Source organism: Candidatus Nitrosopumilus sp. SW (genome assembly GCF_006740685.1).
Classification (GTDB): Archaea; Thermoproteota; Nitrososphaeria; order Nitrososphaerales; family Nitrosopumilaceae; genus Nitrosopumilus.
Window position 1 is genome coordinate 1181932 of the sequence record NZ_CP035425.1, and the last position, 56402, is coordinate 1238333.

The window sequence follows — 56402 nt, forward strand, 5'->3', positions numbered from 1 at the left end:
ATCCTCAATTCCACAATTACTACATGATACATGCATTTTTTTATTGAAAGTCTTTTGAATCTCAATTCTGGACTTGCATTTTGGACATGATAACTTCAAGATCTATTTGCTAAGAAACGATTAGTGATTTATTGTTACTTCATAGTATTTACCCATGACATTATTATGCTAGGAACTAGTCTTGAATTTAAAAATGAAAAAAATCGAGATTAACAAAATTTACAATCAAAACTGTGTTGATGGGATGAACTCTATTCCTAAAAACAAAATTGATTTGGTTATCACCGATCCTCCTTTTGCCATAAATTTCAAGGCAAAAAAGGCAAATTATAACAGAACCTCATCACATGTCCTCTCTGGATATAATGAAATCAAACCTGAGGACTATTATGATTTTACATTTTCGTGGATGAGTGAAGTTTTTCGAATCTTAAAGGACTCTGGAAGCATGTATGTCTTTTCTGGATGGAATAACCTCAAAGATATTTTGAGAGCATTAGATGATGTTGGGTTTACTACCATTAATCACATCATTTGGAAGTATCAGTTTGGTGTAGTTACAAAAAAGAAATTTGTCACATCTCACTATCATTGTCTTTATGTCTGCAAAGATGACAAAAAACGAAAGTTCTTTCCCTTTTCTAGGTTCAAAAAAGAGGACAAAACTAAGGATGGCCGCAGTCTTCACTACAAAGACAAAGAAGACGTTTGGGACATCAAAAGAGAATACTGGACTGGTGATGAAAAAACCCCAACCAAACTTCCTTCTGAATTAATCCAAAAACTCTTGGAATACTCTAGTGAAAAAAAAGACATTGTGCTTGATCCTTTTCTTGGTTCCGGACAGGTTGCAGTTGTAAGCAAATCTCTTGGTAGGAGATATCTTGGATTTGAAATTGTTCCTGATTACTACAAGTTTGCAAAAAAGCGACTTGACAAAGATCTGTATCGAATTAAAAAATCAAAATAATCATTGATTGTTTTCTGGCTCGTCTATTTTCCTTTGGCCAATTTTATCTGAAATAATTTTTCTTAATTCATCATCTGTTTTTCCATCAACTTTGACTCCTATTGATTTTGCAATGGTCTCTAGTTTTTGTCTCTCTGATTCCACTGGTCCTGAAATCTTTGGTGCTTCTTCTGTGACTTCTTTCATGCTTTGTTGAATGTCATTTTTTGCCTTGTTGTATTCATTTACTGCTTTTCCAAGTTTCCGTGCTGCCCCTGGAAGTTTACCTGTTCCTAAAATCAAAACTAGCGCAACAAAAATTATGATTATCCATTCACTACCTCCTACATTTAGTGAATAATCTATCATGATCTCATGTGTCGTGTTTTGAAATTAAACGTAATGTTTGAAATTATGCCTAGTGAGTCCATTCATGAATATCACGAATGAGAAGTAGTTATTGATTTAAATAAATTCAAGATAGTTTACCAATATGAAGAAAATTGAAACAATAGTTCCATCTGGAAAGAAAGATGAAGTTATTGCTGCTATCAAAAAAGTTGGTGTAGGTGGTGTAACTGTTCATCAAGTTCAAGGCCAAGGTGCACAAGATCCTCCTCTAGTTGGAGAGTTCTTTAGCAGAGACATGATAATCTGTGTAGCTGACGATCCTAAAGTAGATGAAATCATCAACGCAATCGCAAATGTTGCATGTACTGGAACCAAAGGTGACGGTAAAGTCTTTGTAACTGAAGTTGTTGATGCATTAGATATCTGCACAAAAAAACGTGGAACAATGGATATCTAATACAATACTCTTTGCGGCTCTAGTTTCTTTCTAGTAATAATTGCAAGTAGTGCCACTCCAATTCCTATTACACAAAATATCAGATATGGTGTATTGTCTCCTAAAGATTGTGTTATTGGACCTCCAAGAGTAGGTCCTATTGCCCAACCCATTCCAAAAACTGTTTCATATGCGCCAATAATTTTACCTGAAATTCCTTTTTTCGTCTTGCTTAGAATTATCTCTAATGTTAATGGGAAAAATATACTAAAACCAAATCCCATCAAAACCAATGCGATTCCAAAAGTAATGATTGAATCAGCTACTACTGAAATTGCTAGTCCTGCTGAAACTGCAAAAACTGCTGCAATTAAGGTCTGACTTGTTTTTCTTGCAAATTTTCCTGCAAGTGCCAATGATACCACCCGTGAAATTCCAAAAACAAAAAACAATAACAAAATGTCTGTATCTGTCATCCCGTTGTCATTTAGAAATGCTGGATAAATTGTCAGAATTATTCCAAAAGAGGATGTACAAAAAAGCAATAAAATTATGACTTCAGGAAACCTCTTCATTTCTTTGATTGATGAAAATGAGAAATGTTCATGATGATTTCTTACACTCTTTCTTGAAACAAGAATTGATGAAATTAGTGCTGTGGCCAGAATGAATGATGTGATTTGAAATAGTATTCTATAACTGGTATCGAGGTTTTCCAAAAACACTGTGCCTAGTAACGGCCCTACCATGAACCCAATTACAAAAAACATTGTAAACCATGAGATGTTTTTTACTCTGCTTTTCTCTGTACTTTCATTTGATATGATGGATTCACATGGTGGCCAGAAAAATGCATGTGCCACACCTGTCATAATCCTGAATCCCATTATTTCTGGAACTGATTGTGCAATTGATAGAAGGTAAATTGATGCAGAATTAATTGCAGTTCCCAAAGCCAAAAGATATCCGTTGTTAAATCTGTCAAGAAGAATACCTACAAACAACGGAATGAACATGTAAGGAATGAAATTAGCTAATCCGATTAATCCTAGTTCTGAATATGTTGCACCTATGACATTTTTTGCAAATACTGGAAGAATTGGTCCATGCAATCCATAAGAAATTCCAATGATTAGACCTGTGATGTTAACTAGAATCAGAACTTTGTTCATTTGTATGCTGCAACCATTATTGCTCCACCCATAAGATCTTTCTCAAATTCTACTCTTGAGAATTTCTCTAACAACAAACCTTCTAGCTTTTTGTTTTGTGGCCATCTCTTGAAAGTTCCATAGAGTGTTCCAAACTTTAATCCCAGTTTACCTCCTGCAGTAAATGCAAGAATTGGTAGGATGCATCTGAGATAAAATGCAACTCCTGCTCTGATGAATGAACTATCCGGTTTTCCCAAATCTACTATCACAAATCTCCCCTCTTTTTTCAAGACTCTGTGAATTTCCGAGATTGCAATTCTGAGATTTATTGCATCTCTTAGGGAATAACCACACAACACTGCATCAAACTCTTCATCTCTAAATGGAATGTGTTCAAAAACACCATTTGCCATGTCTGGAGTTTTTTCAAAATGTGAACCTGTATTCTTTAGCATTGGAACTAGGGGATCATAAAGTGTCACTGAAATTTTTCCATCAGTTAGTTTCAATGCCGTCTTTGACATGTTACCAAATCCTGAACCTGCATCAAGTATTTTATTTCCTGGAAGAACTCTGTTTGAAATTCCGCGATTACGGTGCTCAACATCTTTTCCTAATGATATGATTGAATTTACTTTGTCATAAACTGGAATAATTTCACGAAGTACTTCAATTACTTCTCCCCAATAATTACTTCCTAAACCCATTATCTATCGTCTCATACACTGAAATGAATATCTTTCAAATCTAAAATTCTAAGGAACAAACTTTGATGCGTTTTGAGAATATTTTTCCAAGTCTGCTTCAGATACTTTTTCAAAGATTTTGGATTCAGTTGAAATTTTTGCCATCTTGATGTCACTGATTCCTTCTTTTTTCTCTGCCTTTAGATTAATTGCTGCAATTGCCAATGCTGCTGCATCTTCTAAACTCAAATCATCTCTATAATTTTTCTCCAAGAATGCATTTACATCATCTGAACCTGCTCCAATAGCAATTGCTGCAAATTGAACATAAGTTCCGCTAGGATCAGTTACATAGATTGATTCACCTTTTTGGTCAACACCTGCAATAATCATCGAAACACCATTTGGACGAACTCCTCCATACTGAGTAAATTGATGAGCTTGGTCTGCTAGATGTTTTGCAACAGTGGCAACCTCTACTGATTCATCATAGGTCATTCTATTTCCTTGTGAGAAGAATCTTGCATTGTCAACTTGAACACGTGCATCTGGAATGTATCCTGCTGCAGCAACACCAATGTGATAATCTACTTGGAAAATTTTCTGTGTAACATCTGTACTTTGTAATGTACGAGGTTTTTCCTCAACTGCCATGATGACTCCTTCTTTACTAAGCACACCAATTGCTAAAGTTCCTCTTTTTACAGTCTCAATAGCATATTCGACTTGGTAAATTCTACCGTCTGGAGAATACATGGTAGGGGTCATATCGTAACCACGTGATGCCATCATGTTATCACGAGTTCATCCTCAGTCAATTTAAGGGTAATTGTCAAGCCTGAATGTGGAAAAGATCTGGAAATAGGGTTTTAAGCAAAATGTGCATATTTTACTTTAAGAAATATGGCAAATCAATTATTAGAATTCAAAGAAATTCTTAGATCTAGAAAAGTCTCAGAACAAAGAAAACCCGATAAACAAACTAGAAAATTACTCTTTTACTTGTTTACAAGTACTAGAGGGGGATTTACCAGACTACGAATCATCATGAGTCTTCTAGACAAACCTTACAACACTCATCAACTCTCACAAGAACTTGAACTTGATTACAAAGCCATACAACATCATATGAAAGTCCTTGAGAAAAACAATATGGTGTCAAAAATTGGTGAGAAATATGGCGCAATATTTCACTTGTCAAACTTTCTTGAAATCAATATCTCTGCTCTCGATGAGGCAATCGATAAACTAGATAGAAAGATGAATTACAAGAAAGTCTATCTTTGATTCACATGTTATGAAATGCGATCAGAAATTTTTAACCAAACTTATATAATTGGAATATTCCTAGATCGATCGTCTTGGTAAAATCTGACCCATTTGCAAATGCAACAAAACAGGTCAACGATGCATGTGATATTCTTGGAATTAAAGACAAAGGTATACGGGATTATCTTGCAATACCAAACAGGATTCTTAGAGTAAAAATTCCTGTTACTATGGATGACGGAAAAGTTAGAGTGTTCATCGGTTTTAGAAGTCAACACAATAACGATAGAGGTCCATACAAAGGTGGTATCAGATACTTTAATCCAGAAGGTGGAGTTGAATACATGGAACGTGAAGTGATGGCACTTTCATCTTGGATGACTTGGAAATGTGCAATTGTTGATGTTCCATTAGGCGGTGGTAAAGGTGGAATTTACGTTAATCCAAAAACTGAAAAATTAAGTGAAAATGAATTAGAAAGACTTACTCGTGGATTTGCATATAAAATTTCAGAAGTAATAGGTCCTGAAAAAGACATTCCAGCTCCTGATGTTTACACAACAGGAAAAGAGATGACGCAAATCATGGATACATTTAGCAAACTAAACGGCAACAAATACTCTCCAGGTGTTATTACTGGAAAACCAATCTCGATGGGTGGTTCTCTAGCAAGAAATGTAGCAACTGGTTTGGGAGCTGCATACACAGTTAGAGAAGCTGCAAAGACATTGAAACTTAATCTTAAAGGTGCTAAAGTTGTCTTACAAGGATTTGGTAATGCATCAACGTTTGCAGGTGAATATCTTGAGAAGATGGGTGCAAAAGTAATTGCAGTAAGTGATTCTAAAGGTTCTATTTCAATTCCAAAAAGTGCCAAAGTTAGTAAAATCTTGGAACACAAACAAAAGAAAGGAAGTGTTCTCGGATTCCCTGGCAGCAAAGAAATCACTACTGAAGAACTACTTACAATGAAATGTGATGTTCTAGTTCCTGGTGCACTTGAAAATCAAATTACAGCTAAAATCGCTAAAAACCTAAAATGTAAAATTATTGCAGAAGCTGCAAACGGTCCAACATTGCCTGAAGCAGACCCAATAATTGAACAAAAGAAGATTCTAGTTATTCCTGATATCTTGGCAAACTCTGGTGGTGTGTGTATTTCATACCTTGAATGGGTTCAAAATAACATGGGTTACTATTGGACTTTTGATGAGGTTGCAAACAAGATGGAGAAAAACATCACTCAGGGATTCAAAGATGCCTATGCATTATCCAAAAAACACAAAATCGATATGAGAAAGGCAACCATGGTTTTGGCTGTGGAAAGAGTACTTGAAGCCTTTAACCAAAAAGGTATCTGGCCTTAGGCAAAATAAGACTCGTAACAAACTAGTTGTTCAATAAACATTATCTTTCCTTTTGTAATTTGTCGTAATTTCTTTTTGTAAACAAGATCTACTTTGGTTCTTCTTTGCAACAACTGAATTGTTTTTCCAGTAAGGTATCTTCCTTTTTTGTCTCTGTCAAACAAAAGAATAATTTTTTTGTATTTAGCAGCTGAATCTGCAAAGTTGTTAATTCCTCCAAACTTGTGAAATTCTAAAATTTTTCCTTGGAATCCTAATTTTCTTAATGCATTAAAATCCCTTTTTCCCTCAACTACTACCACTGCTTCTCTTAGAGAATTTAGTTGAAAAATAAAATTTTGTAATTCTGAAATCTCTTGATGTGTTACAAACATGCATCTTAATTCATTTTAACATATTAAGCACTTTTGTATATCTAAAACATGTCTGATGTATTACTTGTACAAAATACTCGAATTGAAGGCTCTGGTTACCTTGGAGAACTTCTAAAAGAAGATGGATATAATATTACATCAATTAACGCAAAACATGAAAAAATTCCTGACAAGGATTTTTCCCTTGTTGTAATTTTGGGTGCTCCTGAAAGTGCAAATGATGATTTACCCTATCTTAGAGAAGAACAACAACTAATCAGAAATTCTGTTAAAAAAAATATTCCTGTATTGGGAATATGTTTGGGTTCTCAACTTATTGCAAAAACTTTTGGTGGTAAAGTTTACTCTGGTCCAAAAAAAGAGATTGGATTTTATAATGATCTCAAAACCTCAAATGACTCTGGATTATTCTCTGGTTTTCAAAACCCATTTACTGTATTTCATTGGCATGGTGATACCTTTGATTTGCCTGATGGTGCCATCCCTCTAGCCTCATCTGAGCACTATCAGAACCAAGCATTTCAATACAAAAGTGCAGTAGGACTACAATTTCATTTGGAAGTAAATGAAGCAATGGTAAATCTGTGGCTTGATAATACTGAGGAAAAACTCCAAAAAATCCCTTACATCGATCCAAAAAAAATCCGTTCTGATATTGATCAAAATATTTCAATTGTAAAATCGAATATGAAGAATTTTTACAATAATTTCAAATCAGAATTTCAACTTTGACCAAAGTTTAATATATTGAGTTTTGACTTCATCGATCGAACGATGGCTGCAGTTAAGAAAATTTTTGATGAAATTATTGAAACTGATCACAAAGTCATCACTGAAGAATCATCAAAATCTATTCTCAAAACTTATGGTGTTAAAGTACCACCTTATGCATTAGTAACTTCTGCTGAAGAAGCAGCAAAACAAGCAAAGAAGATTGGATTTCCACTTGTAATGAAAGTGGTGTCTCCTCAAATCTTACACAAAACTGATGTTGGTGGAGTTAAAGTTGGTTTAGAAAATATCAATGATGTAAAAAAGACATTCACTGACATGTATGGCAGACTTTCTAAAAAGAAAGGTGTTGATGTTAAAGGAATTCTTTTGGAAAAAATGGTTCCAAAAGGTGTTGAACTTATTGTAGGTATACAAAATGATTCCCAATTTGGTCCAATCATAATGGTTGGAATGGGTGGTATCATGACAGAAGTTATGAAAGATGTTGCATTTAGAATGCTACCAATTACCACCTCTGATGCAAAATCCATGTTAAATGAACTAAAGGGCTCAAAACTTCTCAAGGGATTCAGAGGAAGTGAACCAATTGACACTAACATGGTTGCAAAAATGTTAGTAGACATTGGAAAATTAGGCGTAGAAAATGCTGATTATATTAACAGTATTGACTTTAACCCCGTAATCGTATATCCAAAATCACACTATGTTGTTGATGCAAAAATTATCTTAAACAAAGAGAAGAAAACAAACTCTATCTCAAAAGCCAAACCAAACATTACCGATATGGAGACATTCTTTACTCCGAAATCTGTCGCACTAGTTGGAGCTTCTGCTAGTCCTGGAAAAATTGGTAACTCTATCTTGGATAGTTTGGTAAATTATGATTTCAAAGGAAAGGTCTACCCAATTAATCCCAAAGCAGATGAAATCTTTGGACAAAAATGCTATCCATCTGTTGCAGATATTCCAGGTGATGTTGATCTAGTTGTTGTCTCAGTTGATTTGTCTATGACTCCTCCTGTCTTAGAGGACTGTGCAAAGAAAGGAGTTCACAGTGTTGTAATTGTATCTGGTGGTGGAAAAGAACTTGGTGGTGAACGAGCAGCATATGAAGCTGAAGTAGCAAGATTATCTAAAAAACACAAAATTAGAATTATTGGTCCTAACTGTATTGGAATGTTTAATGCAGCAAATCGTCTTGATTGTGCATTCCAAGGACAAGAAAGAATGCTTCGCTCAAAACTCGGTCCTGTTGCATTCTTCTCACAAAGTGGAACAATGGGAATTAGTATGTTGGAAAGTGCCGATGTCTTTGGTCTCTCAAAGATGATTAGCTTTGGTAACCGTTCTGATGTTGATGAAGCAGATATGATTTGGTATGCTGCAAATGACCCTCAAACTAAAGTAATTGGATTATACGTTGAAGGATTTGGTGATGGTAGAAAATTCATCAATGTTGCAAAACGTGTAATGAAAGAGAAAAACAAACCAATTGTTATCTGGAAGAGTGGAAGAACTGCTGCTGGTGCAAAACAAGCAGCATCTCACACAGGCTCACTTGGTGGTTCAAATGCAATCATTATGGGAGCATTTAAGCAGGCAGGAATTATCTCAGTTGAAAGTTATCAAGAATTAGCTGGAGTTCTAAAGGCACTAGCATGGCAACCATCTGCAAAGGGCAACAAAGTTGCAATGACAAGTAATGGTGCAGGTCCAATGATTGGTGGAATTGATCAATTAGAAAAATATGGTCTAACTATCGGAAAACTATCTCCACAAAATGTCAAAAAAATGAAAGCACACTTTCCTCCTGCAGTTCCAATTCACAACGGTAATCCTGCTGATGTTGGTGGCGGTGCAACTGCAGAAGATTATAGATTTGTTATTCAACAATTTATGGATGAGAAAAATATCGATATTGCAATGCCTTGGTTTGTATTCCAAGATGACCCATTAGAAGAAACAATAGTTGATCATTTAGCTGATTTCCAAAAGAAAAGAAAGAAACCTCTTTTGTGTGGTGGTAACGGTGGTCCATACACTGAAAAAATGATTAAATTAATTGAGAAACATAATGTCCCAGTTTACCAAGACCTCAGAACTTGGGTTGCAGCAGCATCTGCACTCCATCAATGGGGAAAAATTTCTAAAAAATAGATAACATTTAAGTCTCACATGACTTGACAAATTTTCATGTCACTAGTTACCACATCTACTTCTGATGGCATTTGTACTGTCAAAATCAACAGACCTGACAAACTCAATGCTATGAATACTGATGTTGCAAAAGAACTAATCAAAACTTTTGAAGAACTAAACCAGAATGATGATGTCAAAGTTATCATTTTGACTGGTGAAGGCGAAAAAGCATTTTCTGCTGGTGCAGACATTGAATACATGTCAAAAATCTCTGCAGACGAATCAGTAGAATATGCAAAGACTGGTCAGCTTGTTACTTCAACAGTTGAATTAGTTAAACAGCCAACTATTGCAGCCGTTAATGGTTTTGCATTAGGTGGAGGTTGTGAACTTGCAATGTCTTGTGATATTAGAATAGCAGCAGATACTGCTAGACTGGGTCAACCAGAAGTAACAATTGGTGTCCCTCCTGGATGGGGTGGAACACAAAGATTAATGAGAATCGTGGGAATAGCAAAGGCAAAAGAACTTGTTTACACAGGTAAAATGATCAAAGCAGATGAAGCAAAAGAAATTGGTCTTGTAAACCATGTCGTTCCTCTTGCATCATTACAAGAAGAAGCTTTGAAAATGGCACAACAAATTGCTGGAAACTCTACAATGGGTGTACAGATGTCTAAAGTTGCAATCAACAAGGGAAGAAATGCAGACCTTGATACTGGTCTTGGATTGGAAATCCTTGCTTGGAGAAACTGCTTTACACATCCAGACCGCCAAGAGAGAATGACTGCATTTGTTAACAAGTCAAAGAAATAGCTATTTCCTATCTCTTTCTTATTTTATTAGTTATTTTTTCAATTCTAGGATACTGTAACTAATCCAACTCTCCATGGATGGAATGAACAATAGTATTTGTAAACTCCTTCTTCTTCAAATGTAAACTCAAATCTGTCCCCTGTATTTAGTGGTGGACTGTTAAACATTTGTATCACCTTTCCACTTACATCTATACTTTGGATGTTATGTGGTACTGAATCATCATTTATCCATGTAACTGTGGTTCCTACTGGAATTTCTAAATTCAATGGTGAATAGAAACCTGCACCTGTGACGTCAAAGTTTCCATTTGGAATGACCACTTGTGAATTAACTGCTTTTGGAACAGGTTCTTCTATGTTGTCTATTACAATGACTTTGTTTTCAATCAAGAATTTTATCATGTTGAGAAATTCGCCTTCAGAAACAATTCCTTCACCATACCACAATGCTGTATTTTTCACCCATTCTGGTACTGCTTGTGCATTTGCTACATTAATTGAAAGTGAAACTATTGAAACTGCAAAAACTAAAACCAATACGGCCATTGTTTTTGAACTGCGTTTCATACAAAACCATTGAAATCCTGTAATTTATAATATTTGAGTGCAATGCAATGCAATGCATACTTGATTATTAAATCTGATAATCACACATGATAATTATGCAAGAATTAGTCCAAACAAGAAAAATAATGGATGATGAAAGAAAGCAAATAATTTTAGAAGTCCTAGCTGACAAATATTGCAAACAAATCCTCCATGATACACTAGAAAAACCAAAATCTGCAATGGAATTATCTAGTGATAAAAAAATCCCTATCAGTACAGTATACCGAAGATTACAAACTCTATATGATGCAAAATTACTTGCAATCTCCGGTTCGATAAATGAAGATGGAAAGAAATACTTCCTTTACAAGAGTAAGGTAAAATCCATATCTCTAAAATGCAATTTGGAGGAAACATCCATCGAAATCGTTCCTAACTCGTCTAGTACGAGTTAACTATCATTTTATAATTGGGGATCTGAGACATGTTGAAAGAGAAATTGGGTTCAAACAGACAGGTCCACAACCAAAAGAAAGAATCAACACGTAGTATTACCTATAGGCTTCCAGAAAAACTAGTCAATGAACTAGAAACTGAAGCTACAATGAAAAGCATATCTCAGAATGTTCTTGTAAAACAGATTCTGGAAAAATATGTTCAGTGGGATAGATTCTCAAACAAAATTGGAATGATTCCTGTTCCAAAAGGAATCTTGGAATCTTTGGGCAGTGAACTTGATGGAAAAGACATTGATGAAATTATTACATTGATTTTTCCAATGATCAAAGACACTGTTTTGTTTATCAAAGGAGGTTATGATTTGAAACGATGTATTGAAACCCTGGAGGATTACATGAGGGCATCTGGAATGAACTCTGATCATAGAATTGAAGGTGACATGCATAGCTTTTTGATTCAACATGAACTTGGAATGAAATGGTCTGTTTTTACAGAACAATTACTAACACAAGTCTTTCGTAGTTTCTTACCTGATAAAGAATTAAAATTCCAAACCACTGATTCTACTGTAATTCTTACTGTTCAACTGGGCTCTGATTTTAATGAACATGATTATCATGATTGAAATTCAGTAAATCCTTTGAAATATCATATGACATTATCTCTTGCATGAGTTCTGACACTGTTCAACAAAAAACCCTTGTCAAAGAAATCATGAGCAACTCCGTTATCTCTGTAGATTCCTCTGTTACTGCAACTGATGCTGCAAAAATGATGGAGAATTCTAATGTTGGCGCAATTGCTGTTTTAGAGAATGGATCTCCTGTTGGGATCGTAACTGATAGGGATTTTGCAATTAAAATCACTGCTCATTCATATCCTATTGATACTCCTATCCGAAGAATAATGTCGACCCCTCTAATTTCAATTGATCCTGATTCTGATCTTTTTACTGCTTCAGATTTGATGTCTACAAGAAATATTCGAAAATTACCTGTAATTGATGATGACCGAATTATTGGCATAATTACCTCTACTGATCTGGTCAAACATTTTGCAAGTCTCTAAAATTTGATAAAAAACGACTGATTTCTTGGATTACTAGTGTGTTGGGTTGGAAAAGCTTATTATATTTTGAGCCGACTTTTTTGTTCATTATGGCAACTGAACAAACACAAAAGATGATCACAGTTACTACAAAAGCAGCTGAGAAAATCAAAGAATTCATGAAAGAAGAAGCAGAATCCCCTGAATACCTTAGAGTATATGTTCAAGGTGGAGGCTGTTCTGGTTTGTCTTATGGAATGGGCTTTGAAAAAGCACCAGAAGAAGATGATCTAGTCATGGAAGAAAATGGTGTAAAACTTTTAGTTGACAGTTACAGCGTTGACCATCTACAAGGTGCAAACGTTGACTATATTGAAAGCCTAATGGGTTCTGGATTTAAGATTAACAATCCAAATGTTACAAAATCCTGTTCATGTGGTCATTCATTTAGTACTGAATAAACACACCATCATTTTTCATTTTTACATCCTCTAGCGTTTGCATTGCAGGCATTTTTTCAAAAATTCTGGTTTTTTAGTGCAGATTTTTGCGATACCCTCATATATCGAATACAGAGAGTCAAAACATGATAATTAAGGAGATGAATAATTTATGCCTCAATCAGGAATTGTCAAATATCATGTTAAACTTTCCTATGAAGTTGATGGGCTCGTTGAAAGAGCAGATATAATCGGAGCCATCTTTGGCCAAACAGAAGGACTGTTGGGCCCTGAGATGAATCTGAATGAACTGCAACGAGTTTCAAAAGTAGGTCGCATTGAAGTAAGTGCTAGAACTACTGCAAACACCACTGCTGGTGATGCATTAATCCCTATGAGTACTGATATTGATACTTGTGCATTAATTGCAGCTGGAATTGAAAGCATTGACAAAGTCGGTCCTTTTGATTGTAAATTTACTTTAGAAGCAATTGATGATGTACGTGCTGCAAAGAAAGATGACATTGTGAGACGTGCAAAAGAAATCAAGCAAAAATGGGCAACTAAAACTGTTAGTGAAGGAGAAAGTATGCTAAATGACGTCCATCAAGGTGATTCTAAAAAATTATCCACATATGGACCATCAAAACTAACATGCAGTTCTGGTCTGGCTGATTCAAACTGGGTAATTCTAGTTGAAGGAAGAGCTGATGTAATCAATCTTCTCAGAGCTGGATATGATAATGCTCTTGCAATTGAAGGTGCAAAAATTGATGAGTCTATCAAAGAATTATGTAGTTCTAAAGATACTGTTGTAGCTTTCTTAGATGGTGATAGAGCAGGCGGATTTATTCTCAAAGAACTAAAATCTGTTGTTCCAATTGACTACGAACTAAGAGCTGACAATGATGTTGAAGTTGAAGAATTAACTCCACAAAGAATCGATGAGATTCTTAGTCCTGTTGCTGAAGAAATCAAAAGTGGAAAACCTGCACCTTCACTGAAAAGTGCAGATGATAAACCCCTTGCAGAAATGGCAGCAAAAGTTTTTCCAACTCTAAATGAAACTCTTGAAGCAGTTGCATTAGACGGTGACAATAATGAAATCTTTAAGGTTCCAATTAGTGAGGTTGTCAGTAAACTCTCAACACAATCTGGAATCAAGTATCTTCTATTAGATGGAATCATCACTCAGAGACTCTTAGAGGGTGCCAAAAACGCAGGAATTGAATGTGTAGTTGGACACAGAGTAGCAAAACTATCAAACTCTGATGGTATGACTCTCAAAACATTCGGTGACCTCGGCGTAGCATAGGATCTTAGATGCCTGAACTAAAAATTCAGCATATCCTAACTTTATCTTATCTTCTTTCTAAAGGTGCTAAACACAACTATGTTTCAATAACCACTTCTTCTTTGGGAAAGAACATCGAAAAATCACAGCAAGCTGCATCAAAACATCTACTTGAACTAGAACAAAATCAATTCATTGACCGAATAATGAGTGGAAGAAACGTCTCTGTAAAAATTACTCCAAAGGGATTTTCTGAAATGGTAAAACTATCTACAACACTACAAAAAAGCTTGAACTCTTTTCCATCTCATGTTGAACTAAAAGGGACTTTGGTATCTGGAATGGGCGAAGGAGCATATTACATGGGGCTAAAGGGATACACAAAACAATTCAAATCAAAAATTGGTTATGTTCCCTTCCCAGGAACTCTTAATGTAAGATTAGATCAAAAAATTCATCAAGAAGCAGTCAAACAATTTGAAACTCTGGATGGAATCAAAATTAAGAGCTTTTCTGATGGAAAGAGAACTTATGGTTGGGTCAAGTGTTTCCCTGCAAAACTAAACAATTCAATTAATTGCGATATGATTTTACTTGAACGTACTCACCATGATAACTCTGTTGTTGAGTTAATTTCAAAAACTTGCATGAGAAAAACTGCAAAACTAAAAGACGGTTCTAAAATAACCATCAAGATACCTATTTCCTCATAACCAAAAATTGATTAACAGTAAGATTGTTAGAATTATTACTTGATTAAACAAATTACAGTTGCTATAATCACCCCAACTCATGACAAAAAGTCTTTTGACTTGGGGTTGGAATTGGCACAAAAATTAGGATGTCCTCTTTCTGTGATTGAATGCTTTTACCAAAAACCTCCGACATTTCATTTCTTTGAGACAAAAACTGATAAAATTGACTTACAGAAAAGAAAGGATCAAATAAAAAATGAACTATCAAAATGGGAAAAAATTGCTGCAAAGAAAAATGTCCCAATTAAAACTAAATTTGCATTGACTGACTCTATTGCTCATTGGGTAATTGACTATGTTTCTGAAAATAAAGTTGATATGCTTATTGTAGACTATCCGAAACTATCCATGACTGAATCTACTCTGTATGATGATATTATCAACACAATTCATCACAAAGCAAAATGTCACGTTTTAACAACTAAACAATGAATCAAATTCCGTGAATTGATTCACCATACTCTTTTTCGATTTTTGAGCTAGAACTATCTGGAATTGGAGATTGCAATCTTGCAACTTTTGCATCTAGATTGATTTTCTTACATCCTTCTGTAATGAATTTCTCTTGATGAGCTTGGTCATATCCTAGTGCAATTATTTGTGGCCTTACATTATTTACTGTCTTGAAAATATCATCTTCTTGCCCAATTAGACAAAGGTCTACCATGGATAGTGAATTTACCAATTCTTGTCTTTGTTCTTGGGAGTGAAGCGGTTGTCTTTTTTTCATCTTTACTGCGGTATTATCTGTAGCAACAACTACCACAAGAACATCACCTAATTCTTTTGCAGCATTGAGAGTGTAGATGTGTCCTGGATGAATAATGTCAAAAACCCCTCCAGCTAAAACAACCTTCAAAGAATTTCGCCCTGATTCTGTGAGTGATTTTTTATCTTCTTTCACAAATTGATTTTTTACCAACTCATTAATTTCTGAATTAATTTGCTCAATAGAAAGTACAGTTTTTTCTTTGATCTTTTCAATTGGGTTAGTACCATTAATTTGAGATACGTAAATTGTAGAAAGAATTACTCTTTGAACTGATTCCAACATTTTTCCTATTTTTCTCCCTCTCTTTAATTCATCGCTAAAATTACATTTTGGGATCTAGACCTTTGGCTAACCTTAATGCATCTACTAACCCATCTGCATATCCAATACTTAGGATGGCAACCTCGTCTTGACCGTCTTCTAAAAATTTCTCTGCATCTTTGACATACAATTCTGCATTTTCTAAAATCACTTGGTATTCTTTTTGATCCTTGTAATATGGTTCAACCTCTTCAAGTGCTTCTCTTACCATTGGAACGTATTTTTCAATCATCTGAGAAGAAATCTTTCTTGTTTTCTCTGCATTATCAAATGGCTCATCAATACATTCTCCTAAAACCTTCAATGCGTCTGATTCTGTAAAATGCAGCCTTCCTGGAATTATCACTGTATGTGGAGGTTTTCCAAAATCTATCTTTTTTAGGCTAGAAATTTTACCTGATACTATCTTTTGGTCTTTGAATCCTACTCTTGATGCAACAATGGCAAACGTTGATGAACTGATAACTTTTCTTCTCTGGCCTTTTTCAGTTTCTAATAATCCATTCAATGCATCCTTGGGGTCTAAAAAGAAATCTTTGTCTTGATTAAACTCTAAAAGAAGTACGGTATGATTCCCTTCTATTACATTTTTGTAAATTACATAGTATGGTGTTGTAAGTGATTTCATCTCGCTCATTATGGTTGCAATTCTTCCAACTTTGTAAAAATGCAGACCGCACTCTCCAATCATTGAGGTTAATGATGAAGATGCATGAATAGAATATGTCTTTATTTTTTCTTTAATTGCTCTTTCACGTAACTCGATATGTGTTGTAGCAATGTATGGGTCTCCATACGATAACAAGACAACTTTCTTTTTCTTTGCATTTTCTAAAATCTCATTTCCATCTTCAACTAACCATCTTTTTGCTGGTCTGAACTCTCCTTTTGTTGCGTTTTTAATTTTAGTTAGATCTGATTTGCCAATGGGACTTGTGAACTGTTCTAGATATACAATATCTGCTTTTGCTAAAACATCAATTGCCTCATTAGGAATTGATTTGAATCCTGAAATTCCTAAACCTACAAACCAGAGCATTACTGCATATTTCTATCATGAAGTCTTTTTAAATGCTGTAGCATCTTCTTGAGAATTTCTATTCCTCTAAGGTACTCGTCAATTGAAACTTTTTCATCAATAGTGTGAGCTTCGTGAGGGTCCCCTGGGCCATACGTTACAACTGGGATATTCCATTGTGTACCCAACACATTCATGTCTCCTGTACCTGTTTTTCTGATTAGCTTAGGTCTAGAATGTTCTACATCCATAACTCCCAAAGTAAATGCACGCACTAATGGAGAGTTATGTGCTGCCTCAAATGGTTCTGTTTCATCAAGAATTGAGTAGAATGCCTCCACATCTCTTTTTTCTGCAATTTCTTTAACTAAATTTGCAATCTTTTGTTCAATAGATTTGCAGTTCATATCAACTGGAATTCTGATATCAAAAGTTGTTTCACATTCTTTTGGAGTAACATTGTGACTTGTCCCTCCTTTTACTTCTGTCATAGTTGCAGTCAATAACATTCCCTTTGTTCTATTCTCTTGATTTTCTTCTAGTTTTTCTTTTAATTCTCTTGCAAAAATCATTGATTCTAAAATTGCATTTTTTGAGAGCCATGGTGCACTTGCATGTGAACTATCCTCTACGCTTATCTTGAGATTTATCGCTAATCGTCCTTTGTATGCAATTGTTACTTGTTTAATTCCACTTGGTTCTCCAAAAACTGCATAATCTACATCCATCTCTTTTTTAACTAGATTTTTGATTCCTGTTGCATTTCCTTCCTCATCAACTGCACCAACAAAAATTATTGTTCCGTTGTTGTTTTGTATTGATGCTGCAGCAAATAACATAGCCATTAAAGGTGCTTTTGCATCTGATGCACCTCTACCGTAAAGTGAATCTCCTTCTTTTCTTACCTTTACTTTACCTGGAACTACATCCATGTGACCACATAACATTATTTTTGGTGAACCTGAACCTTTTCGTGCAATCATATTTCCGACTTCATCAATTTGAATATCTTCAAATCCTAAATCGTCACATTTGTCTGCAAGAAATTCTGCCATTGGTTTTTCACTAAGAGATGGTGTGTACAATCTAAGTGCTTTCTCAAGCATTTTTGTTGCAAATCTTGGTGTAACCGTAAAGTGAGTGTCCAATTCTTACTTGTCTATCTTAAGTGCATAATCTAACATTAGCGAAGGAATATCTACTTCACACACTCTAACTGTGTTTTTGTATTCCGTTGTATTGTTTACTTCGTGAACAACCAATCCTTTCTCTTCGCTTTCCATCAAATCTACACCTACGATATCTCCTTGAACTGCATTTTTTGCCTTAATACACATTTCTTCCATTTCTTGTGTTACCTTGCATGGTTCTGCCACTCCTCCAAGTGCCATGTTTGTCTTCCAGTGCTCAGAGTTGCGGTAAATTGCTGCAACAATTTTGTCTCCAACCATAATTGCTCTGATGTCTCTAGGTGGTCTTTTTACAAACTCTTCTAGATAATGAACTTGATAAATTGGATACATGTTCTCTCTACTTTCAATAATTCCTTCAGCAGAATCTTTGTCATTTAATTTTGAGATTAGTCTGCCCCAACTCCCAACTGTTGGTTTGATCACTTTTGGATATCCTTGTAACTCTAATGCTTCTAGGGCTGCATCTTTTGAAAATGCAACTGTTGCATCTGGTGTTGGAACTCCTGCCTTCTTTAACAACATATGTGTGAATAATTTGTTTCCTGCAAAGATTCCTGTATTAAGACAATTGATTACTTTGACTCCTAATCCTTCAAGAGCTGCTGTTGAATGCAAATTTCTGTAATAGCTTACACATCTTTGTATGACTACTCCATAATCTTCAGGTTTTTTTTCTAAATCTATTGCTAATTTCTTACAATCAACCATCTGGATGTTGATGTCCTTTTTCTTACCTGCTTCTAGTAGGCCTTTTTCTTCCCAACGGATGGTATCATAAAGAATCGTAACGTCGGGACTCACTGTCCCCAATCCTCGCCAACCGTTTGGGCAGGCTTTAGATCGAAACCGTCTGAACCTTTTGCTAATTCAAAACTTGCGCCACATTCCGGACATGTTACAATTTCTCCTTCAAGTGCATCACTTGGTATGGAAATTTCTGCATCACATTCTTCACATTTTGACATATTCTCTTCTCCACCTCCTCTCTATTTATCGTTAATTATTTTTTCAAGTCTGTCTTCAAGAGGAATTTCGATCAGATCTCCCATTCTTAGACCTTTTAATCCAGCTGCGACTGCTTTTGCACTCTCATCATCTTTTTCTAATCCTAATAGTGACATCAAATAGGCAGCTCCTGTCTTTCCTGCCAGTTCTCCAAATACAATTCTTCTTCTATTTCCTACTGCTCTAGGTGGTATGGGCTCATATGCTGCAGGATTTCTTAGTATTGCTGCAAGATGTGTTCCTGCTTTGTGTTTGTATGCTGAGGACCCAACTATTGGCTTTGAATCATATGGTTTGATTGAAGTATATTCTTCAATCAATCTAGATAAATCCAACAACATGTCTAATCTGAAATCATTTGGTGATTTGTACAAATATGTTAAAGCAACTGCAACTTCTGCAAGTGGAGGAATTCCTGTTCTTTCACCAATTCCATCAATTGTAGTATGAATCTGATCAACTCCTGCATCACATGCAGAAAATGCGTTAGCTACTGCAAATCCAATATCATTGTGGACATGTGCATCTAATGGAACGTCTATGGAATCTCTTACTTTTTTAACGAAATTATACATTCCAATTGGACGCAATATTCCTACAGTATCTGGTAAACTTATTCTATCGACACCTGCTTCTTCTATTGCTTTACAAACTTTGAGTAAAAATTCTGGCTCTGCTCTACTTCCATCTTCTACTGTAAATCTAATTTTTAATCCGTGTGACTTTGCATACTCTACAGTTTCAACGGCTCGCTCAAGTGCATCTTCTCTTGAAATACGAAGTTTATCTTTAAGATGAATATCTGAAATTCCTAGATATGCTGCACACCATTTTGCATCGCAATCTAATGAAACATCAATGTCTTCTTTGAGAGCACGTCCATGAGAAACAATGTCTGCTTTTAGTCCTTGCTTGATGATTGTCTTTGTTGCCTCTTTGTGATCACCTGATACAACTGGTGAAATTTCAATTTGGTCTACCCCAAAATAATCTAACATCCATGCAATTTGGATTCTTTGTTTATTTGTAAATGAAACACCTGGATGTTGTTCTCCTTCTCTTAGAGTGCTGTCTAGTACTCTGATCTTCTTTGGATTCTTTTCATATGCATTGTACAGGTTTGCATAGTGATTCGGATCTTTCATTACAGAATTCGTTGACATAAATTGATGATATAAACATATTCGTACTAGATTCGTTGAAAATGACTAAAAATGATCCTAAACTAGTTTTGAATTAAAATTTTTAACCGAAAGTCGGTTTAGATAACTTTTCTTAAAATAATCACAGTGTTAGTATCTACTACACCTGGAATCTTTCTTAATGCATCAATACTGTTGTTAATTTCTGCAATACTTGATGCACTCATAATTGTTGTAATGTCGTATTGACCTGTTATTTCATAAACTGTTTTTACCCCATCAAGTTTTGCAAGTTTTAATGAAACTTTTGATGTATCTGTTGCAGAATCTACTGATACTAGAACAATTGCACTAGTTGCATTTTCTTCTCCTAATTCCAAAGTAAATTTTTTGATAGTCCCATTTCCTATGAGATTCTTAACACGTCTTCGTACTGCTGATTCTGATAGTTTTAGTTTTTTCCCAATATCTACAAATGATTCCCTTGAATCTTCTTTCAGATACCCTATAATTTTTTCATCTATGTTATCCTTGTACATCCCGTTTTTGCTCCTCTTCTGTTAGTATTATATCTAGAGCATGTAAAACTTTTGTTACATCTTCTTCAGTAATCACTAATGGGGGCAAAATTCTAAGAATATTTCTTCCAGAATACAACATAAGAACACCTTCTCTGATTAATCCCATCAAAATATCTCTGACTTCAAACTTCATTTCTACACCTATCATGAGTCCCTTGCCACGAATTTCTCTAATCATGTTGTGTTTTTCTTTTAATTTCTCCAAGCCTTCTCTGAAAAGTTTTCCCATCTTTTCTGAATTCTCAATTAATCCGTCTTCTGTAATTGATTTTAGTGCTGCAATCCCTGCTGCACATGATATTGGATTTCCTCCAAAAGTTGAAGAATGTTCTCCCTTGCTCATAGAAGCTAAAATGTCTGGTCTTACGAGAGTTGCACCCATTGGAACTCCTCCTGCAATTCCTTTTGCTAAACACAAAATATCTGGTGCTGTGTTCCAATGATCACAAGCCCATAATCGTCCTGTTCTACCTAAACCTGCTTGTATTTCGTCAAAGATTAACAGAATTCCTTTTTCATCACAAAGCTTTCTTACATCTTGCAAGAAACCGTCTGGTGCAACATTAATTCCGCTTTCTCCTTGAATTGGTTCTAAAATCACAAATGCTGTGTCCTCATCAATTACTTCGCGTAGTGATTCAATATCGCCATATGATGCAAATGAAACTTTTTCCACTAGTGGAGCAAATGCCTTTTTGTATTTTGGATTAAATGTTAATGATAATGCGCCAAATGATTTTCCGTGATAGGATCCTTTCATTGCGACCATTCCTTTCTTGCCTGTGAATTTTCTTGCAAACTTTATTGCAGCTTCAATTGCTTCTGCACCACTATTGTTGAGATGAACTTGTGTTAATCCTTCAGGAGCTAAACCAATTAATGTTTTCAAAAATTCTTCTCTTGTTTTGTTGTAAAGTGAACTATGTACTGTTATGATTTTGTCAATTTGTTCTTTTATTGCATTGTTAACTCTTTGATTTTGGTGCCCTACTAATGCTACACCGTATCCTCCCATACAATCAATGTACTCTTTACCATCGATATCCCAAACATGAGATCCTTTTCCTTTTTCTATTGTAACTGGAAATCTCTGATAGAGATTGCCCATGTACTGGTCTTCACTCATGTTCAATCACCGTACAATTATCATGTGCAATGGCTGATGAAATAGGATTTTCTTTTTGACCATTTGCAATTAATGCTGTTTTCACTCCCATATCTAATGCCTCAGTTGATGCTAAAATCTTCTTTTCCATTCCTGGTCCAATCTTTGGTCTAATTTCTTTTGCTTCTGCTAATGTAAGTTTTGGAACCACTTTGTCATCCATTAAGAGTCCGTCTACATTTGTTATGAATAATACTTTGTCACTTCCAACTTTTCCTGCAACATACGCTGCTGCCCTATCCCCGTCTACATTGAGAAATTCTGATTCTTCGCTAATTGCAATGGGCGAAATTACAGGTGTAAGACCTTGTTCTAGGAGTGATTTGATGAATGTAGAGTTGACTTCTCTGATTTTTCCAGTATATCCTCCATCAATTGCTTGTTTTCTGCCCTTTTCATTTACGATGAGAAGCTTCTTTTTTCTATCAGCTTCAATAACTCTGGCATCCACACCTGATAATCCAATTGCATTAATGCCATTTTTTTGGAGCATCTGAACAATTGTTTTGTTGATTCTGCCTGACATTACCATTGTAAAAATTTCTGCAGTTTCTTTGTCAGTGTATCTACTTTTGATTCCGCTAGGAGATGTTACAAACTTTGGTTCTTTTCCAAGTTGTTCACAAACTTTGGTAACTTCTTTACCTCCACCATGAACCAGAATTACTCCTTCTGATTCTGCAACTTTTTTGATATCTGTAATTGTTGATGGATGTAAATCGTCTACTACACTTCCACCGATTTTGATAGTGATCATTTCTAAACAGGTGTTAGTGGTGTGTATCTTAATCCATCCATTTCATCAAAACCGCACATTACGTTCATGTTTTGGATGGCAGAACCTGCTGCACCTTTCATCAAGTTATCTGATGCAGATAATGCAATTAATCTATTGTTGTCTTCGTCTAAATCAAATCCTATATCACAAAAGTTTGAACCGACCAAGAATTTTGGATCAGGGAATTTGTATAATCCTTTTTTGTCTCGAATCAATCTAACAAATTTCTCTTCACCATAAGTTTGACGATATAATTTCCACAACTCTTTTTCTTCGATGTCTTTTTTCATGAATGTGTGGTTTGTACAAAGAATTCCACGAACAACATCTACTGCATGTGGACTCATCGAAACATGAATTTTCTTTCCTGCAATCTCACTTAGCTCTTGTTCAATCTCACCAGTGTGTCTGTGTTTTGCTGGTTTGTATGGTCTGATAACTCCTGCTCTCATTGCATGTGCAGTTCCTGAACCCGAACCTGCACCTGAAGAACCAATTTTTGAATCTACAACAATGTGGTCAGTATCAATAATGTCATTTCTAATTAATGGTGCAAGTGCTAGCATTGATGTTACTGCCATACATCCTGGACATGAAACAAGTTGTGCTTTTTTGATATCTTCTCTGTGTAATTCTGGCACACCAAAAACTGATTTAGCTAAATAATCTGGATGTGGATGTTCCCAACCATACCACTTGTCATATGCTTCTTGATCGTGCAATCTGTAATCTGCACTCAAATCGATGATTTTCACACCTCTGTCATACAATGCTTTTACAATTTCAGTGGCAGTTCCATGTGGCACTGCTGTGAAAACTAAATCACACTTGTCAGTTAATTTATCATAATCTAATTCTGAGAAAGTCAGATCGGTAAAACCCTTCAAACTTGGTTGAACTCTATGTAGATACTCCCCTACATGTTGTCTTGATGTGACCATTGTGATCTCAACATCTGGGTGATTGACCAAAAGACGGAGTGTCTCTCCACCTACATATCCTGATGCTCCTACAACACCTACTTTCATGATAAATCTCCTCGTAATGGAGTATAATTTATTTCCTAATGTAGTTTAGAGCGAATTCTACCATTTCTTTTGGTATATTTCGTTGTGCAACTCTTGCCAATCCCTTGAATTCTACTGTATTGTTGACTTCGTGAACCACCAGGCCATTCTTTTCATCTTCCATCATGTCTATTCCTAGAATTCCTCCTCCCATTGCCTTTGATGCTTTTGCTGCCATGTCTTCCATCTCTTTTGTGATCTCACATAATTCTGGATCGGCACCAAGTGCAATGTTTGTCTTAAATCCTCCTGAGGACTTTCTGTACATTGCTGCAACAGGCTCATCTCCTACGGTGATGACTCGAATGTCTCTAGGTGGTCTTTCTACTAGTTCTTGTAGGTAGTATATTCTGTCATGTGGACTATCTGTAATGTCTCTGATTTCTGAAATTGCATCCATTGTATCTTTATCTTTAATTGGCATTACTCCTCTTCCCCAACTACCAATTACTGGTTTGATTACTAGTGGGTATCCTACTTTCTCTAAATTCTCAGACGCACTTTCACTTGTAAATGAAAAATATGTTTTTGGTGTTGGTACTCCGGCTTTTTTCAAAAGCAATGTCATGAACATTTTGTTTCCACAAATACTTGCAACATCAAATTTGTTTAGAACAGGAATGTCCATAAATTCAAGACTCGCAGTAAAATGCAGTCCTCTAAAATAACTTACACATCTTTCTAAAACAACATCTCCCAAATCAAAATCTTCTCTCTTACTATCTGTATTGACTTGAGTAATTTTTGCATCTAGCATCACTATATCATGTCCTAGTTCAGCTGCTTCTTTTTGAAGCATCTTCTCTTCCGCTCTTAGGCGATCAAACACAATACAGACTTTTGACATTACTCTCCCCAGTCTTCGCCTACGCTTTCTGCTTGTTTAAGCTCAACATTTGATCCGTCTTTTTTTGCGATTTCAAAGTCAGCACCACAATCAGGACAGGAGACAATTTCTCCTACTGCGGCATCATCTGGGATGTTTAGTGTTGCGTCACATTCTGGGCAGTTCATGTTTTTTCTGACCTTTTCTTTTGTAATTTATTAGCTTCTGTTGATTGCATTCCCCACAATTCTACAAATCCTTTGGCCAATCTTTGGTCAAATGTGGATTCTGTACCATATGTGGCAATTTCATGACTGTAAAGTGAATTATTTGATTTTCTTCCAACTACTCTTAGACTTCCTTTGTACAGTTTTAGCTTGACTGTGCCTGAAACTGGCTTTTGAGATGCTTCGATAAACCCATCTAAATCTGATTTTAGTGGGTCTTGCCATAATCCTGAATATGCTAGGTATGCCCATTCATCATCAATTATTGACTTGAACTTGTTTTCGTGTTTTGTATGAACCATCTTTTCTAAATCTGAATGTGCTTCAATTAAACAAGTTGCAGCTGGTGTCTCATAGACTTCACGAGATTTTATTCCAACAACTCTATCTTCAATATGATCAACAATTCCCACTCCAGCATTTCCTGCCTTTTTGTTGATGTATTCAATTAATTTTTGGCCATCCATTGTTTTGCCATCAACCCCAACTGGAATTCCTTTTGCAAATTTAATTTCCAAGTATGTTGGTTTGTCTGGCAAATTTTTTGTTTTTACCCAAATGAATGCATCATCAGGAGGTTCATTGTATGGGTCTTCTAATACACCACCTTCAATTGCACGGCCCCACAAGTTTTGATCAATACTGAATTTTTTTGCTACGGTATCAATTTCAATTCCGTGTTTTTTTGCAAACTTTAATTCTGTAACTCTATCCAAGTTCTTGTCACGAATTGGTGCAATGATTGGAAGATTAGAACCAGAACGCAAAGTAATGTCAAAACGTACTTGATCATTTCCTTTTCCAGAACAACCATGTGCTAGGGATGTGACTTTTTCTTTTTTTGCAATCTCTAAAACTTTTTCAGCAATTAGTGGTCTTGCAAGAGCTGTTGCTAAACAATATTTTTTTTGATAAAGTGCATTTGCTTTAATTGATGGAAAAATGTAATCTTTGACAAACTCTTTTCTTGCATCTATGTTGTAGTGTTTTTTTACTCCTAATTTTTTTGCCTTTGCTGCAATTTTTTTATTATCTTCCCCTTGTCCAACATCAACTGTAACTGTGACAACATCCATGTCATGTTCATCTTGTAGATACTTTACAACAACTGAAGTGTCTAGTCCTCCAGAAAATGCAAGAATTCCTTTTTGAGTCATAAAACATCTTTTCCGTCGTATTTTGGAATTTATCTTTTGTGATAGGCTTGCAAATCAATTTTTTTCCTGAAAAATTTCTGGCTAGCTTGAGCTAAAATTCGATGATTATTTAACCGCCAAATATAACGCTGTTTTATGAAAATTCGTTCGGTAATCGTTGCAGGAATAGTCGCAATTGTCGTGTTTTCCGTACTTGGAGTTGCACTTGACTCTGGTAATAGTGCAAATGAGAACAAACTCCGAATAGCATACTTTCCAAACATTGGACATGCCATACCGATTGTGGGGATGGAAAAAGGATTCTTTGAAGATCATCTTGGTGATGATGTTAAAATTGAAACCAAAGTATTTGATAGTGGACCACAAGCAATAGAAGCTTTGTTTGCAAATTCAGTTGATCTTGCATATGTCGGACCTGGACCTGCAATTAACGGATTTTTAAATTCTGATAATCATAACATAAAGATACTTGCTGGTGCTGCAAGTGGCGGTGCCAGTTTTATTGTGCATCCAGATTCAGAAATAAATTCTGCATCTGACTTTGCAGGAAAAAAAATCGCTGCTCCTCAAATCGGTAACACACAAGATGTTTCATTACGTCATTTTTTGGCTGAAAACCAACTAAAGCCTGCTGAGAAAGGAGGTAGTGTTGTTGTTTACAATATTCCAAATCCTGATATTTACACATTATTTGTAAAGGGTGACATTGATGGTGCATGGGTTGCAGAACCATGGGCCACAATTTTAGAAACTGAACTTGATGGAAAACGATTATTCCATGAAGAAGAACTTTGGCCGGACAAAGAATTTGCATCTGTTCTGCTAATTGGAAATGTAAATTACGTTGACAAAAATAGTCCTATTTGGGATGACTTTATACGCGCGCATCATGAAACAGTGATTTGGATTCAGGCAAATCCAAAAGACACTAGAATTGTTTTCAATGATTTTCTAACTTCATACCTTGGACAATCTTTGTCTGATGATGTTGTAGATACTGCATTATCAAATATTTTGATAACTGCAGATCCTAAACCTGACTCTGTTTTCTCCTTTGCTGAAAAGGCTGATGCCTTGGGTTATCTTGGAAGAAATGGATATGATTTGTCTGGAATTTTTTACAGCTTTGATACAAATTCTCTAGAGGAGACTAGTTCACAATGACCAAACTAGAGGCTAAGAATATAGTCAAATATTTCAGCCATGATTCTCATAAACTCAAAGCTCTAGGCGGCATAGACCTCAAGGTAGAGTCTGGCGACTTTGTATGTTTGATAGGACCTTCTGGATGTGGAAAATCTACATTTTTGCGCATAGTTGCAGGCTTGGAAAAGCCTGATGATGGTCAGATACTCTTTGATGGTCATCCTGTAAATGAGACTGGACCTGAAAGAATTATGGTCTTTCAAGAAGGTGCACTATTCCCATGGCTCACAGTACAGGATAATGTGGAGTTTGGATTAAAAATGGCAGGAATACCAAAAGAAGAACGTGCAAAGATATCTCACAGATATCTTGACATGATGCAATTAACAAAATTCACTGATTCTTACACTTACCAACTTTCAACAGGGATGAAACAACGTGTAGCAATTGCTAGAGCTCTTGTAATGGATCCTGATGTATTGCTTATGGATGAACCATTTGCAGCACTTGATGCACAAACTCGTGATTTACTACTAGTAGAGATGCAATTAATTTGGGAGAAAACAAAAAAGACTATTCTATTTGTAACTCATAGTGTTGCAGAAGCCGCAGTACTTGGAACCAAAGTTGCAGTGTTTAGTAACCGTCCATCTGTAATCAAAAAAGAAGTTGATAATGATTTTCCAAGACCTAGAGTTACTGAAGATGAATCTTTATTGAAATTTCAACAAGACTTGTTAGCCGAACTAAGACCTGAGGTAAAGAAAAACAAAGAGTGATTATTGTGGCAAAAAATTACACTCCTCATAGAATTGCATTTTACATTGCAATCATTGTTGTTTGGCAAATAACTGCAATGACTGGACTTTGGCCAGATAATGTTTTTCCATCTCCCTATGAAGTAGCTGAAGACTTGGGTTATAGTGCAGCAGATGGAAGTTTGTTTTATGGCATTGCAACTAGTATGTGGAGATTAGCAGTTGGACTGGCTATTGCAATTGGTGGTGGTATTGTTTTAGGAATTTTTATGGCAAGAGTTGAAGTTGTCAATCAAACTGTTGGTTCTTTAGTATTGGGTTTACAATCTATTCCATCTATTGCATGGGTGCCACTTGCAATTCTTTGGTTTGGTTTAACTGATGGTGGAATTATTTTTGTTACTGCAATTGGTGCAATTTTTGCTGTTACAATCAACACCTACACTGGCGTCAAAAACATTAATCCTCATTTCATCGAGGCTGCAAGAAACATGGGTGCAAAAGGAAGCCAACTTGTAACTGCAGTATTGATTCCTGCAGCATTCCCATACATGATTTCAGGCTTTAAACAAGGCTGGGCCTTTGCTTGGAGAGGTGTAATTGGAGCAGAAATTCTGTTTTCATTCCTAGGATTGGGCTTTTTACTCAATGCTGGTCGTTCACTAAATGATGTTTCCCAAGTTATTGCAATAATGCTTGTAATCATGGGAATTGGTCTTGCAGTTGATGGTGTTGTTTTCAAGAAATTAGAAGACAAAGTAATGTCTAGATGGGGATTAAGATAAATCTCAAAACTGATTCTATAATTTAACAATAAATATACCTAAAAACACAACTGTATGTTGGAAAAAATTTTGGTCCCATTTGATGGCTCAGGATATTCTCAAAAAGCATTTGAGAAAGCATTAGAGATATCTGAAAAATTTGAATCAAAACTTGTAGTTGTAACTGTATTACAATCAAAAGTATCTGATTCTGCAGGGATTTCTCTTGAGAGGATGCAAGAGATTCAAGAAGAAGAGAAAGATACTGCAACTGTAATGCTAAAGAAACTTGAAGATAAAGCAAATGCAAAAAATATTCCATTCTCAATGGAAATAATTCACAACCCTTCACCTTCTGATGGAATTGTAACTTTTGCTGACAAGAATAAAGTTGATTTGATCGTAATTGGTTCACATGGAAGAACCGGTTTTAGAAAAATTGTGCTGGGAAGTGTAGCAAATGGAGTACTTGCGCATGCTAAGTGTCCTGTTCTAATCACCAAGGGAACAGAAGAATAAAAATTTGTGAGCCATCACTGATAGAACGTACTGATGCTGTTGAAATTAATTTAGAATTGTTACTTGTAGTTTTCTAACAATTCATCATCAAACTCTAATGCAATTCTCTTCTTTTTGAAACGGTTTTGAACTACATTTCTTACTTGATTAAACAAATTATCATTAAGGAAAACCATTTAGAAAACACCTCTAAAGTCTTCCCAAGTAAGAACTTGTGTTTTAATTGATTCTGTATTTGCTGAAAGTTTTCTGCTGTCTTCTACTGGTCTGCTTTCAACCAGAATTGTCTGTGGCTCGAGTTGCCCCATCTCGTTGTGAGATATCATTAGAGTTGTACTCATTAAAAGAGAAAACCAATTTTTGGTATTAAGGGAGGATATTTTTGTCTAGATTCTATTTTAGTCAAACCAGTTATTTTGAACAAAACTCTAGTCATCTAGTTGTTTTAATACGCATAAATAATCAAACCATTTTAGACTTGTATGGGATTATCGTCTTCAAACCTTAACGGATTACGAGTTTTTTTACCCTCCTCATTACTTGATAATTCTATTGGATTTTTCGAATTTTTACGATATGAGACAAAATCACTAAGAGATGAAAATACTGTTCTTAAAGATGATTTTTTAGAATTAATTCCAAAAAGTACAAAAATAAAACAAGCATCCAAAATCAAAAAATCTGAACTTGTAAAACAATTTGAAGAATTCTGCAAGACTCTAGATAGGACACTATTTGTTAAAAACACCAAAGATGATCTTTCTGATATAAAATGGACTCGGATAGATGACTTTTGCAAACTACTTCGATTAATTGAACGAAGTGATGAACGAAAGATTCGTTGGGCATTATACCACATATTTGCAACCGGTAAAACAAAAATCTCAAAAAAAAATCTAGATGAATTACTAAAAAATTTCAAAATAAAAAATCTTGATAAGGCTCTTGCAAAAATTATCAAAACAGAGACTTTATCTGGTCTTGATGCAAAATATGATGGAAAAACTTTCATCATCAACCATGACTCTGGGGACAAACTTGTTTCCCATTACCTAGCTGATGCAATAGAAGAAGCATCAAGACGTTCTCCAGGTAAATTAGAACAAGAAATATTGGATTTGATAGATGAGGGTTCTTATTCTAATCAGGAAATATCTCAAGCACTATTACTTGATGAGGGACTTGTATCAAGAACCGTTGGAAAATTACGAGATCAAGACAAGATTATTCTTTCAAGTTTTGGCCAACGTGGTGCTAGATACTTTACAACAAATTGTGATAACTGCCCTTTTGGAACAACAAAAGCATCTTGTAGAAAAGAAGCAATATCTTACATTGCTTCTACTTTTATGCAAGATTTTGGACTGGATCTTTCTGCAAATGATTTTGAATCTGTGGAGACAAATCAGGCTCTACTAAAAATAAAAAGAATTGTCATGATGGCAAGAAAAGAAAAAAATACTAAACTTGAGCGTAATTTGGGTGAAAATTTGGATAATTTACTCTCCAAAGTAGTCGATAAATTCACTGAAATTGAAACTCCTGACAAAAAATCTTTCAGTGTACCTGAAATCAAAATGGAAGTTACCTCAGACATTTCAAAACTTCCTTTGCTATATCAATTAGGGCTCAAAAAAGGAGCTCGAGGTGGGATTCATCTAATGGATGAGATGCTTCATTTAGCATCAAAATCTATCAAACAAGAAGACAGATTAAAAATTAAAAAACATGCACTAGGTGAGACAAACAAATTCCTAAAAAATATAGGACTAGATAAAAAGAATTAAACTAGTTTTTAGATATTTTCAAAAAACCCTTGTCAATTGTAGATGAGATAATTTTTGTATGGTTGACTTTATTCTGAATTAAATCAGCTAGTTTGATTCTTTGTGAACTAAGGTAAACTCATAAATGCTTTTTAATAATGATTTAAGACACATATCATGAAATCAATCACATTTTTAGTATTTTTCTTAGGATTAATTTTGGTATCAAGTACTTTTACTACTCAGGGATTTGCAGATGTAATTAGTCCTCGACAACAAATGAATCTTGATTTTACCTCTGAGCAAGTAATTTGCAGTGAGGGCTTAGTCAAAATTATCAAAAAGTCCAATGGCAATGCATCTTGTGTAAAACCAGCAACTGCTGAAAAACTATCTCAAAATGGATGGGCAAATCCACTAACTGAGAAAAAACTTGATGAAATAAAGATGATCAAATCAAAGAAAGGACAACCTGCAGGTACCATTAATGAAATTGCAACCGTCAAACAATCTACAAAAATTATCAAAGGAACTACAACTGCGGGTATTTCTGGATATTCGTATATCTTTGAAGCATGTGCTGCTTCAAAAACAGTCAGATCTCCTGAAATATTTGTGACCTCTGACAGTGAAACTAAACATGTAAAACTTGCCGAGATGCTAAAAGCAAATTCTTGTTATCCTAGTTCAGTAATCATTAAAGCCGCAGATCCAAATTCTATCTCTGCTACTTTATTAAACAAAGGAGGAATTTCTGAAAAAATCTCCTCACTTGAAAACCAAATAACTGATTTGAAAGAAAGAATTACTGCTGCTAAACAAAAAATCCCAAAATCTGGTGATCAAAATCCTGAAACCCTAAGTGATATAGTGTCTCTCAAAAAAGAACTCAAGAGCCTTCAAGATCAACTTAGAAGATATTTGATGGTATTGTATCTTCCAACAAGTGCTAGAGCAACAGAACTTGATATTCCAAAATCAATAACTGGTAAGCCACTTGATGGAATGATTGTCAATCTAATTTCTGTTACAGAATCAGTTGGAAAACCTGAATCTTCTAATCCAGATTTTAAGAGATATGATGTTGTCTTTGAAGCATGTGCAGGAAATGATCCTGTTCGTCTACCTGTAATTACTATTGTTTCTGATTCTACTTCAACTACTGTAAAACTGATTGATAAAATCATACCAAATTCATGTCAAGTTGGGGTCGCAAAGATTAATGCACTAGATTCTAATTCTATTGCACCTAAAATTAGTACAAATTCTGGAATATCTGATGATGTTACAAAATTAGAAACAAAAATAGATCAATTACAAAAAGATATTTCTGATCTAAGGAAACTGCTCACCCAACTAACTTCCAAGAAATTGGATTCTGCAGGAGAAGAAAAAGTAACCGAAATAGCTTTAAACATTGCAGAATTACGTGTTGAGTTGTTAGAGACTAGAGCAAAACTTCATGCATTATTACTTCTTGTATAACCACAACCTGATTCTGTAAACAAAAATAGAATTCTGTTGAGTTTTATAATCTAAGAAATTAGTTTCCTGAAACTAAATCCCAAATGAATTCAAAAAATTCTTTTATCATGTTTCATATTTTTAAAAAAAGTAATTAATTTCCTGCCTGAATTTTCATTGACAAATGCTAAACAAATTTTTTATCAATTATCGTGCATAAAATAGTCTTCTGCACACTTGTCACAACAAAAATCACTCGTAAAGTATTCAAATTCCTTACCACAGTTTTTACATGTTACATTCATTTTAATTCATATCTCCTTAATTTTTTAATAAAAGAAAAAATGGAAAAAAGATTCCAAGTTAAAGTCTCTCTCTAGATTGATGACAGCTAAATTCTAGAAAGAGGTTGAAGTACAATTATCGTTTTCTTCCTTTTGCTTTTGTTGCTGATCTTTTTGTTGCAACTTTACTCTTTGGTGTGGCTTTACGTTTGATTGCCTTTCTCTTTGGGGCTGCTTTTTTTGCTACAGTGCGTTTTGTAGTTCTTTTTACACTACGTTTTTTTGGTGCACTTGCTGCTGCGGCTCTTTTTCTTGCTGCTGCTCTACGCTTTCTTAGGGCTGCTGCTTTTTCTGCTGCTTCAGCTTTTAGCTTTGCATTTCTTTTTCTAGTTATAGCTGCTTTTTTTGCAGCTGCACTTTTTTGGGCTTTGGTTTGTGCCATGATAAATCTTCAGAAAAATAATATGTCTTATAGTGAAAAGGTGTATAGTTTTTACGTAATGCTATAGCTATGTGACAACTTTTTCCAAACTACTATTGCATGACTTTATTCAGAATAAAGTCAAGCAGTTATTTGATTTTTAGATGTTGTCAAAAATCTTCTTCTTTAAAGAGTTGATATAACATCAAAAATTATGCGATGTCCTAATTGTGGAAATCAAGCAAGTTGGAGGGATCCTGATTGTAACAAATGTGATACTACATTACATCAAAAAACCTGTAAAGGAAAATCCCCTGAATGTAAATGTCATGATATTAACGAGAATGCCTGGAATTTGAAAAAATCTCCTCAAAACTAGTATAAATATAATTAAAAAAAAGTGAATGTAATGAAGGTCTCTCTAATCTATAATGAGAAAAAAATCGACCCAGATGATGTTATCAATGTTTTTGGAATGACTACAAAAGAGCATTACAGTACAAAAGCTGTTGAGAGAGTTGCAAGAGCTCTTGAAAAAGGAGGTCACTCTGTAAAAGTCATTGAAGGTGATATTCACCTTGCTGATGAATTACGTGAATTTATGCCAAAAGTAGTCTCAGGTGAAAAACCTGGGATGGTTTTCAACATGGCATATGGCATTCAAGGACAAAACAGGTACACTCATGTTCCTGCAATGATGGAAATGCTTGGTATTCCTTACATAGGTTCTGGTCCTGCAGGTCATGCAATTGTGCAAGATAAGGTGATGACAAAAATCGTTTTACAAAAAAATAATATTTCCACTCCTGGTTTTTGGGTATTCAAGACACCTGATGATAAATTTGATGATTTAGTTTTTCCAGTAATTGTAAAACCAAAATTAGAATCTACTTCTATGGGGATGGAGGTTGTGGATAATTGGAATGATTTACGAAAAGCAGTGGCGATACAAATTGAAAAATTTCAACAAGATATTCTAGTAGAACAGTTTGTTTCTGGACGAGAATTTGCAGTAGGATTAATTGGAAATAGTCCAAACATCGAAGTTCTTCCAATAGTTGAAATTGACTTGGGTGATCCTGACAAAATTCAAACAAATGATGATAAAAAGAAAACAGGTGGAGTTGATAAAATCTGTCCTGCAAAACTATCCAAAGAAAAAACAGAAGAAATGAAACAGATGTGTATTCAAGCATTTACGGCATTAGGTCTTAATGACTACAGCAGAGTTGATTTTAGAATGGATAAAGATGAGAATCTTTACATTTTAGAACTAAATTCTATGGCAAGTCTGGGCATGGGCGGTTCTTTGTTTTATGCTGCAAAAACAGCTGGGTATACCTATGAATCTCTAATCAATAAAATTTTAGACGTCGCAACCATTAGATATTTTGGCTCATCACAACCAACAGAGACTGAAGCAGATCTTACTCAACCACTCCGTGTTGTTGCTCGAACTTATCTTAGAGGTCATCTGCAAAACCAAAAGGACACTTTACGAGATTTTGTTAATCTGAACACACACGTACGTAATGTCGATAATGTGAATAAATTAGGTACAATGCTATCTCGGAGATTGAAACATTTGGGATTCAATGAGCGTTTGCACAAGCAGTTCGAAGTTGGTGACATACATTATTTTAAAAATCATGAAGAAGAAAAAAATGACGTCCTGATAATATCTCATATGGATACTCACTATGGGCCAAATGATCTTATCTCGTATTTTGAAGATGATGATAGGATTTATGGGTCTGGTATAGCTGAAAGTAAAGGTGGTTTGATTGTAATGTTAGGAGCATTACATGCTTTACGTTTTGCAAAGAGACTCAAGAAAATCAAATGCGGAGTGTTGCTTACAACTGATGATAGTTTGGGAGGACGTTTTAGCAAAAAAATTGTTCAACAATATTCCAAAAAATCAAAATACATTATTGGATTAAAATCTGCAAGCAAAGATGGTGGCATAATTACAACATGTTATGGGAGAAATGATTATCAAATTAGATTTACAGCCCCTAACTCCACATCCTCAGACATTCATGGAATAATTCCAATACTTGGAAAAAAGATTACTGCAATTGAAAAACTTTCAAAAGATGAAAAGAATTATCGTCTAAGAACCACTTCTGTTATTGCACAAGGTACTCATGGACATACTCCAAATTATGCTACCTTGTCTATAATTTGCAGTTTCAAAACTCCTTCATTGGGAAAAACAATGGATTCTAAAATCAGAACTATTATGAAGAAAAAAGAATCTGGTCAAAAGAACTTGGAAGTTGCAATAAACCAAATACAAACAAGACCTCCAGTCATTGAAGAGGAATCTGACAAAAAATTCTATGAGATGGTTGAAGATTTAGCTGAAAAACATGAATTAAAAATAAGACGACATGAACAGATAATGTCTTCAGATATTAGTAATGTGCCTTCAAGATTACCTGCATTAGATGGATTTGGTCCTATTGGTCACAAATATCGCTCTACACAAGAATACATACTTCATGATAGCATAACAGAGCGTTCAGCTCTACTTGCATCTGTTTTGTATAGGTGTGGTGGAAATTGAGTTTAGAATATCGATTTACAACACTTGATATCTTGATTGGAATTTCAAGTTTTTTTAGTGGTTTAAAGGGGAATAATTTTAATGAAAAATAACATTGGAATAATTGCAAATAGACTTGTTTATGGATTTGTTTTTGCGTTTTTATATCAAATAATTATTGGCATAGCTACATCTTTACTCTCAATCCCTTTAACTGGAAATATTCAAGATCTTATTTCTGGAGTTGAACAAATTGATTCTACACAAGGTCCATTACTTGTAGTTTGGTGGATTCTTTCTACTGTTATCATCACTGCCATTGCACTTTTGATTATACGCTACAAAAAATTCATGTCTCCCTATAAAGGCGAAGCAAATATTGAGATTCCACCTAGAATCACTGCAATTACTGCAATAATTATTGGTGCATCTATATCCTTCTTGTTTTTCTTATTGGATTCGGTTATAGGATTAGTTGTTCAACCAGGTTCTCAGACTGATGTATCTGCAATATATCAAGCTGCATTAATAGGCGATTTTACTCCTTTAACTGTAAGTATTATCTTTTCAATAATTGCGGGCTTTATCATAATTGGTGTTGCAAGTAAAACTTCAACTGTCAAACAAATAACTCGAGATATTGGTTTACAGGATATTGCAGGATTCAAACTGATGAAAAATGTAACTAAAACTCAAAAAACTACAATATCTGACACCATCGGTCAACGCCCTGGAGCTTTAATTCATGTTGGTGAGAAAAAAGTCGACAAAGTTACAATTGATCTAATAGAATATGATGATACTGATATTAACGAAATCCATGATGCAACTTCTGAACAATGTCTAGACTCAAAAAACAAACCAAATGTTTCATGGGTTAACATAGTTGGTATACATGATCCAGAAATAATCAAAACTTTTGGTAACAACTTTGGGATTCATTCACTTCATCAAGCAAATATTATGAATACCGAACTGCGTCCATCTGTAGAGATTTCTGATGATTATGTTATGATGATGTTCAAGATGCCTCACTATGATCCAAAAACAGGAAAACTAGAACTAGAACAAGTATCAATAATACTATCTGAACACTATCTCTTGACTTTCCAAGAGACCGCAGATGATTTTTTTGATGAAATTCGGAAAAGATTACGTAACAATTCTGGCTCTATTCGCAAAGTTCAAAGTGATTACTTGGCATATTCTCTAATTGATGCTATTGTGGATAGTTACTTTTTGGTATTAGAAAAAATTGGAGATATTACTGAGAATCTTGAAGAAGAATTAATGCAGAATCCTACTGCTGAGACTATGCAGACCATTCAAACACTCAAGCGTAGAATGATTTCATTAAGAAAAGCAATTTGGCCTGGACGAGAGATTATCAACTCTTTAGAACGTGATTCTACAATTTTGATTTCAGAAAGAACAAGACCTTATCTTCGTGATGTATATAATCACACCATTCAAGTTACTGATTCTATTGAGGGGTTAAGAGATGTAATTGGCGGAATGCTTGATACCTATCTTTCTAGTGTAAGCAACAAAATGAATGAAGTCATGAAGACTCTTACAATTATTGCATCTATATTCATCCCAATAACATTCATAGCTGGAATATATGGTACCAATTTCTCATATGTTCCTGAATTAGCTTGGGAGGGAAGTTATTTTGTGATGCTTGGTGTGATGGGTGTTATTTCACTATGTATGATAGGCTATTTCAAAAAGAAACGGTGGATGTAGCAAGTTCTCATGACTAATGTTGTACTGCAAAGAACATATGAGATTCTAGAAGGCACCACAAATGACAAAATTGCAAGAGGCTTTCAATTTTTCATTATATCGTTAATTGCAGTAAATGTTCTTGTTGTAATTGTCGAAACAGAAGAATCTGTATTGGATGAGTATGGATATTTGTTTACTCCTTTTGAAATATTTTCAGTATTAGTTTTCACAGGAGAATATGCTGCAAGATTAATTGTTTGTAAACTAAATCCAAAATATCAAAATAAAAAATTTGGTCTGTTGAGATTTGCTTTTTCTCCAATGATGCTAATTGATTTAGCTGCAATATTGCCATTCTTCTTGCCATTTGTAGTCGCAGATGTGCGATTTATCAGAATCATAAGATTGTTGAGACTCTTTAGAATGTTCAAACTTGCAAGATATTCTGAACCTATGCAGACACTTGGAGAAGTTTTCAAATCAAAAGCAGGAGATTTGGCAGTAGCATTCTTTATCCTTTTCATTGTCTTGATTTTTGCATCTAGTTTGATGTATCATGCAGAGCATGAAGCACAACCAGAAGCATTTTCTAGTATACCTACATCTATGTGGTGGGGAATTGTTACACTTACAACAATAGGATATGGTGACGTATATCCTGTAACTGTTGCAGGTAAATTCATTGCAGCAGGTGTTGCTATTTTAGGAATTGCAGTATATGCAATTCCTACAGGTATCATGGCATCTGCTTTTACTGAAGAATTAAGAAAAAGAAAAGAACAGAAAAACAATACATGCCCTCATTGTGGAAAGGATATAACACATAGTTAGGAGAAAAAATAGTTTGGATGTAAATCATATAGAAAAATCATTTGTTCCTACTGCAGATAAAAAATGCTCTGTTGCCAAAAAGGGAATGGTTGCATCTGCATTCCCTGATGCTACAAAAGCAGGAGTTGAGATGCTCAAAAAAGGAGGAAATGCAATTGATGCTGCGTGTGCAACTGCTTTGGCATTAGGCGTATGTGAGCCTCAAGCATCAGGAATTGGAGGTCAATCCATGGGAATTGTGCATTTTAATGGAAAATCTTTTGCAATTGATGGTTCAAGTCGTGCCCCCTCATTAGCACATTCATCCGTATACAAATCTAAAAGACGTCGTAAAATAGGTTACAAGGCAACTACTATCCCAAGTACTTTGGCAACAATAGGATTTTTACATGAAAGATATGGTCGATTGGATTGGCAAAAAATTGTTGCACCTTCCATACGAATTGCAAAACGTGGTTATAAAATTACAAAACTTCAACATGATCTACAAGAAAGGGAATTAGAAAACTTTCTTTCATTAAAATCAAAATCTGGTGCAAAATACTTTCTAAAAGATGGTGAGGTAGCATATGATGTTGGAGATAGATTTGTTCAAGATGATTTAGCTGAAACTCTAAAGATAATTTCTGAATATGGTTACACTGTTTTTTATCATGGATCTATTGCAAAAACTATCTCTGAAGATATGAAAAAAAATGGAGGTCTAATTAGAGATGAAGACTTGGCATTTATGCCTGAACCTCTTATCAAAAAACCACTTAGCAGAAAATACCGCCATCTAGATATTGTGACTTTGCCTCCTCCTGCAGCAGGACGCACATTATTGCTTACACTAATGATGTTGAATCACTTACCTTCAAAATTTCTTAGAAGTTCAAAACCCAGTTCGTATCATTTTGTTGCTGAAACGTTTCGAAAGGCATTTGTACATAGACTTCAACGACCATTTCATCGTCACACCTATGAACAAGCAAAAGACAAACTTCATCTGCAAAGATCATTTGCAAAACAGATGGCTGACTCTATTCATAATTCCATGGATGCAACATTGCCTATGATAGATCCTGAATTTGGTGGGGAGGATACAACACATCTTTCAACCATGGATAATGACGGTAATGCAGTTGGAATAACTCAATCTGTCGAATTAGCATATGGCTCAAAGGCAGCAGCAGATGGGTTGGGGTTTTTGTATAATAATTACATGTCTGCTTTTGAATTTACAAATCCAAACCACCCATTCTACATAAGACCAAATGCGATTCCTTGGACTTCGGTATCCCCTGCATTGGTTTTCAATGATTCAAAAGTATGGATGGTGGTTGGAAGTCCTGGAAGTCAAAGAATTTTTTCAACAGTAACCCAATTTCTTTCTAGAATTATTGATGGAAATCTTCCAATGAGTGATGCAATTAGACGTCCTAGATTTCATTGTTCAATAGGTGGCACAGTAAGTATAGAAGAAGGTGGATTTCGTAATGAAATTGTTAATTATCTACGAGATATGGGTTATCAAATTTCTGTAAAAGAAAGATATTCGTTTTATCATGGTGCAATTCATGCCACAATGAAATTGCAATCTCAAACAGGATTTCATGGAGTAGCTGAAGTTAGACGTGATGGCACAGCAGAAGGATTAGATTGAATAAACTACCCGTATTACTTTCAATTCCTCATGGTGGGTTAAAAAAACCTGTAGAACTTGATGGTCATTTAACAATTACAAACAAGGATTTGTTTGATGACTCTGATCCTTTTGTTATAGAAATGTATGATTTAGGAGACAAGGTACAACGTGTGATTAAAACAGAAATTGCAAGAGCTTTTGTTGATCTTAATCGTTCATTACAAGATATGCCTCCAGACAATCCTGATGGTTTGATCAAAAGCATGACCTGTTATGAAAAACCAATTTACATTAAAGGAAAAGAACCAGACGGCTCTTTACGAGATTTGCTGATTGAATTGTATTACCTGCCGTATCACAGTGCAATTCAAAAAAGTTTTTCAGAATTGGATTTACATTTATGCCTTGATTGCCATTCTATGGCCTCTGTTGCTCCTGGAATTTCTCCTGACGGTGCCAACAAAAAAAGACCCTTGTTTTGTCTTTCAAATCAAGATGGCAAAACATGTTCAAATGAAATGATTGAACTTTTAGCTGACTGTATTTCTGAGTCCTATTCCATTGACAGGCACGAAATCTCTCTAAATGATCCATTTCATGGTGGCCACATAACTAAAACATATGGTAATAATCCATTACCTTGGATACAAGTAGAGATGAATCGTTCATTGTATTTGTCTTCACCCTGGTTTGATAAAGACACTCTTTCTGTAGAAACCGCACAACTTCAAAAACTAAACAAACAATTTGAAAACTCCTTGGAACTTTTCTTCTCAAAAATAAAATGATTTTAAAATAGATTTGAAGGTTTTTCATTCCGTATGGAATTACACCAACTAGGTTTTACCTACAAACCTTATGACGGCAAATGAAGCACTGAACTCATAAATTTAAACAATGCGAATAAGTCATTTTGAATTAACCAAAAAATTATTTTAGATCTTTTCTATTGTAAAATTTCTTTTTTGTAACTGATGCAATAAATTCACACTGATATGAACAATACAATGAATTGTTTTCCTTGGTTATTCTCCCACAACATGGGCATGCACTGCTTTCCATTTTTTACACCATGCTTTTATTTGCACATTCTGATGAGCAATACTCACTTGCACGGTTTGAGAATTTTTTTTCACACAACTTGCAGACTTTTTCAATACTTTCTTCTTCTGAAAATAATTTTTTACGTATTGTTTTCATCGAATTTGTTAATTATTATTTTTATTTTAGGAATGATTTACTTGATTTGTGTCAGTCTAAAGTAAACTAGTTGATTTCGTCTTGTAAATAGATAACTCGTTATTTTTTCAAATATTGGAAATTAGAATTAATTTTTGAATGAATAATTTAGAATAAAAATGAGAAAAATCTTCAAAAATCTGTTTTAGTTAATTTAAATCAAAAATTTCGATTTAGGGTTGAATTTTAGGCTTGGAATACAGTCTTAATTTTTTGGTTTTATAGAATCTGGATGTTCTATAGCGTAATGAAACATGCACAACATACCATTAGAGCACTGACATTTCATACACGTGCAATATAATAACGATATTTAAGATATTTACTAGTTGACTTTATTTTGTATAAAATCAACTTTTTAATTATTTATTTTGAGAAATCCTGCAAGACATCTAATTAACAACGAGTTTGAAATGGATGACACACCAAGTAAACGATGTGATGATTGTAAGAGGATGAGATGCTCTGAAGGATGTATGTGTGACTGCCATCCAAAACAGGCATGGTAGGAATAACATTGAACAGTGACTCTAGATCTGAAAATACAGTAGATGAGAAAAATATTGAAGAAGAATTTGAACATCTGTTCCCAGAATACGACTATTCTGTAAAATCCTCTTTTCATGAAAAAGACTTGCGAAAGAAAAAGCGTATGAAAACAGTGTACTAGTATATTTTAAAGAACAGTATACGTTTGGATGTTTGTGGAATTTTTTATTACAAACCTTGCAAATTCTTTCAAAATGTTTCTCTGTAAATAACCCACGTATCTTTCATGGACTTTAACACAATATTATTTTTATTTTGGGAATGAAATTTCTTGATTTGATTCTAGTGGGAAGTTAACCTGTTGATTTCATTCAGATGGTAGATAACTATTCTATGTCTCAAATATTGGAAATCATGTACATGGTTTTGGAGGTCCAAACATTGGTAAAAAGAAAACGAAAATCCAGTACTGATGAGGAATAACCATAATACAGAAACATGTCTCTCTTTTTTGGTCAATGCTTTTCTCTTGAGACGTGTTTCTTTTCTCATTCCTTCTTACCTTTATAGTGAAAATGAGACATGAAAAAAATTCTAACTCTAGTGTTGATTGTACTACTTTTTTCAAATTATCCTATTCAGGAATCATTTGCCAAAATTTCAATAAAAAAAGTCGATGAAAAACGATGCATTCACATGTATTCAAAATTTCTGAAAATGGGAGAAGAGAGATTTCTAAAGCGATACCCTGCATACCCAATCATGGATAAATGCATGATGTTGTTCAAAGATTCTGTCTTTATTTCAAAATATTCTCCAATCTACACCTTGAAGACAGCCAGTCCGAACAATTTTTCATATGAAACAAAAATCATTACATCAAAAGTAATTGGTTCAAACAAGATCTTGACAAACTTTAGTATTTGCTATGAGGAAAACAAGAGAACTAATTATGTTCTAATTAATTCTGATTCAGAAAAGATTTTTGGCAAAGCTCAAAGATTACCTGATAAAGAATGTCCTTCATTTTGGATAGTAATCAAGGCAACCACCATTCAAAATACTCAATTTTCATGGGATTATGAACATAAACCAAATCCACAAATTGAACGAAAGATGTTTTGAATGATTTCTCAAAATATATGATCTTTAAGTGAATTCAAATGAAGGCAGACTTGTCATGGAACGGGAGAAGACAACTGTCTTATCACGAATTCACTTAATGTGTATACGACATTCAAACTTTTAAGATACTGAGTGGTTGATTAAATTCTGAACTTGCTCAACTAACACTTGGTTCAATAACATAATCCATAATTCTTGCTCTGGTGAAAAATCAAATGATCCCAAACAGCTGTATTTTATAGCCCTTGTAGTATTGATTCTTGCATATCACATGCATACTTCTCATGCAATCCATGATGATTTGTTGCATCATAAGAGTCAGATTCTAAAGGTTGTTGATGTATCCTGTGAAAGTGGTGCTTGTGATGAAAAAAATGACCACAAACATGACCATAAAAAGAAGCGTAAGGTTATGTCAATTCACAGATACTAGTTTTTTTCCAACTATTTGTTTTTACAATATTCTATTTTATACAATACTTACAAGAAACAAATTTTTGAGATAATGCATTTTCTAGCGAATCTGGAGTAAAATACACTCTGTCATCTTTTTCTATAGAATGTAATTGACATTCTGGTTTTACTGTGCCTAAATGATGTACTATTCCATCTGATTTTTTTGCAAAATAGCCTGGCATTTATTTATCTGATCCTTGTTCATCAAAAATTTTATGACACATCATACATTCTCGTTTGTTTTTCAACCCTGGCATCTTTAGTGATATGGAATGAGTACATTTTTCGGGATTAATTACTCTATATGCCAAACTCTTATTCCGATGGTTTTTGTGATTTATGAGTTCTTTCGTGCTCTAATACTTTAGAAAATGTGTCTGGGTTCCCTTCCCACTTGAATTTGCATTCACGACAACTATAATTCATTTCATCCCCAATACCTTGAATGACAGTCACAAACACATCCATCTAAACAATGCATTCTAGTACAGTCTTCACATTTTCTTTGAACTGTATACCTTCTCTTTTCTTGCGTCATTTTATTTTATGTTGTAAATTCTGAAAATAAACAAAAAGATAATTGAGTTGGTTCAGAATGAAGTCAACTGGTTACTCTGATATTGATTTTTTACAATTTTCAGGCAGTTAAATAGAAACTTTTGAGTTTCTTCTTTCATGCAACAAAACATGTTACATACTGAAACCCGACCATTACTCCCGGTTGGAAGTGATGCCAAAAACGCTCTTCCAACTGCTATGGATATTGCAGGACTATCATGGATTTTAAAGGATGATGACTAGTTTATGCAATATTTACTAAACAAAAGATGCCAAGATTGTATGAGAATCAAATGTACTAAGGGATGTATTTGTGATTGTCATCCTAGGCAATGGTGGTAAAAAATGAAAGTCGAAATTGTTCAATCTGATAGTATTTCAGAACTTGATAAATTAATCAATGCCTGTATTCAAAATCGTAAAGTCAATGACATCAAATTATCTACTGTTACAAAAGATGAGAGTATTCTGTACACTTCATTAATCATGTTAGATGAGGAGGTGAAATCTGATATCTAGTACAAATTATTTTTCTGAGCAAAATATAACGGAAAAGTTTGATCATCTTTTCCCACAATATGATAATTTCAACACAAAGGTATTTCAGAAAAAAGACCATAAAAACAAGAAACGATTAAGGACTTCAGGTGAAATTTAGGTATGCAAGCATATGTCCTTCTCTCCTGTACTGGTGGAAGTGAAATTAATCTTATTTCTGAACTTAAAGAAATTCCTGAAATAGTTGAGATAAACGGAGTGTGGGGAAAATACGATATTTTTCTCAAACTATCTACCTCTGATACAGGTAAGATAGACAAAATTGTTCAAAAAATAAGGAGTTATCCTGACGTAACCGATACCTATACCATGCATGTATTGTATGGTCAAGGAGGTAGCATTGATGATGACTAAAACAAAAACTGTATTTACCCAAATTACTGGATGTGATTAGATGGGACTTTTGTCAGTTGAGGAAATACGAAATCTCGATAAAGCTTGTCAGGAACTCTTACAAGAAAATAAGATAAGGCACGTGGGAGTGATAAATGAGCTTGGAAGGCTTGTCGCAGGCGGATTCAAAAAAGGAGTAAATCCGTTATTGTCTGATGATAAAGTAAGAATGGTGTATATGCAAATGCAGCTTGATTTTAACATGAGACAAGAACTTGATGATTCACTAGGCCCTATTGATTATATTGCATCAAGGAGAACAAAACAACTTATCATGAGCGTTCCTATTGGAGAGAATTTAGTATTGATTACTGCAGAACCTGATGCAGACGACAAAGAAATTATCAAAAAAGCAGAAGAATTGTTTGATGGTATCTCAATCTCTACTGTGTAATCTGGTGTTATTTTCTATTTTTTAGAAACCTTATGATTCTACTTTAGGCGGCTCTTCTATCTTTGCTCTTTTATCAAAGAACATACAGGCAGTAAGGTCTCCTGTAACATTAACCATGGTTCTAGTCATATCTAATATTCTATCCACACCTAAAAGTAAAACAACTCCAACTGCTGGAACTCCTGCCGCAATCAGAATTGTTGAAAGTATTACAATTCCAGTTCCTGGTGCAGATGGGGCACCAATTGATGCTGCAAGAGACGTCAGCGCAATTAAAATTATTGTTGTAAAGCTTAGATTGACATCAAATAACTGTGCCAAGAAAAATACTGCAATTATTTGATACATGGCAGTACCGTCCATGTTAATTGTGGCTCCTAACGGAATAATGAATTGGGAAACTTTGGGTTTGACCTTTAGTTTTTCTTCTGCTGTTTTGATAGATACTGGCATTGTTGCTGCAGAACTCGATGTTGAAAATGCTAGAAGCTGAGGCTCCTTTATGATTGCCAGAGTAGATGCCAAAGGTCTTTTTGCAAAAAATTTGATAATTATTACGTATACTATCATCATTACAAAAAGTCCTGCAACTACTGTTGCCATATATGCTCCAAGTCCTGTTAACGCAGAAAGTCCAATTTTTGAAACTATTCCTGCCATCAGTCCAAATGCTGCAAACGGGGCAAGACGCATTGCCCATGACACTACCTTCATTGTAAAATCTTGAATGGATTCTAACAAATCAAGAATTGGTTTTGAACTTTTATGTGGTAGTGTGATCATTGCAACGCCCACAATTAATGCAAAAATGATTATGCTTAACATCTCTCCGGACATGAATGAAGAAAGTGGATTGCTTGGAACCAAACCTACTATGCTTTGAGGAATATCGTGAATTGAAAGTTCATAACTTTCAACTGGGTCTAAATCCTCAATTCCAAAACTTTCTCTAATCAAATCGCTATCAATGAAATTACCTGGTTCTATTGTAGTAGCAATAGCAATACCAATTGTAAGTGCTATTGCAGTAGTTATTACAAAATACACTGCAGCCCCCAATCCAAGTTTTTGTAACTGTTCAATACTTCCTGAAGATGTCAAACCTCTGATGATTGATGCAAAGATTAATGGAACTATGATCATTTGAATGATTTTTAGAAACAGATTGGCAGGAATTGATAGCCAGTCTGTTATCACTTCGGAAGTTTCTTTTTCAACCCATCCTGTTTCAGGTCCTAATGCAAGGCCTACCAACAATCCCACAAACAATGCAACTAACACCTGTGCCCAAAGCTTATTTTTTACAAGATATTTTATCTGGGGGATGGGCTGTGTGAAAGACCTTGTTTCCATCATTTATGATGATTTTCATAGGATAAAAAAGTAGGTATGTTCTCTGAACTGAAAATCAAAAATTCTTTTTAGCAAATCCCAAAAATTCAATTTTCAAAAATGATATTTGGAAATATCCTTTTACTGTTAAAAAACCCACTCAATGTTGGAATGTTTATAGAAAAAGTCTTACAGATGAATACGAATAGCCTAGAATCATTTTTATTTCATTTTTAATGATTTTATTTAATGGCAGATGATTCTGAACCAACTTCAATCAAACATGAAATTTTAGATAAAATTGCAGCTTTGATTGCAGCAGCTTTTGGTTTAGTTGCTGCTCTAGCCTGGAATGAGGCCATTAAAGCACTGTTTCGTGAATATTTTGGCCCTACTGATCAAGTGGGTCCCATGATAGTTTATGCAATCATCGTAACCATAATTGCTGTGATTTTAACGATCATTGTTGCACGAGCTGCATCAAAAGCAAAGGGTCTTCTTGGAAAACGTGACTACAAATGCGCTTTATGTAAATACAAAACATACGTAGAATCTGAATTTATGGAGCATCTTTCCAAAGAGCACTCTGCTAGTGATGACAAGTTTATCTCCAAATAACAACAAAATTTTTTTGATTCTGATTTAATTTCTAACTTTAAGTGATACTGCAAACGCACACACAATAATTACAATTGCAAAATACATCACTGCAACATAGTCAAACAAAAATGCAATTGTTCCTGCAATTACAGGACCTACAACTGTTGCAATTGACAATGTTGAACTAAAAATCCCAGTCGAAGTTGAACGTGGATTGTTTTCCATTAGATGAAAGTTTCCTCCAATAAACAAGAATGCCCAAGTTGCGCCAACTAATGACATGAATGGCATTGCCATCCACCATTCACTTACAAATGATAATCCTATAAAGACAAATGTTGTACAACCAATTCCTATCTTGAATTTGGTAACATTTGAAAGATGAATTTTGCTTGCCATTACATTCATCAAGATAAAAGCAGTCATGGTATTTGCTGTGTATACAATTGATATGTGATAAAGTTCTCCGCCCCATTTATCTACAATCATTATTGGGAGAATTACCCAAACTGCTGCTGCTCCAATATGTCGTAGTAATAATGACAAGAAAAGAAATTTGTTTTTTGAAATAACTCTTTTTGTAGTACCAGGCTCTACTTCTTTTTCTTGTTCTGGATTTGGAAGTTTAATTGTAAATAATAATCCCACTACAAATGATGCTGCACTAATCAAGAAAATTAATTGCAAATCATTTGCAAGTCCAGCTGCTGCAATTCCTGCCATCCATCCTAATGCATGAAATGAGATTACTGTTGCAGCCCTTTTTTTGTCATGATTTGCCTCATATGTGTATGCAATCATTGCGGGAATCATTATTCCACTTGCAATTCCCGCTGCAATTCTTACAAGAAAGAACATGGAAAGATCTGTTGCAAAATAATGCATTCCAAACGCAATTGCACAGCCAATGAACCCAATTCTAATGAACTTGAGCCTTGTTCCTTTTTTGTCAGAGTGCCTGCCAAAATAAATCTCAGATAAAATTTGGGCAAAACTAAACGAGGCTACCAAAAGCCCTATCTCAAAGACTGATTCTGTGACGCCTTGGGCAATAATGGGCATGAATACAAAGATAATGGAGATTCCAGCGTGCTGAAAAAATGTGGCACTACGTACTAGATTGTTTACTTGAACTTTTTGCATAAATGTACTAGAAATCTCCTCTGACCTAATTTCAACATACGTATCAATACTTTGTCTAGTGGTTTTTTCTGAAAAGAGTTAAACTGTACAAACTCATTTTGAAATTAAATTGACTGAAAAAGAATCTTTTCTAAATGCATTACAAAACAGAGTTTTACTTTTTGATGGCGCAATGGGAACTGAAATTCAAAAATTCAATCCAAAACCAGAAGACTTTCCAAACAATCAAGATGGATTCAATGATGGCTTGGTGATAACTCATCCTGATTGGATTAAACAAATTCACAGACGTTATCTGGATGCCGGAGCTGATTGTATTGAAACAAATTCTTTTGGCTCAAACAAAATTAAACTAGATGAATACGGTTTTGGTGATCAAACAATTGAATTTAATAAAAAAATTGCACAACTCGCATTTGAAGTATGTCAAGAATATTCTGACCGACCACGATATGTGATTGGTTCTATGGGTCCTTCTGGATTTCTTCCAAGCTCAAATGATCCTGATTTGGGACAAAAACCCCTTGATGAAATCCGAGAAGCATTCAAACTTCAAGCAGAAGGGCTGATTCTTGGCGGTGTTGATGCATTACTAATTGAAACAAGTCAAGATATTTTGGAAGTAAAATTGGTAATTGAAGCATGCCATGAGGCCATGGAAAAAACTGGAAAAAAAGTTCCAATAATTGCAAACACCACTCTGGATCAATATGGAAAGATGTTGCTTGGAACAAACATCCAAGCTGCATACACCACTGTTTCTGATATGGGAATTGACATTTTTGGAATGAATTGTTCTACTGGTCCAATTGAGATGACGCCAAGTGTAAGGTGGCTTGATGAGCAAAATGAACATAATATTTTGGTGGTTCCAAATGCCGGCATGCCTGAAAATGAAGGTGGTCAGGCAGTATACAAGATGACTCCTGAGAAGATGGGTGAAGCATTGGGTGATTTTCTTAATCAATACAAAAAAGTTCGAATAATTGGAGGATGCTGCGGAACAAATCCTGAACACATCAAAGTTCTAAGAAAAGTAATTGACGAAAAAGCCAACTCTATAGAGGGTTAAGTATTTAGAAAAACCGAGATGATTTTACACTATTGACCATTCCTAGAGTAAGTTCTGCATTAAAGGCAGTTGACCTGAAACAAGTTCCAGCACCACTCATTATTGGTGAGAGAATCAACACTCAGGGTTCTCGTAAAGCAAAACAACTAGTTCTTGCTGATGATTATGATGGACTAGTTGATTTGGGTAGAACTCAAGTTGAAGATGGTGCACACTGTCTTGATGTATGTGTTGCAACAACTGAACGTTCTGATGAAAAAGAATTCATGTTAAATCTGGTCAAACGTTTAAGCTTAGAAGTAGATGCCCCTCTTGTAATTGATTCAACTGATCCAGATGTAATTGATGCATCTGTAAAACAAATTCCAGGAAGACCGATAATTAATTCAATTAATCTTGAAGGTGATGGAAGTAGATTTGAAAAACTTGCACCAATAATGGCAAAGTATGGTTTGCCTGCAATTGCATTGTGTATTGGACCTAATGGAATGGCAAAAACTCCTCAGCAAAAATTAGAAACTGCTGAATTACTTTATGAGACTGGAAAAAAATATGGATTAAAAATTGAGCAGTTTATCTTTGATGTGCTTACATTTACCCTTGCAACAGGTGAGGACGAATTTCTAGATGCAGGAAAAAACACTCTTGAAGGAATCCGTCTTGTAAAAGAAAAATTTCCTGACTCTTTTACCACATTGGGTCTAAGTAACATTAGTTTTGGATTAGTACCTTATGCTAGAAAAATTCTAAATTCTGTGTTCTTACATCATGCGATAAAAGCTGGTCTTGATACTGCAATTGTAAATGCAAAGGAGATAATTCCATATGGCGAAATTGATGAAAAAGAAAGAAAACTTGCTGAAGATCTAATTTTTAACACTCATCCAAACGCATTGTCTGAGTTAATCACATACTTTGAGAATGCAGGACCTCAAGCAAGCACCGTATCTAAGAAAGTAGATGTTGATCCATCTTGGTCTGCAGGAAAGAAGGCTAACTTTAGAATTGTAAACAGGCTCAAAGACGGAATTGAAAATGATGTTGTTTCTGCTATTGCAGATAAAGTTGGAAAAAATGATATTCTAAAAGACAATGATGGTAAACTTTTCCTTGATGCTCCTCCTGAGACAACTCATGATGGTGCAATCCGAACTCTCAATGAAGATTTACTTCCTGCAATGAAAGAGGTAGGCGATAAATTTGGTGCAGGAGAATTAATTCTTCCATTTGTTTTGAAATCTGCTGAATGTATGAAGGCAGCTGTCGGTGAACTAGAAAAGTATCTAGTCAAAGAAGAAGGATCTAGCAAAGGAAAACTGGTTTTAGGAACTGTGTATGGTGATGTTCATGATATTGGAAAGAACTTGGTAAAGACAATCTTTCAAAATAACGGTTATTCTGTTTATGATCTTGGAAAACAAGTTCCTTTACAAAAATTCCTTGAGAAAATTGATGAGGTAAAACCTGATGCAGTTGGACTTTCTGCATTACTTGTTTCTACGTCAAAACAAATGCAGTTCTTTGTAGAACATGCAAGAAAAAACAAAATGAATATTCCAATTCTTTGTGGTGGTGCTGCAATTAACAGTAACTACATTAATCGAATTGCAAAAGAGGACGGAATCTATGAGCCTGGTGTCTTTTATTGTAATACAATGTTTGAAGGACTAAAAACAATGGATACTTTGATTTCAGATGAAAAGCCAAAACTTTTGGCGCAATGGAAAGAAAAATTGGAGAACTGGAAAGAGAAATCCTCTGCAACAATTGATCCTACTAATCTTCCAAAAAGTGACATTAAACCTGTGCAGGCACCTGCCCCAAAAACTATTGGCGAACCAATACGCCTAAAACTAGATCAGATTAACATGGACGAAGTATGGCAACTCATTGATAAAAAATCACTCTTCAAACTTTCTTGGGGGTTGAGAGGTAAAGCAGGATCTGAATCAGAATCTGATCATGAACAACTGCTTAGTCAATGGAAGATTAGAATAATTCGAGAAAAACTGTTTGAACCTGAAGTAGTTTATGGATATTTCAAATGCCACAACAAAGATGGAAAATTATCTGTAGACAATCCTCATGGTGATGACGTAACATTTGATTTTCCTCGTTCAACAAGACTTGAACATCTATGTTTGACTGATTATTTTGGCGATGATGATATTGTCGCATTTCAGGCTGTAACTGTGGGAAACAAAGTTGCAGACATTATTGAAAAATGGAATCAAGAAGACAAGTACACTGATGCATATTATCTTCATGGATTGGCAGTTGAAGTTGCCGAAGCTTTAGCTGAATGGATTAACCGAAAAATAAAATCTGAATTGAATTTAGAAGCAGGTGGTTTGAGATACTCTTGGGGTTTTCCTAGTTGCCCTGATGTATTACAACACCGATTGGTATGGAAACTATTGGAACCTGAAAAATCTGGAATGGAATTAACTGAATCAGGACAAATCATCCCAGAGCAATCTACTGCAGCAATAGTAGTACATCATCCTAAAGCATCATACTTTGTACTTTAGATGGTTGTTTTATCCAAAAATTCGTTTAATCCTGTAAAATCATTTGGAGATGTGAGTAAAACATCACCTGTGATTTTGTGTGTTTGTTTTAACAACTCTTCAAATTCTTTACTGTATGATTCTAAATCTAAATCCAAAAACTTTGCAGATTTTTCATTTTTTTGTGAGGGAAATAGTATGATTGGGATAACTGAAAATTTACTGAGATTTTCTGATAATGCTTGAACCTGTTGTATGTTTTGAATGACTTGAGTCATGAATCCTTTTGGTTTTGCATCAATTTTTTTTCCAAGTTTAGAGAAATTTGGATTGTTTGATACTGATAGGTACAAATCAATTTTTGAATCTATACTTTTCTCTCTTAATTTTTTTACAGTCAAACTTGGTATTTGTCCAGAGTCTGCCTTTCCTGTTTGTGAAGGGTCTCCCATCAAAATTAGGATTCCTGCAAAGCCAATCTCAATACATTTTTCTGCAAATTCAAAAATCTCTGCTTCTGATTTGTCTCTGACTCTAAGACTAACTGTAATTGGCAAATCTGGAATTTCATTTTTAATTATTTTTCCTACATCTAATGGTGAAACCCTTTGATACCCTAACACATTTTCTGTAAGGTGAATTGCATCACATTTTTTTGAAATAATTTTTATCCTTTCAATGAATTTCTTTATTGATTCATTTGTATCTACATCAGGTAAAATTTTAGGTGGATTAGCTTCATACCTGATTGTCATATTATCATTTTTTGTATCCTTGGTTAAAACCTTTGAATACTAAAACCCATATGGAAAAGTAGGAAAGAAGAAAAATGATTCTTGAAGATATCCAATCTATTCTTACAAGTAAAATTCATCCTACTATTGAAAATTCCGGAAAGTACCGCTTAGCATCAGTGCTTGTTGTAATTTATGGAAATGAACCAATTATTGTAATGACTGAAAAACCCAAACACATGAAATTTCATGCTGGTGAAATTTCATTTCCTGGGGGAAAGTTGGATTCAAATGATTCTGATCTTTTAGATACTGCATTACGTGAAACCTGTGAAGAAATCGGATTGGCTATTTCTAAAGAACAAGTAATTGGTCAACTAGAACCTGTGGTGACTTTGAATTCTGGATTCTTGATATTGCCATTTGTTGCTGTTCTAAATGAGATTCCACCGCTTTCTCCCAATCGAGAAGTCGAAACGATTTTTCACATGCCTCTTGATTCTTTATTGGACACCATTGCACACGATCCTGATCCCTCGCATAACATAATTCAGGAGATGTTCACCTTTGAATACCAAAACAAAATCGTATGGGGTGCCTCTGCTAGAATCCTAAAACAGATTCATGATGGCCTAAAATCCTGAGATTCATTTAAAAAGAGCTCCACGTGCCTGAAAATCTATGGCTGCACGTAAGTCCTCTCCAAGGAAGATTCGTCTGTTGAAAAAAACAAAACAGGCATCACCAGTACCTGCATGGATTATTCTCAAAACAAAGAGAAGTGTTAGAACAAATCCAAAACGTAGAGCTTGGAGATCAACTGATGTGGAGGTAGGATAGATGTCTCAAGAATTAGAACGTGTTTACACAATTCCACTTGGTAAAGTATTACTCTCTCAATCACAACACCGAGCAGTTAGAGCAATCAATATGATCAAAGAATTTGCTCGTCATCACATGAAGGTTGAAGATATTAAAATTGAAGAAGATTTAGCTCATCAAATTTGGGCAAAAGGAATCAGAAGTCCTCCAAGAAAGATTAGAGTTAGAATGAGTAAGACCGATGAAGGTTATGTTCTTGTTTCACCTTATGAAGAAGAAATTGAATCTAAAGTAACTCCTGAAAAAGAAACTCCAAAAGTTGAAGACAAAGTAGAAGAAGCACCAAAGAAAGAAGAACCAGCTAAAGAAGCACCAAAGAAAGAAGAACCAGCTAAAGAAGCACCAAAGAAAGAAGAACCAGCTAAAGAAGCACCAAAGAAAGAAGAACCAGCTAAAGAAGCACCAAAGAAAGAAGAACCAGCTAAAGAAGCACCAAAGAAAGAAGAACCAGCTAAAGAAGCACCAAAGAAAGAAGAACCAGCTAAAGAAGCACCAAAGAAAGAAGATAAAGAATAATCTTTTTCAAAAAATTATACTTTTAAAAAATTATTTTATTCTAATTGGTATAAGTCCAATTTGCAATCAATACTACAATCTGGTGCGGACCAGTCAAGTGTGTCTTCTTGTGGAATCATTCCGAGTGGATCATAGTTGTCAAATTTAGTCATTCCTTGTATTGATGACAATATCACTACTTTGGATTCAGATTCTGAAGTCATGTCAATTTGTGAATTGCTTTCATTAAGAATTCCACTTGTGAGATTGGTTATTGAGTTTAGTACTCCTACTGGAATATTACTACCTCCAACGACGTACAGCATTGAACGTTTTACAGCGTTAGGTGGAGCATTTTCATATAACATTTTGAGTGAGTCTCTAAGTGAATCTTCAATATCTTGTCCTTCTTTGCTTGTAGTGAGAATATTTGTATCTGAAGACATTTCTGAGGTTCCAAGTGATTCTACAACGTGCATAATTGCAGAGTTTGCAATGTCATAGCATGCTTTAGGAGTCAAGTCTGGGTTGCTCTCTAATAGTGAATCATTATCAAGCACAACAGTACATTCCGAGTTTTCTCTAACTCTCTTTAGTGATACGCCTGAATTGAAAATTCTATCTTTCTCGTATTTGAAAGGCATAATTGCAAATGAAACTAATCCTACATCTGCTTCTTTACACATTTCTGATACTACTGGTGCTATGGCTGAGCCTGCTTTTCCTGCTAAATTACTCATCATAACAATAGTGGAATAACCAGAAATTTTTGATTTGATTTCTTCTGAAACATTGTAAGTTGAGCCTCTGATTAACTGCATTGATGGATTTACTACTGAATCTGTTGAAACATGTACAGATGGTACTTCTTCTGTGAAATCTTTTGAATCATTACTGATCAAGAGACAATCTGAATCTAGTGAATCTTTGGCTTTGAGTGCTAATTTTGAGCCTGCGCCACCCAAACCTATTACTAAAATTGGTTCTTTTACTTGAAAACTCATTTCAGATCCTATTCTCTGAATTCCATAAAAAACCTTCTTACGTTTTTTTAATCAAATTTTAGATCTAAAAAATTTAGCTTGCGATCTTCCCAAGAAGGCTATTCTGTGTAGCCTCAATGATCTCAACTGCTTGCAATTGCCCAATGTCCACTTGTTCAGGGACAAACACCGGCTTGTATGCAAAGTTTCTTCCTTTGATTCCCTCGTCTGTCCTTTCATCAAAGAGAACATTGCCTTTCCAACCGATCCACTTTTTGTTGTTCTCTAACGATATTTTGTTGATCTGTTCAAAAATTTTCTTACTTCTTGATTTTACTTCTGCAACATCAATTTGTTCCCATTCAGCAGCTTCAGTTCCTGGTCTGGCACTGTATTTTGAAAGATTTACCACATCTGGTCTTGTCTCATCAAGCAATTCTACTGTTTTCTCAAAGTCTTCTTTTGTCTCTGAAGGAAATCCTACTATGATGTCTGTTGAAATGGTAAAGTTTGGGAATCTCTCTCTTGCCTTTTTTACTATCTCTCTGAATGTTCCAGCAGTATGACCCCTTTTCATGTCGTGCAAAACCTTGTCACTTCCACTTTGTACTGGGATGTGGAGAAACTTGAAGACTTTGTCATTATCATATGATTCAATTAATTTCTCTTTAATTCGTGGCATGTACATTGGATTCATCATTCCTACTCTGATCATAAACTCTTCAGGGATTTCTGAGACTGCATTAATTAAAGAAGGTAAATCTGTTCCAATATCAAATCCATAACATCCATTATCAGTTGATGTTAACCACACTTCTTTACATCCTTCATTGATCTCTGTTTTTACTTGTCTTACAATGTCTCCTAGTCTGTAACTTTGAAGATCTCCTTTTGAAATTTTAGTCTGACAAAATGTACATTCACTCATACATCCACTTGCAATCTCAACTATTCCTACTGCTGGATTCAACCTAACTTTTGGCAATCCCACTTTTGATAAATCAGAGTCTTCTAATGCAATCTCTTTTCTTCCTTTAAGTGTAGAATCAATGACTTGGAGAGTTTTACCTAAAGAATTTGGACCAAGTAGACTGGCACTTTGAGAAAACTTTTCGACAGTTTCTTTTTCAGCTTTTGGTAGACAACCAGCTACGACTAGAGGCTTTGTCTTTAGTGATTTTATCCTATGAATCATCTTGTTTGCTGTTGCATCTTTTACAGAACATGTTACAACAATGTTAAGATCTGATTCTGACGAATCCTCAACTAACGTATGGCCTCCATTTAGAATTAATCCTGAAATCATTTCAGAGTCTGCAAAACTTGCAGAACATCCGTAAGATTCTACAAATATTTTTGCCATACTTTATCCAAACAGAGAATCAATTTCTTTGTTAGTCATTAGTTTCTTTGAAACAACTAGTTCTCTGATAGTTTTTCCAGTTTTTAATGACTCTTTGAAAAGTTCTGCAGATTTGAGATATCCAATTTTTGGAGTTAGTA

Annotated in this window: 69 protein-coding genes and 2 pseudogenes (2 of these 71 only partly in view); 39 read left to right on the forward strand and 32 right to left on the reverse strand. The window is 34.8% G+C overall.

The window, feature by feature from the left end:
* Nucleotides 1–99: the beginning of a DEAD/DEAH box helicase gene (locus tag Nisw_RS07135; protein ID WP_141977752.1), read on the reverse strand. 2412 nt of this gene lie to the left of the window's left edge; only the first 99 of its 2511 coding nucleotides appear in the window; it begins with the start codon at nt 97–99; the stop codon falls past the left edge of the window.
* A 94-nt stretch (nt 100–193) separates the two neighbouring features.
* On the opposite strand from Nisw_RS07135, the gene Nisw_RS07140 reads away from it, so the two are divergent.
* Nucleotides 194–970 (forward strand): site-specific DNA-methyltransferase, encoded by a 777-nt coding sequence (locus tag Nisw_RS07140; RefSeq protein WP_141977754.1) that lies wholly within the window; start codon nt 194–196, stop codon nt 968–970.
* Here Nisw_RS07140 and Nisw_RS07145 read toward each other — a convergent pair whose 3' ends face one another.
* Nucleotides 971–1318 (reverse strand): twin-arginine translocase TatA/TatE family subunit, encoded by a 348-nt coding sequence (locus Nisw_RS07145; protein WP_141977756.1) that lies wholly within the window; start codon nt 1316–1318, stop codon nt 971–973.
* 124 nt (nt 1319–1442) lie between these two features.
* Here Nisw_RS07145 and Nisw_RS07150 point away from each other — a divergent pair, with 124 nt between their 5' ends.
* The gene (locus Nisw_RS07150; RefSeq protein WP_141977758.1) at nt 1443–1757 is read left to right on the forward strand and encodes a P-II family nitrogen regulator; all 315 of its coding nucleotides are present in this window, start codon (nt 1443–1445) and stop codon (nt 1755–1757) included.
* Here Nisw_RS07150 and Nisw_RS07155 read toward each other — a convergent pair.
* The 3 genes from Nisw_RS07155 to Nisw_RS07165 are packed head-to-tail and all read right to left on the reverse strand — an operon-like array spanning nt 1754 to nt 4368.
* Entirely contained in the window at nt 1754–2908 is a 1155-nt protein-coding gene (locus Nisw_RS07155) for an MFS transporter (protein ID WP_141977760.1), read from the reverse strand. The two genes, Nisw_RS07150 and Nisw_RS07155, sit on opposite strands and share 4 nt — an antisense overlap.
* Nucleotides 2905–3597: a class I SAM-dependent methyltransferase gene (locus tag Nisw_RS07160; RefSeq protein WP_141977762.1), complete on the reverse strand. Its 693-nt coding sequence runs from the start codon at nt 3595–3597 to the stop codon at nt 2905–2907. Before Nisw_RS07160 ends, Nisw_RS07155 begins: the two co-directional genes overlap by 4 nt.
* 48 nt (nt 3598–3645) lie before the next feature.
* Nucleotides 3646–4368, reverse strand: coding sequence for an archaeal proteasome endopeptidase complex subunit alpha (locus Nisw_RS07165; RefSeq protein WP_141977764.1), 723 nt, complete (start codon nt 4366–4368; stop codon nt 3646–3648).
* 111 nt (nt 4369–4479) lie between these two features.
* Here Nisw_RS07165 and Nisw_RS07170 point away from each other — a divergent pair, with 111 nt between their 5' ends.
* Nucleotides 4480–4863, forward strand: coding sequence for a winged helix-turn-helix domain-containing protein (locus Nisw_RS07170; protein WP_141977766.1), 384 nt, complete (start codon nt 4480–4482; stop codon nt 4861–4863).
* A 74-nt stretch (nt 4864–4937) separates the two neighbouring features.
* Complete coding sequence (locus Nisw_RS07175; RefSeq protein ID WP_141977768.1) at nt 4938–6212, forward strand: Glu/Leu/Phe/Val dehydrogenase; 1275 nt, start codon at nt 4938–4940, stop codon at nt 6210–6212.
* On the opposite strand, the gene Nisw_RS07180 is transcribed toward Nisw_RS07175, so the two are convergent.
* On the reverse strand, nt 6209–6586 hold the full coding sequence (locus Nisw_RS07180; RefSeq protein WP_141977770.1) for a toprim domain-containing protein: 378 nt from the start codon (nt 6584–6586) through the stop codon (nt 6209–6211). The two genes, Nisw_RS07175 and Nisw_RS07180, sit on opposite strands and share 4 nt — an antisense overlap.
* Nucleotides 6587–6634: 48 nt before the next feature.
* Between Nisw_RS07180 and Nisw_RS07185 the strand changes: the two genes are divergently transcribed.
* Genes Nisw_RS07185 through Nisw_RS07195 form a run of 3 tightly spaced genes read left to right on the forward strand, consistent with a single transcriptional unit; the run spans nt 6635 to nt 10276 of the window.
* Complete coding sequence (locus Nisw_RS07185; protein WP_141977772.1) at nt 6635–7318, forward strand: type 1 glutamine amidotransferase; 684 nt, start codon at nt 6635–6637, stop codon at nt 7316–7318.
* Nucleotides 7319–7360: 42 nt separating this feature from the next.
* Complete coding sequence (locus tag Nisw_RS07190; protein WP_141977774.1) at nt 7361–9478, forward strand: 3-hydroxypropionate--CoA ligase; 2118 nt, start codon at nt 7361–7363, stop codon at nt 9476–9478.
* A gap of 36 nt (nt 9479–9514) precedes the next feature.
* Complete coding sequence (locus tag Nisw_RS07195) at nt 9515–10276, forward strand: enoyl-CoA hydratase/isomerase family protein (protein WP_141977776.1); 762 nt, start codon at nt 9515–9517, stop codon at nt 10274–10276.
* A 44-nt stretch (nt 10277–10320) separates the two neighbouring features.
* Here the strand turns inward: Nisw_RS07195 and Nisw_RS07200 are convergent, their stop codons facing one another.
* Nucleotides 10321–10845: a plastocyanin/azurin family copper-binding protein gene (locus tag Nisw_RS07200; protein WP_141977778.1), complete on the reverse strand. Its 525-nt coding sequence runs from the start codon at nt 10843–10845 to the stop codon at nt 10321–10323.
* A 95-nt stretch (nt 10846–10940) separates the two neighbouring features.
* Between Nisw_RS07200 and Nisw_RS07205 the strand changes: the two genes are divergently transcribed.
* The 7 genes from Nisw_RS07205 to Nisw_RS07235 all read left to right on the forward strand — a co-directional run bounded on the left by Nisw_RS07205 (nt 10941) and on the right by Nisw_RS07235 (nt 15254).
* On the forward strand, nt 10941–11282 hold the full coding sequence (locus Nisw_RS07205) for an ArsR family transcriptional regulator (protein WP_141977780.1): 342 nt from the start codon (nt 10941–10943) through the stop codon (nt 11280–11282).
* A gap of 29 nt (nt 11283–11311) precedes the next feature.
* On the forward strand, nt 11312–11911 hold the full coding sequence (locus tag Nisw_RS07210; RefSeq protein ID WP_185736595.1) for a hypothetical protein: 600 nt from the start codon (nt 11312–11314) through the stop codon (nt 11909–11911).
* Nucleotides 11912–11955: 44 nt separating this feature from the next.
* Nucleotides 11956–12354: a CBS domain-containing protein gene (locus tag Nisw_RS07215; protein ID WP_141977782.1), complete on the forward strand. Its 399-nt coding sequence runs from the start codon at nt 11956–11958 to the stop codon at nt 12352–12354.
* 113 nt (nt 12355–12467) lie between these two features.
* The gene (gene erpA, locus Nisw_RS07220) at nt 12468–12794 is read left to right on the forward strand and encodes an iron-sulfur cluster insertion protein ErpA (protein ID WP_370510676.1); all 327 of its coding nucleotides are present in this window, start codon (nt 12468–12470) and stop codon (nt 12792–12794) included.
* A 151-nt stretch (nt 12795–12945) separates the two neighbouring features.
* A complete protein-coding gene (dnaG, locus tag Nisw_RS07225; protein ID WP_141977786.1) occupies nt 12946–14088 on the forward strand; it encodes a DNA primase DnaG in 1143 nt (380 codons plus the stop codon).
* 8 nt (nt 14089–14096) lie between these two features.
* Complete coding sequence (locus Nisw_RS07230) at nt 14097–14780, forward strand: DUF120 domain-containing protein (protein WP_141977787.1); 684 nt, start codon at nt 14097–14099, stop codon at nt 14778–14780.
* A gap of 39 nt (nt 14781–14819) precedes the next feature.
* Nucleotides 14820–15254: a universal stress protein gene (locus Nisw_RS07235; protein WP_141977789.1), complete on the forward strand. Its 435-nt coding sequence runs from the start codon at nt 14820–14822 to the stop codon at nt 15252–15254.
* A gap of 1 nt (nt 15255) precedes the next feature.
* Here the strand turns inward: Nisw_RS07235 and Nisw_RS07240 are convergent, their stop codons facing one another.
* From Nisw_RS07240 to Nisw_RS07300, 13 genes are all read right to left on the reverse strand, one after another.
* Nucleotides 15256–15876: an adenylyltransferase/cytidyltransferase family protein gene (locus Nisw_RS07240; protein WP_141977791.1), complete on the reverse strand. Its 621-nt coding sequence runs from the start codon at nt 15874–15876 to the stop codon at nt 15256–15258.
* A gap of 40 nt (nt 15877–15916) precedes the next feature.
* The gene (gene dph5 / locus Nisw_RS07245) at nt 15917–16954 is read right to left on the reverse strand and encodes a diphthine synthase (RefSeq protein WP_141977792.1); all 1038 of its coding nucleotides are present in this window, start codon (nt 16952–16954) and stop codon (nt 15917–15919) included.
* A complete protein-coding gene (locus Nisw_RS07250; protein WP_141977794.1) occupies nt 16954–18081 on the reverse strand; it encodes a M20/M25/M40 family metallo-hydrolase in 1128 nt (375 codons plus the stop codon). The genes dph5 and Nisw_RS07250 overlap by 1 nt, the downstream gene beginning before the upstream one ends.
* Before the next feature lie 3 nt (nt 18082–18084).
* A complete protein-coding gene (lysX, locus tag Nisw_RS07255) occupies nt 18085–18927 on the reverse strand; it encodes a lysine biosynthesis protein LysX (RefSeq protein WP_141977796.1) in 843 nt (280 codons plus the stop codon).
* Nucleotides 18924–19091: an alpha-aminoadipate/glutamate carrier protein LysW gene (gene lysW/argW / locus Nisw_RS07260; protein ID WP_141977799.1), complete on the reverse strand. Its 168-nt coding sequence runs from the start codon at nt 19089–19091 to the stop codon at nt 18924–18926. The genes lysX (Nisw_RS07255) and lysW/argW (Nisw_RS07260) overlap by 4 nt, the downstream gene beginning before the upstream one ends.
* Nucleotides 19092–19112: 21 nt before the next feature.
* Complete coding sequence (locus Nisw_RS07265; RefSeq protein WP_141977801.1) at nt 19113–20276, reverse strand: LeuA family protein; 1164 nt, start codon at nt 20274–20276, stop codon at nt 19113–19115.
* 116 nt (nt 20277–20392) lie between these two features.
* Complete coding sequence (lysM, locus tag Nisw_RS07270) at nt 20393–20812, reverse strand: HTH-type transcriptional regulator LysM (protein WP_141977803.1); 420 nt, start codon at nt 20810–20812, stop codon at nt 20393–20395.
* Nucleotides 20799–21980 carry an aspartate aminotransferase family protein gene (locus Nisw_RS07275; RefSeq protein WP_141977805.1) on the reverse strand — a complete coding sequence of 394 codons (1182 nt, stop codon included), beginning with the start codon at nt 21978–21980 and terminating at the stop codon, nt 20799–20801. The genes lysM and Nisw_RS07275 overlap by 14 nt, the downstream gene beginning before the upstream one ends.
* Nucleotides 21973–22776, reverse strand: coding sequence for a [LysW]-aminoadipate/[LysW]-glutamate kinase (locus Nisw_RS07280; protein WP_141977807.1), 804 nt, complete (start codon nt 22774–22776; stop codon nt 21973–21975). The genes Nisw_RS07275 and Nisw_RS07280 overlap by 8 nt, the downstream gene beginning before the upstream one ends.
* 2 nt (nt 22777–22778) lie before the next feature.
* Nucleotides 22779–23825: an N-acetyl-gamma-glutamyl-phosphate reductase gene (gene argC / locus Nisw_RS07285; RefSeq protein ID WP_141977809.1), complete on the reverse strand. Its 1047-nt coding sequence runs from the start codon at nt 23823–23825 to the stop codon at nt 22779–22781.
* A 28-nt stretch (nt 23826–23853) separates the two neighbouring features.
* The gene (gene lysX, locus Nisw_RS07290; protein WP_141977811.1) at nt 23854–24711 is read right to left on the reverse strand and encodes a lysine biosynthesis protein LysX; all 858 of its coding nucleotides are present in this window, start codon (nt 24709–24711) and stop codon (nt 23854–23856) included.
* Nucleotides 24711–24878, reverse strand: coding sequence for an alpha-aminoadipate/glutamate carrier protein LysW (gene lysW/argW / locus Nisw_RS07295; RefSeq protein ID WP_012215670.1), 168 nt, complete (start codon nt 24876–24878; stop codon nt 24711–24713). Before lysW/argW (Nisw_RS07295) ends, lysX (Nisw_RS07290) begins: the two co-directional genes overlap by 1 nt.
* Entirely contained in the window at nt 24875–26074 is a 1200-nt protein-coding gene (locus Nisw_RS07300; RefSeq protein WP_141977813.1) for an argininosuccinate synthase, read from the reverse strand. Before Nisw_RS07300 ends, lysW/argW (Nisw_RS07295) begins: the two co-directional genes overlap by 4 nt.
* A 135-nt stretch (nt 26075–26209) precedes the next feature.
* Here Nisw_RS07300 and Nisw_RS07305 point away from each other — a divergent pair, with 135 nt between their 5' ends.
* Genes Nisw_RS07305 through Nisw_RS07320 form a run of 4 tightly spaced genes read left to right on the forward strand, consistent with a single transcriptional unit; the run spans nt 26210 to nt 29261 of the window.
* Nucleotides 26210–27238 (forward strand): ABC transporter substrate-binding protein, encoded by a 1029-nt coding sequence (locus Nisw_RS07305; RefSeq protein ID WP_141977815.1) that lies wholly within the window; start codon nt 26210–26212, stop codon nt 27236–27238.
* Entirely contained in the window at nt 27235–27999 is a 765-nt protein-coding gene (locus Nisw_RS07310) for an ABC transporter ATP-binding protein (RefSeq protein WP_141977817.1), read from the forward strand. The genes Nisw_RS07305 and Nisw_RS07310 overlap by 4 nt, the downstream gene beginning before the upstream one ends.
* Nucleotides 28000–28004: 5 nt before the next feature.
* Nucleotides 28005–28763 (forward strand): ABC transporter permease, encoded by a 759-nt coding sequence (locus tag Nisw_RS07315; RefSeq protein WP_141977819.1) that lies wholly within the window; start codon nt 28005–28007, stop codon nt 28761–28763.
* A gap of 54 nt (nt 28764–28817) precedes the next feature.
* Nucleotides 28818–29261, forward strand: coding sequence for a universal stress protein (locus Nisw_RS07320; RefSeq protein ID WP_255430747.1), 444 nt, complete (start codon nt 28818–28820; stop codon nt 29259–29261).
* A gap of 176 nt (nt 29262–29437) precedes the next feature.
* Here the strand turns inward: Nisw_RS07320 and Nisw_RS09220 are convergent, their stop codons facing one another.
* The gene (locus tag Nisw_RS09220) at nt 29438–29602 is read right to left on the reverse strand and encodes a hypothetical protein (protein WP_185736596.1); all 165 of its coding nucleotides are present in this window, start codon (nt 29600–29602) and stop codon (nt 29438–29440) included.
* A gap of 141 nt (nt 29603–29743) precedes the next feature.
* On the opposite strand from Nisw_RS09220, the gene Nisw_RS07325 reads away from it, so the two are divergent.
* Entirely contained in the window at nt 29744–31048 is a 1305-nt protein-coding gene (locus Nisw_RS07325) for a hypothetical protein (protein ID WP_141977822.1), read from the forward strand.
* A 156-nt stretch (nt 31049–31204) separates the two neighbouring features.
* Nucleotides 31205–32512: a hypothetical protein gene (locus Nisw_RS07330; protein ID WP_141977824.1), complete on the forward strand. Its 1308-nt coding sequence runs from the start codon at nt 31205–31207 to the stop codon at nt 32510–32512.
* Nucleotides 32513–32911: 399 nt separating this feature from the next.
* Here the strand turns inward: Nisw_RS07330 and Nisw_RS07335 are convergent, their stop codons facing one another.
* Nucleotides 32912–33217: a histone gene (locus tag Nisw_RS07335; protein WP_141977826.1), complete on the reverse strand. Its 306-nt coding sequence runs from the start codon at nt 33215–33217 to the stop codon at nt 32912–32914.
* A 193-nt stretch (nt 33218–33410) separates the two neighbouring features.
* Between Nisw_RS07335 and Nisw_RS09225 the strand changes: the two genes are divergently transcribed.
* The 6 genes from Nisw_RS09225 to Nisw_RS07360 all read left to right on the forward strand — a co-directional run bounded on the left by Nisw_RS09225 (nt 33411) and on the right by Nisw_RS07360 (nt 40724).
* On the forward strand, nt 33411–33575 hold the full coding sequence (locus tag Nisw_RS09225; RefSeq protein WP_185736597.1) for a hypothetical protein: 165 nt from the start codon (nt 33411–33413) through the stop codon (nt 33573–33575).
* Nucleotides 33576–33605: 30 nt separating this feature from the next.
* A complete protein-coding gene (locus tag Nisw_RS07340; RefSeq protein ID WP_141977827.1) occupies nt 33606–35768 on the forward strand; it encodes a M20/M25/M40 family metallo-hydrolase in 2163 nt (720 codons plus the stop codon).
* An 81-nt stretch (nt 35769–35849) separates the two neighbouring features.
* Nucleotides 35850–37496 (forward strand): magnesium/cobalt transporter CorA, encoded by a 1647-nt coding sequence (gene corA, locus Nisw_RS07345; protein ID WP_141977828.1) that lies wholly within the window; start codon nt 35850–35852, stop codon nt 37494–37496.
* A gap of 9 nt (nt 37497–37505) precedes the next feature.
* The gene (locus Nisw_RS07350; protein WP_141977829.1) at nt 37506–38309 is read left to right on the forward strand and encodes an ion transporter; all 804 of its coding nucleotides are present in this window, start codon (nt 37506–37508) and stop codon (nt 38307–38309) included.
* A 13-nt stretch (nt 38310–38322) separates the two neighbouring features.
* Nucleotides 38323–39954: a gamma-glutamyltransferase gene (gene ggt / locus Nisw_RS07355; RefSeq protein WP_141977830.1), complete on the forward strand. Its 1632-nt coding sequence runs from the start codon at nt 38323–38325 to the stop codon at nt 39952–39954.
* Nucleotides 39951–40724, forward strand: coding sequence for an N-formylglutamate amidohydrolase (locus tag Nisw_RS07360; RefSeq protein WP_141977831.1), 774 nt, complete (start codon nt 39951–39953; stop codon nt 40722–40724). The genes ggt and Nisw_RS07360 overlap by 4 nt, the downstream gene beginning before the upstream one ends.
* A 277-nt stretch (nt 40725–41001) precedes the next feature.
* Here the strand turns inward: Nisw_RS07360 and Nisw_RS09455 are convergent, their stop codons facing one another.
* On the reverse strand, nt 41002–41136 hold the full coding sequence (locus Nisw_RS09455; RefSeq protein ID WP_255430749.1) for a hypothetical protein: 135 nt from the start codon (nt 41134–41136) through the stop codon (nt 41002–41004).
* 410 nt (nt 41137–41546) lie between these two features.
* On the opposite strand from Nisw_RS09455, the gene Nisw_RS09230 reads away from it, so the two are divergent.
* From Nisw_RS09230 to Nisw_RS07365, 3 genes are all read left to right on the forward strand, one after another.
* Complete coding sequence (locus Nisw_RS09230; RefSeq protein ID WP_185736598.1) at nt 41547–41684, forward strand: hypothetical protein; 138 nt, start codon at nt 41547–41549, stop codon at nt 41682–41684.
* A complete protein-coding gene (locus Nisw_RS09235; RefSeq protein ID WP_185736599.1) occupies nt 41678–41845 on the forward strand; it encodes a hypothetical protein in 168 nt (55 codons plus the stop codon). Before Nisw_RS09230 ends, Nisw_RS09235 begins: the two co-directional genes overlap by 7 nt.
* A 401-nt stretch (nt 41846–42246) precedes the next feature.
* Nucleotides 42247–42789: a hypothetical protein gene (locus Nisw_RS07365; protein ID WP_141977832.1), complete on the forward strand. Its 543-nt coding sequence runs from the start codon at nt 42247–42249 to the stop codon at nt 42787–42789.
* A gap of 464 nt (nt 42790–43253) precedes the next feature.
* Here Nisw_RS07365 and Nisw_RS09240 read toward each other — a convergent pair whose 3' ends face one another.
* Both Nisw_RS09240 and Nisw_RS09460 read right to left on the reverse strand, forming a co-directional pair.
* Nucleotides 43254–43427, reverse strand: coding sequence for a hypothetical protein (locus Nisw_RS09240; RefSeq protein WP_185736600.1), 174 nt, complete (start codon nt 43425–43427; stop codon nt 43254–43256).
* Nucleotides 43428–43556 (reverse strand): hypothetical protein, encoded by a 129-nt coding sequence (locus Nisw_RS09460; protein ID WP_255430751.1) that lies wholly within the window; start codon nt 43554–43556, stop codon nt 43428–43430.
* A 364-nt stretch (nt 43557–43920) separates the two neighbouring features.
* Here Nisw_RS09460 and Nisw_RS09465 point away from each other — a divergent pair, with 364 nt between their 5' ends.
* From Nisw_RS09465 to Nisw_RS07375, 4 genes are all read left to right on the forward strand, one after another.
* Nucleotides 43921–44046: a hypothetical protein gene (locus Nisw_RS09465; protein WP_255430752.1), complete on the forward strand. Its 126-nt coding sequence runs from the start codon at nt 43921–43923 to the stop codon at nt 44044–44046.
* A gap of 102 nt (nt 44047–44148) precedes the next feature.
* Nucleotides 44149–44322 carry a hypothetical protein gene (locus Nisw_RS09245; protein WP_185736601.1) on the forward strand — a complete coding sequence of 58 codons (174 nt, stop codon included), beginning with the start codon at nt 44149–44151 and terminating at the stop codon, nt 44320–44322.
* Between the two features lie 141 nt (nt 44323–44463).
* Nucleotides 44464–44715 (forward strand): Lrp/AsnC ligand binding domain-containing protein, encoded by a 252-nt coding sequence (locus tag Nisw_RS07370; RefSeq protein ID WP_141977835.1) that lies wholly within the window; start codon nt 44464–44466, stop codon nt 44713–44715.
* Between the two features lie 40 nt (nt 44716–44755).
* Nucleotides 44756–45148: a DUF6659 family protein gene (locus Nisw_RS07375; RefSeq protein ID WP_141977837.1), complete on the forward strand. Its 393-nt coding sequence runs from the start codon at nt 44756–44758 to the stop codon at nt 45146–45148.
* 30 nt (nt 45149–45178) lie between these two features.
* On the opposite strand, the gene Nisw_RS07380 is transcribed toward Nisw_RS07375, so the two are convergent.
* Nucleotides 45179–46501 carry a dicarboxylate/amino acid:cation symporter gene (locus Nisw_RS07380; protein ID WP_141977839.1) on the reverse strand — a complete coding sequence of 441 codons (1323 nt, stop codon included), beginning with the start codon at nt 46499–46501 and terminating at the stop codon, nt 45179–45181.
* Between the two features lie 228 nt (nt 46502–46729).
* Between Nisw_RS07380 and Nisw_RS07385 the strand changes: the two genes are divergently transcribed.
* On the forward strand, nt 46730–47098 hold the full coding sequence (locus Nisw_RS07385) for a DUF5654 family protein (RefSeq protein ID WP_141977841.1): 369 nt from the start codon (nt 46730–46732) through the stop codon (nt 47096–47098).
* 24 nt (nt 47099–47122) lie between these two features.
* Here Nisw_RS07385 and Nisw_RS07390 read toward each other — a convergent pair whose 3' ends face one another.
* On the reverse strand, nt 47123–48223 hold the full coding sequence (locus Nisw_RS07390) for an MFS transporter (protein WP_141977843.1): 1101 nt from the start codon (nt 48221–48223) through the stop codon (nt 47123–47125).
* 109 nt (nt 48224–48332) lie between these two features.
* On the opposite strand from Nisw_RS07390, the gene Nisw_RS07395 reads away from it, so the two are divergent.
* Nucleotides 48333–49295: a homocysteine S-methyltransferase family protein gene (locus Nisw_RS07395; protein ID WP_141977845.1), complete on the forward strand. Its 963-nt coding sequence runs from the start codon at nt 48333–48335 to the stop codon at nt 49293–49295.
* Between the two features lie 32 nt (nt 49296–49327).
* Nucleotides 49328–51826, forward strand: coding sequence for a dihydropteroate synthase (locus tag Nisw_RS07400; protein ID WP_141977847.1), 2499 nt, complete (start codon nt 49328–49330; stop codon nt 51824–51826).
* Here the strand turns inward: Nisw_RS07400 and Nisw_RS07405 are convergent.
* Entirely contained in the window at nt 51823–52560 is a 738-nt protein-coding gene (locus Nisw_RS07405; protein ID WP_141977848.1) for a methylenetetrahydrofolate reductase, read from the reverse strand. The two genes, Nisw_RS07400 and Nisw_RS07405, sit on opposite strands and share 4 nt — an antisense overlap.
* 74 nt (nt 52561–52634) lie before the next feature.
* On the opposite strand from Nisw_RS07405, the gene Nisw_RS07410 reads away from it, so the two are divergent.
* The 3 genes and pseudogenes from Nisw_RS07410 to Nisw_RS09525 form a co-directional block, all read left to right on the forward strand.
* On the forward strand, nt 52635–53183 hold the full coding sequence (locus Nisw_RS07410) for a CoA pyrophosphatase (RefSeq protein ID WP_141977850.1): 549 nt from the start codon (nt 52635–52637) through the stop codon (nt 53181–53183).
* Nucleotides 53184–53220: 37 nt separating this feature from the next.
* Nucleotides 53221–53379: a 50S ribosomal protein L39e gene (locus tag Nisw_RS07415; RefSeq protein ID WP_012215647.1), complete on the forward strand. Its 159-nt coding sequence runs from the start codon at nt 53221–53223 to the stop codon at nt 53377–53379.
* A pseudogene (locus tag Nisw_RS09525) lies at nt 53380–53562 on the forward strand (50S ribosomal protein L31); the annotation flags it as partial.
* 65 nt (nt 53563–53627) lie between these two features.
* On the opposite strand, the pseudogene Nisw_RS09530 reads toward Nisw_RS09525, so the two are convergent.
* From Nisw_RS09530 to Nisw_RS07435, 4 genes and pseudogenes are all read right to left on the reverse strand, one after another.
* Nucleotides 53628–53873: pseudogene (locus Nisw_RS09530) on the reverse strand (pentapeptide repeat-containing protein); the annotation flags it as partial.
* Nucleotides 53874–53972: 99 nt separating this feature from the next.
* Nucleotides 53973–54920, reverse strand: coding sequence for a cell division protein FtsZ (locus Nisw_RS07425; RefSeq protein ID WP_141977854.1), 948 nt, complete (start codon nt 54918–54920; stop codon nt 53973–53975).
* A 73-nt stretch (nt 54921–54993) separates the two neighbouring features.
* Complete coding sequence (locus Nisw_RS07430; protein WP_141977856.1) at nt 54994–56262, reverse strand: tRNA (N(6)-L-threonylcarbamoyladenosine(37)-C(2))-methylthiotransferase; 1269 nt, start codon at nt 56260–56262, stop codon at nt 54994–54996.
* A 3-nt stretch (nt 56263–56265) separates the two neighbouring features.
* Nucleotides 56266–56402: the 3' portion of an aspartate ammonia-lyase gene (locus tag Nisw_RS07435; RefSeq protein ID WP_141977858.1), read on the reverse strand. Its footprint extends 1225 nt past the window's final position; 137 of the gene's 1362 nt are visible here — the last part of the coding sequence; its start codon lies beyond the right edge, outside the window; its stop codon occupies nt 56266–56268.

Coding starts and splice junctions, on each gene's coding strand:
- Nisw_RS07325 (WP_141977822.1), top strand. CDS start 29,744: ATGGGATTATCGTCTTCAAACCTTAACGGATTACGAGTTTTTTTACCC.
- Nisw_RS07280 (WP_141977807.1), bottom strand. CDS start 22,776: ATGATCACTATCAAAATCGGTGGAAGTGTAGTAGACGATTTACATCCA.
- Nisw_RS07160 (WP_141977762.1), bottom strand. CDS start 3,597: ATGGGTTTAGGAAGTAATTATTGGGGAGAAGTAATTGAAGTACTTCGT.
- Nisw_RS07210 (WP_185736595.1), top strand. CDS start 11,312: ATGTTGAAAGAGAAATTGGGTTCAAACAGACAGGTCCACAACCAAAAG.
- Nisw_RS07335 (WP_141977826.1), bottom strand. CDS start 33,217: ATGGCACAAACCAAAGCCCAAAAAAGTGCAGCTGCAAAAAAAGCAGCT.
- Nisw_RS09455 (WP_255430749.1), bottom strand. CDS start 41,136: ATGAAAACAATACGTAAAAAATTATTTTCAGAAGAAGAAAGTATTGAA.
- Nisw_RS09465 (WP_255430752.1), top strand. CDS start 43,921: ATGCAACAAAACATGTTACATACTGAAACCCGACCATTACTCCCGGTT.
- Nisw_RS07205 (WP_141977780.1), top strand. CDS start 10,941: ATGCAAGAATTAGTCCAAACAAGAAAAATAATGGATGATGAAAGAAAG.
- Nisw_RS07430 (WP_141977856.1), bottom strand. CDS start 56,262: ATGGCAAAAATATTTGTAGAATCTTACGGATGTTCTGCAAGTTTTGCA.
- Nisw_RS07365 (WP_141977832.1), top strand. CDS start 42,247: ATGAAAAAAATTCTAACTCTAGTGTTGATTGTACTACTTTTTTCAAAT.
- Nisw_RS07190 (WP_141977774.1), top strand. CDS start 7,361: ATGGCTGCAGTTAAGAAAATTTTTGATGAAATTATTGAAACTGATCAC.
- argC (WP_141977809.1), bottom strand. CDS start 23,825: ATGAAAGTAGGTGTTGTAGGAGCATCAGGATATGTAGGTGGAGAGACA.
- lysX (WP_141977811.1), bottom strand. CDS start 24,711: ATGTCAAAAGTCTGTATTGTGTTTGATCGCCTAAGAGCGGAAGAGAAG.
- Nisw_RS07165 (WP_141977764.1), bottom strand. CDS start 4,368: ATGATGGCATCACGTGGTTACGATATGACCCCTACCATGTATTCTCCA.
- Nisw_RS07415 (WP_012215647.1), top strand. CDS start 53,221: ATGGCTGCACGTAAGTCCTCTCCAAGGAAGATTCGTCTGTTGAAAAAA.
- Nisw_RS07350 (WP_141977829.1), top strand. CDS start 37,506: ATGACTAATGTTGTACTGCAAAGAACATATGAGATTCTAGAAGGCACC.
- Nisw_RS07305 (WP_141977815.1), top strand. CDS start 26,210: ATGAAAATTCGTTCGGTAATCGTTGCAGGAATAGTCGCAATTGTCGTG.
- Nisw_RS07300 (WP_141977813.1), bottom strand. CDS start 26,074: ATGACTCAAAAAGGAATTCTTGCATTTTCTGGAGGACTAGACACTTCA.
- Nisw_RS07370 (WP_141977835.1), top strand. CDS start 44,464: ATGCAAGCATATGTCCTTCTCTCCTGTACTGGTGGAAGTGAAATTAAT.
- Nisw_RS07200 (WP_141977778.1), bottom strand. CDS start 10,845: ATGAAACGCAGTTCAAAAACAATGGCCGTATTGGTTTTAGTTTTTGCA.
- Nisw_RS09225 (WP_185736597.1), top strand. CDS start 33,411: ATGCGATGTCCTAATTGTGGAAATCAAGCAAGTTGGAGGGATCCTGAT.
- Nisw_RS07170 (WP_141977766.1), top strand. CDS start 4,480: ATGGCAAATCAATTATTAGAATTCAAAGAAATTCTTAGATCTAGAAAA.
- lysM (WP_141977803.1), bottom strand. CDS start 20,812: ATGTACAAGGATAACATAGATGAAAAAATTATAGGGTATCTGAAAGAA.
- Nisw_RS07145 (WP_141977756.1), bottom strand. CDS start 1,318: ATGATAGATTATTCACTAAATGTAGGAGGTAGTGAATGGATAATCATA.
- erpA (WP_370510676.1), top strand. CDS start 12,468: ATGATCACAGTTACTACAAAAGCAGCTGAGAAAATCAAAGAATTCATG.
- Nisw_RS07405 (WP_141977848.1), bottom strand. CDS start 52,560: ATGACAATCAGGTATGAAGCTAATCCACCTAAAATTTTACCTGATGTA.
- Nisw_RS07185 (WP_141977772.1), top strand. CDS start 6,635: ATGTCTGATGTATTACTTGTACAAAATACTCGAATTGAAGGCTCTGGT.
- corA (WP_141977828.1), top strand. CDS start 35,850: ATGAAAAATAACATTGGAATAATTGCAAATAGACTTGTTTATGGATTT.
- Nisw_RS09220 (WP_185736596.1), bottom strand. CDS start 29,602: ATGAGTACAACTCTAATGATATCTCACAACGAGATGGGGCAACTCGAG.
- Nisw_RS07155 (WP_141977760.1), bottom strand. CDS start 2,908: ATGAACAAAGTTCTGATTCTAGTTAACATCACAGGTCTAATCATTGGA.
- lysW/argW (WP_012215670.1), bottom strand. CDS start 24,878: ATGAACTGCCCAGAATGTGACGCAACACTAAACATCCCAGATGATGCC.
- Nisw_RS07275 (WP_141977805.1), bottom strand. CDS start 21,980: ATGAGTGAAGACCAGTACATGGGCAATCTCTATCAGAGATTTCCAGTT.
- Nisw_RS07150 (WP_141977758.1), top strand. CDS start 1,443: ATGAAGAAAATTGAAACAATAGTTCCATCTGGAAAGAAAGATGAAGTT.
- Nisw_RS07310 (WP_141977817.1), top strand. CDS start 27,235: ATGACCAAACTAGAGGCTAAGAATATAGTCAAATATTTCAGCCATGAT.
- Nisw_RS09240 (WP_185736600.1), bottom strand. CDS start 43,427: ATGCCAGGCTATTTTGCAAAAAAATCAGATGGAATAGTACATCATTTA.
- Nisw_RS09235 (WP_185736599.1), top strand. CDS start 41,678: ATGGTAGGAATAACATTGAACAGTGACTCTAGATCTGAAAATACAGTA.
- Nisw_RS07375 (WP_141977837.1), top strand. CDS start 44,756: ATGGGACTTTTGTCAGTTGAGGAAATACGAAATCTCGATAAAGCTTGT.
- dph5 (WP_141977792.1), bottom strand. CDS start 16,954: ATGCTCTGGTTTGTAGGTTTAGGAATTTCAGGATTCAAATCAATTCCT.
- Nisw_RS07340 (WP_141977827.1), top strand. CDS start 33,606: ATGAAGGTCTCTCTAATCTATAATGAGAAAAAAATCGACCCAGATGAT.
- Nisw_RS07380 (WP_141977839.1), bottom strand. CDS start 46,501: ATGGAAACAAGGTCTTTCACACAGCCCATCCCCCAGATAAAATATCTT.
- Nisw_RS07230 (WP_141977787.1), top strand. CDS start 14,097: ATGCCTGAACTAAAAATTCAGCATATCCTAACTTTATCTTATCTTCTT.
- Nisw_RS07320 (WP_255430747.1), top strand. CDS start 28,818: ATGTTGGAAAAAATTTTGGTCCCATTTGATGGCTCAGGATATTCTCAA.
- Nisw_RS07265 (WP_141977801.1), bottom strand. CDS start 20,276: ATGAAAGATCCGAATCACTATGCAAACCTGTACAATGCATATGAAAAG.
- Nisw_RS07330 (WP_141977824.1), top strand. CDS start 31,205: ATGAAATCAATCACATTTTTAGTATTTTTCTTAGGATTAATTTTGGTA.
- Nisw_RS07425 (WP_141977854.1), bottom strand. CDS start 54,920: ATGAGTTTTCAAGTAAAAGAACCAATTTTAGTAATAGGTTTGGGTGGC.
- Nisw_RS07390 (WP_141977843.1), bottom strand. CDS start 48,223: ATGCAAAAAGTTCAAGTAAACAATCTAGTACGTAGTGCCACATTTTTT.
- Nisw_RS07215 (WP_141977782.1), top strand. CDS start 11,956: ATGAGTTCTGACACTGTTCAACAAAAAACCCTTGTCAAAGAAATCATG.
- Nisw_RS07195 (WP_141977776.1), top strand. CDS start 9,515: ATGTCACTAGTTACCACATCTACTTCTGATGGCATTTGTACTGTCAAA.
- lysW/argW (WP_141977799.1), bottom strand. CDS start 19,091: ATGTCAAAATGTGAAGAATGTGATGCAGAAATTTCCATACCAAGTGAT.
- Nisw_RS07240 (WP_141977791.1), bottom strand. CDS start 15,876: ATGTTGGAATCAGTTCAAAGAGTAATTCTTTCTACAATTTACGTATCT.
- Nisw_RS07385 (WP_141977841.1), top strand. CDS start 46,730: ATGGCAGATGATTCTGAACCAACTTCAATCAAACATGAAATTTTAGAT.
- Nisw_RS07140 (WP_141977754.1), top strand. CDS start 194: ATGAAAAAAATCGAGATTAACAAAATTTACAATCAAAACTGTGTTGAT.
- Nisw_RS07180 (WP_141977770.1), bottom strand. CDS start 6,586: ATGTTTGTAACACATCAAGAGATTTCAGAATTACAAAATTTTATTTTT.
- dnaG (WP_141977786.1), top strand. CDS start 12,946: ATGCCTCAATCAGGAATTGTCAAATATCATGTTAAACTTTCCTATGAA.
- Nisw_RS07410 (WP_141977850.1), top strand. CDS start 52,635: ATGATTCTTGAAGATATCCAATCTATTCTTACAAGTAAAATTCATCCT.
- Nisw_RS09245 (WP_185736601.1), top strand. CDS start 44,149: ATGAAAGTCGAAATTGTTCAATCTGATAGTATTTCAGAACTTGATAAA.